Source organism: Neolewinella persica DSM 23188 (assembly GCF_000373105.1).
GTDB classification, from domain to species: domain Bacteria; phylum Bacteroidota; class Bacteroidia; order Chitinophagales; family Saprospiraceae; genus Neolewinella; species Neolewinella persica.
On the sequence record NZ_KB890431.1, the window covers coordinates 57,672 to 111,943 of the forward strand.

42 protein-coding genes (1 of these 42 only partly in view) are annotated in these 54,272 nt (G+C 52.2%); 27 read left to right on the plus strand and 15 right to left on the minus strand.

The window, feature by feature from the left end; translation table 11 throughout:
- The 3 genes from B036_RS0112745 to B036_RS0112760 form a co-directional block, all read right to left on the minus strand.
- Nucleotides 1-2,577, minus strand: the 5' portion of a protein-coding gene (locus B036_RS0112745; RefSeq protein WP_044102627.1) for a S41 family peptidase. Its footprint begins 681 nt before the window's first position; 2,577 of the gene's 3,258 nt are visible here — the first part of the coding sequence; its start codon is at nucleotides 2,575-2,577; its stop codon lies off the left edge, out of view.
- 368 nt (nucleotides 2,578-2,945) lie between these two features.
- Nucleotides 2,946-4,934, minus strand: a complete 1,989-nt coding sequence (locus B036_RS0112755) for a glycosyl hydrolase family 28-related protein (RefSeq protein WP_020569110.1) — start codon at nucleotides 4,932-4,934, stop codon at nucleotides 2,946-2,948.
- 134 nt (nucleotides 4,935-5,068) lie between these two features.
- Nucleotides 5,069-5,329, minus strand: coding sequence for a GlsB/YeaQ/YmgE family stress response membrane protein (locus B036_RS0112760; protein ID WP_020569111.1), 261 nt, complete (start codon nucleotides 5,327-5,329; stop codon nucleotides 5,069-5,071).
- Between the two features lie 139 nt (nucleotides 5,330-5,468).
- On the opposite strand from B036_RS0112760, the gene B036_RS0112765 reads away from it, so the two are divergent.
- Together B036_RS0112765 and mltG are read left to right on the plus strand one after the other, a co-directional pair.
- Nucleotides 5,469-6,356: a dienelactone hydrolase family protein gene (locus B036_RS0112765; protein WP_026231941.1), complete on the plus strand. Its 888-nt coding sequence runs from the start codon at nucleotides 5,469-5,471 to the stop codon at nucleotides 6,354-6,356.
- Between the two features lie 85 nt (nucleotides 6,357-6,441).
- On the plus strand, nucleotides 6,442-7,485 hold the full coding sequence (mltG, locus tag B036_RS0112770; RefSeq protein WP_020569113.1) for an endolytic transglycosylase MltG: 1,044 nt from the start codon (nucleotides 6,442-6,444) through the stop codon (nucleotides 7,483-7,485).
- A 207-nt stretch (nucleotides 7,486-7,692) separates the two neighbouring features.
- Here mltG and B036_RS0112775 read toward each other — a convergent pair whose 3' ends face one another.
- A complete protein-coding gene (locus B036_RS0112775; RefSeq protein WP_020569114.1) occupies nucleotides 7,693-9,756 on the minus strand; it encodes a M48 family metallopeptidase in 2,064 nt (687 codons plus the stop codon).
- A 256-nt stretch (nucleotides 9,757-10,012) separates the two neighbouring features.
- Here B036_RS0112775 and B036_RS0112780 point away from each other — a divergent pair, with 256 nt between their 5' ends.
- A complete protein-coding gene (locus B036_RS0112780) occupies nucleotides 10,013-11,707 on the plus strand; it encodes a DUF885 domain-containing protein (protein ID WP_026231942.1) in 1,695 nt (564 codons plus the stop codon).
- 17 nt (nucleotides 11,708-11,724) lie between these two features.
- On the opposite strand, the gene B036_RS0112785 is transcribed toward B036_RS0112780, so the two are convergent.
- The 3 genes from B036_RS0112785 to B036_RS0112795 all read right to left on the minus strand — a co-directional run bounded on the left by B036_RS0112785 (nucleotide 11,725) and on the right by B036_RS0112795 (nucleotide 14,842).
- Complete coding sequence (locus B036_RS0112785; protein ID WP_020569116.1) at nucleotides 11,725-13,110, minus strand: Gfo/Idh/MocA family oxidoreductase; 1,386 nt, start codon at nucleotides 13,108-13,110, stop codon at nucleotides 11,725-11,727.
- A 259-nt stretch (nucleotides 13,111-13,369) separates the two neighbouring features.
- Complete coding sequence (locus B036_RS0112790) at nucleotides 13,370-14,479, minus strand: TRAP transporter substrate-binding protein (protein ID WP_020569117.1); 1,110 nt, start codon at nucleotides 14,477-14,479, stop codon at nucleotides 13,370-13,372.
- A gap of 60 nt (nucleotides 14,480-14,539) precedes the next feature.
- On the minus strand, nucleotides 14,540-14,842 hold the full coding sequence (locus B036_RS0112795; protein ID WP_020569118.1) for a hypothetical protein: 303 nt from the start codon (nucleotides 14,840-14,842) through the stop codon (nucleotides 14,540-14,542).
- A gap of 499 nt (nucleotides 14,843-15,341) precedes the next feature.
- Between B036_RS0112795 and B036_RS0112800 the strand changes: the two genes are divergently transcribed.
- The 3 genes from B036_RS0112800 (at nucleotide 15,342) to B036_RS0112810 (ending at nucleotide 17,487) form a co-directional block, all read left to right on the plus strand.
- Nucleotides 15,342-15,797, plus strand: coding sequence for a ferritin-like domain-containing protein (locus B036_RS0112800; RefSeq protein ID WP_020569119.1), 456 nt, complete (start codon nucleotides 15,342-15,344; stop codon nucleotides 15,795-15,797).
- Nucleotides 15,798-15,917: 120 nt separating this feature from the next.
- A complete protein-coding gene (purU, locus tag B036_RS0112805; protein WP_026231943.1) occupies nucleotides 15,918-16,775 on the plus strand; it encodes a formyltetrahydrofolate deformylase in 858 nt (285 codons plus the stop codon).
- 64 nt (nucleotides 16,776-16,839) lie between these two features.
- Complete coding sequence (locus B036_RS0112810; RefSeq protein ID WP_020569121.1) at nucleotides 16,840-17,487, plus strand: ABC transporter ATP-binding protein; 648 nt, start codon at nucleotides 16,840-16,842, stop codon at nucleotides 17,485-17,487.
- A 25-nt stretch (nucleotides 17,488-17,512) separates the two neighbouring features.
- Here the strand turns inward: B036_RS0112810 and B036_RS32075 are convergent, their stop codons facing one another.
- From B036_RS32075 to B036_RS0112825, 3 genes are all read right to left on the minus strand, one after another.
- Entirely contained in the window at nucleotides 17,513-18,739 is a 1,227-nt protein-coding gene (locus B036_RS32075; protein WP_052333956.1) for a matrixin family metalloprotease, read from the minus strand.
- A 780-nt stretch (nucleotides 18,740-19,519) separates the two neighbouring features.
- Complete coding sequence (locus B036_RS0112820; RefSeq protein ID WP_020569123.1) at nucleotides 19,520-21,187, minus strand: hypothetical protein; 1,668 nt, start codon at nucleotides 21,185-21,187, stop codon at nucleotides 19,520-19,522.
- Nucleotides 21,188-21,272: 85 nt separating this feature from the next.
- Nucleotides 21,273-22,385: an alkane 1-monooxygenase gene (locus B036_RS0112825; RefSeq protein WP_211217396.1), complete on the minus strand. Its 1,113-nt coding sequence runs from the start codon at nucleotides 22,383-22,385 to the stop codon at nucleotides 21,273-21,275.
- A gap of 220 nt (nucleotides 22,386-22,605) precedes the next feature.
- Between B036_RS0112825 and B036_RS0112830 the strand changes: the two genes are divergently transcribed.
- On the plus strand, nucleotides 22,606-23,754 hold the full coding sequence (locus tag B036_RS0112830; RefSeq protein WP_020569125.1) for a class I SAM-dependent methyltransferase: 1,149 nt from the start codon (nucleotides 22,606-22,608) through the stop codon (nucleotides 23,752-23,754).
- 99 nt (nucleotides 23,755-23,853) lie between these two features.
- On the opposite strand, the gene B036_RS0112835 is transcribed toward B036_RS0112830, so the two are convergent.
- On the minus strand, nucleotides 23,854-24,789 hold the full coding sequence (locus B036_RS0112835; RefSeq protein ID WP_020569126.1) for an alpha/beta fold hydrolase: 936 nt from the start codon (nucleotides 24,787-24,789) through the stop codon (nucleotides 23,854-23,856).
- Nucleotides 24,790-25,086: 297 nt separating this feature from the next.
- On the opposite strand from B036_RS0112835, the gene B036_RS0112840 reads away from it, so the two are divergent.
- Together B036_RS0112840 and B036_RS0112845 are read left to right on the plus strand one after the other, a co-directional pair.
- Nucleotides 25,087-26,286, plus strand: coding sequence for a hypothetical protein (locus tag B036_RS0112840; protein ID WP_020569127.1), 1,200 nt, complete (start codon nucleotides 25,087-25,089; stop codon nucleotides 26,284-26,286).
- Between the two features lie 277 nt (nucleotides 26,287-26,563).
- The gene (locus B036_RS0112845; protein ID WP_020569128.1) at nucleotides 26,564-27,655 is read left to right on the plus strand and encodes an endonuclease/exonuclease/phosphatase family protein; all 1,092 of its coding nucleotides are present in this window, start codon (nucleotides 26,564-26,566) and stop codon (nucleotides 27,653-27,655) included.
- A gap of 72 nt (nucleotides 27,656-27,727) precedes the next feature.
- Here the strand turns inward: B036_RS0112845 and B036_RS0112850 are convergent, their stop codons facing one another.
- Nucleotides 27,728-29,143, minus strand: a complete 1,416-nt coding sequence (locus B036_RS0112850) for a Gfo/Idh/MocA family protein (RefSeq protein ID WP_020569129.1) — start codon at nucleotides 29,141-29,143, stop codon at nucleotides 27,728-27,730.
- 163 nt (nucleotides 29,144-29,306) lie between these two features.
- Here B036_RS0112850 and B036_RS29210 point away from each other — a divergent pair, with 163 nt between their 5' ends.
- From B036_RS29210 to B036_RS0112885, 7 genes are all read left to right on the plus strand, one after another.
- The gene (locus tag B036_RS29210; protein WP_020569130.1) at nucleotides 29,307-29,675 is read left to right on the plus strand and encodes an ArsR/SmtB family transcription factor; all 369 of its coding nucleotides are present in this window, start codon (nucleotides 29,307-29,309) and stop codon (nucleotides 29,673-29,675) included.
- Between the two features lie 420 nt (nucleotides 29,676-30,095).
- Nucleotides 30,096-30,650 carry an RNA polymerase sigma factor gene (locus tag B036_RS0112860; protein ID WP_044102630.1) on the plus strand — a complete coding sequence of 185 codons (555 nt, stop codon included), beginning with the start codon at nucleotides 30,096-30,098 and terminating at the stop codon, nucleotides 30,648-30,650.
- Nucleotides 30,651-30,820: 170 nt separating this feature from the next.
- Complete coding sequence (locus B036_RS0112865) at nucleotides 30,821-31,489, plus strand: ClpP family protease (RefSeq protein WP_020569132.1); 669 nt, start codon at nucleotides 30,821-30,823, stop codon at nucleotides 31,487-31,489.
- Between the two features lie 290 nt (nucleotides 31,490-31,779).
- Nucleotides 31,780-32,109: a YciI family protein gene (locus B036_RS29215; RefSeq protein ID WP_020569133.1), complete on the plus strand. Its 330-nt coding sequence runs from the start codon at nucleotides 31,780-31,782 to the stop codon at nucleotides 32,107-32,109.
- Nucleotides 32,110-32,171: 62 nt separating this feature from the next.
- Complete coding sequence (locus B036_RS0112875; protein ID WP_020569134.1) at nucleotides 32,172-32,519, plus strand: YciI family protein; 348 nt, start codon at nucleotides 32,172-32,174, stop codon at nucleotides 32,517-32,519.
- 128 nt (nucleotides 32,520-32,647) lie between these two features.
- Nucleotides 32,648-33,892, plus strand: coding sequence for an RNA polymerase sigma factor (locus B036_RS0112880; RefSeq protein WP_020569135.1), 1,245 nt, complete (start codon nucleotides 32,648-32,650; stop codon nucleotides 33,890-33,892).
- 241 nt (nucleotides 33,893-34,133) lie between these two features.
- Complete coding sequence (locus B036_RS0112885) at nucleotides 34,134-35,438, plus strand: NAD(P)/FAD-dependent oxidoreductase (RefSeq protein WP_020569136.1); 1,305 nt, start codon at nucleotides 34,134-34,136, stop codon at nucleotides 35,436-35,438.
- Between the two features lie 267 nt (nucleotides 35,439-35,705).
- Here B036_RS0112885 and B036_RS0112890 read toward each other — a convergent pair whose 3' ends face one another.
- Entirely contained in the window at nucleotides 35,706-36,446 is a 741-nt protein-coding gene (locus B036_RS0112890; protein WP_020569137.1) for a SpoIIAA family protein, read from the minus strand.
- A 275-nt stretch (nucleotides 36,447-36,721) separates the two neighbouring features.
- On the opposite strand from B036_RS0112890, the gene B036_RS29220 reads away from it, so the two are divergent.
- Both B036_RS29220 and B036_RS0112900 read left to right on the plus strand, forming a co-directional pair.
- Nucleotides 36,722-37,525 (plus strand): 3'-5' exonuclease, encoded by an 804-nt coding sequence (locus tag B036_RS29220; protein WP_020569138.1) that lies wholly within the window; start codon nucleotides 36,722-36,724, stop codon nucleotides 37,523-37,525.
- Between the two features lie 31 nt (nucleotides 37,526-37,556).
- Nucleotides 37,557-38,372 (plus strand): site-2 protease family protein, encoded by an 816-nt coding sequence (locus B036_RS0112900; protein WP_026231944.1) that lies wholly within the window; start codon nucleotides 37,557-37,559, stop codon nucleotides 38,370-38,372.
- 255 nt (nucleotides 38,373-38,627) lie between these two features.
- Here the strand turns inward: B036_RS0112900 and B036_RS0112905 are convergent, their stop codons facing one another.
- Nucleotides 38,628-41,198: a transglycosylase domain-containing protein gene (locus B036_RS0112905; RefSeq protein ID WP_020569140.1), complete on the minus strand. Its 2,571-nt coding sequence runs from the start codon at nucleotides 41,196-41,198 to the stop codon at nucleotides 38,628-38,630.
- Nucleotides 41,199-41,770: 572 nt separating this feature from the next.
- Here B036_RS0112905 and B036_RS0112910 point away from each other — a divergent pair.
- Both B036_RS0112910 and B036_RS0112915 read left to right on the plus strand, forming a co-directional pair.
- Nucleotides 41,771-42,721 (plus strand): NYN domain-containing protein, encoded by a 951-nt coding sequence (locus B036_RS0112910; protein ID WP_020569141.1) that lies wholly within the window; start codon nucleotides 41,771-41,773, stop codon nucleotides 42,719-42,721.
- A gap of 217 nt (nucleotides 42,722-42,938) precedes the next feature.
- On the plus strand, nucleotides 42,939-43,613 hold the full coding sequence (locus tag B036_RS0112915) for a uroporphyrinogen-III synthase (protein ID WP_020569142.1): 675 nt from the start codon (nucleotides 42,939-42,941) through the stop codon (nucleotides 43,611-43,613).
- Nucleotides 43,614-43,849: 236 nt separating this feature from the next.
- Here B036_RS0112915 and B036_RS0112920 read toward each other — a convergent pair whose 3' ends face one another.
- Nucleotides 43,850-45,928, minus strand: coding sequence for a T9SS type A sorting domain-containing protein (locus B036_RS0112920; protein ID WP_020569143.1), 2,079 nt, complete (start codon nucleotides 45,926-45,928; stop codon nucleotides 43,850-43,852).
- A 400-nt stretch (nucleotides 45,929-46,328) separates the two neighbouring features.
- Between B036_RS0112920 and B036_RS0112925 the strand changes: the two genes are divergently transcribed.
- The 7 genes from B036_RS0112925 to B036_RS29235 all read left to right on the plus strand — a co-directional run bounded on the left by B036_RS0112925 (nucleotide 46,329) and on the right by B036_RS29235 (nucleotide 53,972).
- Nucleotides 46,329-47,426 (plus strand): vWA domain-containing protein, encoded by a 1,098-nt coding sequence (locus B036_RS0112925; protein WP_020569144.1) that lies wholly within the window; start codon nucleotides 46,329-46,331, stop codon nucleotides 47,424-47,426.
- Nucleotides 47,423-48,070 carry a hypothetical protein gene (locus tag B036_RS29225; RefSeq protein WP_026231946.1) on the plus strand — a complete coding sequence of 216 codons (648 nt, stop codon included), beginning with the start codon at nucleotides 47,423-47,425 and terminating at the stop codon, nucleotides 48,068-48,070. Before B036_RS0112925 ends, B036_RS29225 begins: the two co-directional genes overlap by 4 nt.
- A 143-nt stretch (nucleotides 48,071-48,213) precedes the next feature.
- Nucleotides 48,214-48,768, plus strand: a complete 555-nt coding sequence (locus tag B036_RS0112935; RefSeq protein WP_044102634.1) for a GNAT family N-acetyltransferase — start codon at nucleotides 48,214-48,216, stop codon at nucleotides 48,766-48,768.
- Nucleotides 48,769-48,785: 17 nt separating this feature from the next.
- A complete protein-coding gene (locus tag B036_RS32080) occupies nucleotides 48,786-49,295 on the plus strand; it encodes a GNAT family N-acetyltransferase (protein WP_020569147.1) in 510 nt (169 codons plus the stop codon).
- A 151-nt stretch (nucleotides 49,296-49,446) separates the two neighbouring features.
- Nucleotides 49,447-51,852 carry an ATP-binding protein gene (locus B036_RS0112945; RefSeq protein ID WP_020569148.1) on the plus strand — a complete coding sequence of 802 codons (2,406 nt, stop codon included), beginning with the start codon at nucleotides 49,447-49,449 and terminating at the stop codon, nucleotides 51,850-51,852.
- The gene (locus B036_RS0112950; protein ID WP_020569149.1) at nucleotides 51,852-52,580 is read left to right on the plus strand and encodes a hypothetical protein; all 729 of its coding nucleotides are present in this window, start codon (nucleotides 51,852-51,854) and stop codon (nucleotides 52,578-52,580) included. Before B036_RS0112945 ends, B036_RS0112950 begins: the two co-directional genes overlap by 1 nt.
- 66 nt (nucleotides 52,581-52,646) lie before the next feature.
- Complete coding sequence (locus B036_RS29235; RefSeq protein ID WP_020569150.1) at nucleotides 52,647-53,972, plus strand: cation:proton antiporter domain-containing protein; 1,326 nt, start codon at nucleotides 52,647-52,649, stop codon at nucleotides 53,970-53,972.
- Nucleotides 53,973-54,272: the final 300 nt, after the last annotated feature.

Here is a 54,272-nt window from a genome sequence, read left to right on the forward strand (position 1 = left end):
GCTGACCGGGGTCACCGTGACCATCCGGGCGTCGCTACCGTCCGCATTGGGGCCAACTTTCAGCTCCACCAGCCGGTCCGCTTTTTCTTCGAAGAAACGGTAGAGGTTATCTGAACCTGTGACGTTTTCGCCGTCGACCTCCAGCAGGTATTCTCCCTCTTTTACGTTGACACCGGGCTCGGTGAGGGGGGAGCGCAGGTCCCCGTTCCAGTTCAGTCCGCCGTAGATCTTCTCGAAGCGGTACCGGCCGTTGGCTACTGCGTAATCAGCGCCCAGCAGTCCACCACCCACACGGTCGGGATTGTTGAGCTGGGTGCCCCGGCTACCAAAGCGGTGGTGGCCAACGCCGAGCTCAGAGCCCATCCATTCCATGACGCGGTAGAGGTCCGGCCGGGTTTTAACCTGAGGCAGGAACACCTCGTATTTTTTCTTCATGGCCGCCCAGTCTACACCGTGCATACCCGGATCGTAGAAGTAGTCCCGGTTAACGCGCCACATTTCGTTGAAGATGTTCCGGAATTCGACGAGGGGTTCAATCCTGACCTTCATGCCGTAGCTGTCGGCAGATTTCAGGTCCTTAGCGGTAGGGTTGTTGATGTCGGTAACGGCCCACTGACCACGGCTGCCGACAAAGAGGTGCTTACCATCTCCCGTGACCTCAAACCAGGAAGCCGGCATGAATTCCTTGTCTTCCCGGTCCTCCAGGGAGTAACGGTGGAGGGTCGAACCTTCATCATTGCTGGAGATGTAAAGCAGTTCTCCGTCCTTGGCAGATTCCAGGTTGGAATAATTACCGTTGCCGATCGGCAGGTGGACAATCCGGGTTTCCAGGCCGTCGAAATCGATGCGGAGGGTTTCTTCTTCGTCCTCTTCTTTGCTATCGTCAGTTTCTTTTTCTGCACCTGCGTCCTCGCCCTTATCCTCCTCGTCCTCTTCGGAAATTTCTTCGAGGTCATTGCGGCGGATGAGCGGAGAAACCTCGTCGTTCTGCAAGGTCAGCAGGTATATGTCGTTCGTGATCCGCATGTCGTTGCTCGACTGCTGGAACCAGTTGATGACCGGCCCCGCATCGGTAGAAGCAGAGAGGTAAAGGTATTTCCCGGAAGCGTCAAAAGTGGGGTCGGTAACGTTGGCCAGGGGGTCTGAAACGGCTTTGTTCTCTCCCGTAGACAGGTTGTGAATGTAGGCACGTTCGAAGTTCGTATTCGTAATTTTAGCGTACGCCAGCCATTTGCTATCCTTCGACCAAGAGCCGAATAAGTCGCGGTAATCTCCCGGAAAATAGATATCGTCGGTATCGACTTTGCTCACCTTTCCAGAGGCTACGTCGAGCACGTAAAGGGACCGTCCGTTGTCGACAAAGGCAATCTTCTTGCTGTCAGGAGACCAGTGAGGGAAGCCATAGAAACCCGAGCCATTGAGGGCGATCGGACGTGCCTTTTTAGTTTTATTGTCGTAAAGGTGGAGGGCGTATTCGCCTGATGCATCGGAGAAAAAGGCGATGGTTTTACCGTCGGGACTCCAGCGTGGGTGCGTTTCGTGGACGCCGGGCGTGTTACTCACGTTGAACACATCACCGTTTTCAACGGGTGCGGTGAGCACTTCGCCACGGAAGTCGGCTACGATACGCTTACCGGAAGGAGAGGCGCCTGCGTTTCGGACGTTCCTGCCGCCGGAAACCCAGTAGGGGCGGACGTCGAGAATATCAGCTTTAACGTCGATGTTCAACTGCTGGTGCTTGCCGGTGGCGGGGTCAAAAACGTGCAGGTAGCCCGCCTGCTCGAAGATGAGCTTGCCGGCACCGGCCCGGATATTAAGGACCGGAAAATCCTTGAACCTGGTAAGTTGTTTTACGGCCTTGGTGGCGGGGTCGTATTCAAAGAGGTTGAACTCCTTGTTGCGGTCACTCATGAAGTACACTTTTCCTTTGATCCACTGGGGCTGGGTATCGTTGCTGCCGCCTTCGGGTTTAGGAATTTCGACCACCGAATTGTCCGCCAGGTTCATCACCCAGATACGGGCGATGGTGCCGCCACGGTAGTTTTTCCACATCGAGAAGCGGTCGCCTAAAGGGGTGTAAGCCAGGTATTTTCCATCGGCGGAGTAAGTGGCGTGGTTGATGGTCGGAATGTCTAGTGGCGTTGCCACACCCCCGTTCAGGCCAATGGTGAAGGCCTGGTTAAAGCGGTTGGTGAAGGCTTCCCGCCGGGAGGAAAAGAGAATATTTTTACCGTCGGGCGTGAAGTCGCGGACAGCGTCTTGCCCGGGGTGCCAGGTCAGTCTTTTGGGAATGCCGCCGGTGGTGGGGACGGTAAAGACATCTTCATTACCGTCATATTCGGCGGTAAAGGCGATGGTTTTTCCGTCGGGGCTGAACACGGGCGCTTCTTCGACGCCATCGTCGATGGTCAGCCGCCGCGGGTTGCTACCGTCGCTATTGGCCACCCAGAGGTCACCGGCGTAGGTGAACGCAATGTGGTCGGCACTCATGGCGGGGTTGGAAAGGAGTCGCGTTTGGGCACTAAGGGAAAAGACACAGCATAATGCGGTGAATAAGAAGAAAAAGCGAAGTCTCATATGGGTTGTTTTGGTTGGGTATACGGAAGATAGGGTATTGTTACTAAAGACACGAATTGAAGCCTTTCGGATGCTGGCACTCCATCTTTTTAAAAAGTTGGACCAGCCGTCTTCTCTAACCTCTTTTTAAAGACGCACCTGATTTTTTAAGGTTGCTTGAGGAAGACTTATTTGGCGCGGGCGCGGGTGCAGGGGAGGGTAGAAGGCTCGGTGCTACTGGCCGTCGGGCAAATTCTTTTAGCCTGGCGAAGCCGGACAGAAGTTTGTCTGATGGCTGGCAGAAGAATCGCTAATATTCAGTACCTCGGTTTGACGAAAATACATTTCTTCTTGAAATCTTTATCCTTTTATCTACAGGAAATTGTTCTCTAACGAACCAACTTAATCACCTGCCTCCCGGCACGCAATACGTACAAGCCGGGTGGCTGCCGACGAAGATCTACGGAGGCCCCCCGCCCCTTACCGATTAGCCGACCTGCTAAAGAATAAACCGCCCATTCCTGCGCTTCGCTTAGGTTGAAATACCCATCTTGTGAGGGGTTCGGGAAAGCCCGGAGGGTAAAGGACTGCCCGGGGATGTTCGGGGTATTTACCGGGTTCATCCGTCGGTCCAACTGGTCGAGGTAGAGGGATTGTGGTCGTAATAAAGCACCGATACCCTTTCCTTCTACCAGGTCAAAGGGCATCGTTCTTAGCCCACCAAAATCGTATCGGAAGGCCGGGTTGTCGCCGCTGATGTCGAGATTCAGCAGGTTCACCGGGTCAGTAGGTTTGTTATTTACACCGGGAGAGTTACCCTGGGTACCCATCACGTAGCCATCGCGGGTTTGCGATGTCCGGATGCCGTAACCATTTGGCGCATCGTTGGCGGTAAAATTCCAGAAGACACTGTGGGCCGTAACGGCATTATGCCCGGGTTGTGTCGCCGAGGCGGACACACCGCGCCGGTGCACGGCGCTGTAGTAGCTGCGGTCTACCGTCATCTGGTCGATCAGGTTGGAGGGGCTGAACCAAAAGTGGAAATCGCTGCCGCTGGAGCCCGTTTTGAAGGGCGCCTGTTCGTTGGCCGTACAAGTACCGGTGTTGCTATCGGTTACCCGATGAAATACGTTGCCGCTCGACCAGATGCGGGCAAGCACGAAACCATGCCGCATGGCCTCGCTACTACAGTTGATCAGCAAACAGTCATTTGATTCAATTCGGAAGCCGTAGCCATTTCCACCACCACCGCCATACTGGCTGAAACGCATGGATACATTGTCCAGTGTTACGCGGCTGCTCATCTCCAGTTTGATACCGTTGGAGAGAATATGGGTGCCGAATATATTGTCGGGGTGCTGGTAGCTATTTACATCACGTACCCAACTGTTTTGAGCCCGTTCGATTTTGATCGCACTGCCTGCATGGAGGTTATAGGCAGGTTTGCCTACCCTGCTATGACCGCTATTGTCAAGCGTGCCATCGCCCTCATGCCAGTCTGACGGAGCGGCAGCGACTATTTCTTTATTCCCGATCGAAAAACCTTCCAGGCCTACTTCTGAGAGCATGTTCGAACGAGAGGCGTAAACCATGGCACCATCACGCATCATGAAGGCGTAGCGGATGGGCGCATCGACTACGATGGCATCGGGGGTAACTTCGGTGACTACTCGGTAGTTCATGAAGCCGTCGAGCCTGTCCTGGAAGTTAAGCCAATCCGGCGCTTCGTTATGGTCCCGGACCCAGCCATCGGTCATTAGCGAGCGAATCAATACTTCGTCTCCGACCGTAAATAGTTCCGGGTTGCTGACGGGAATATTGGTAGTTGGCCCCGTGAGGTCAGTGGTGATGGAAATCCGGTCGGAGACATCCGGAAGTCGATCCCAGTTCCAGCCGCCGTTATCTTCTTCAATGCGAATGATCTGCTTTTGGCGCATCTCCATGGTGGTGTTGTACAGGAAGGTTTGGTCGGTGCCAGCTCCGCGTAGTACCACGTTGTCGGCAGAGATCCACAGCGCTTCGCTCCGATCTTCCGTTACCGAAAGCAGGTAGGTGCCGGCGGGTAGGAATATGACCCCGCCGCCGTCGGTCTGTACTTGATCAATAGCTGCCTGGATGGCGGCGGTCGCGTCTTCCGTACCGGTAGGGTCGGCATTGTACGGAGACATAGTTACGTCCACTATGTTTTCAGTAATGTCCGGGATGGGAATCTCACCCCGGTGGTAGCCAGCGTAGGAGAAATCCTGAATAAAGGAATTGGTGTAGAAGGAGTCGGTGACTGTCGGTGCCGTCCAGGCTTCGGAGTAGAGGCTGCTGCGCCACTCCTGGGCAGAGAGGGAGGCGGTGAATAGAAAGAATAGAAATAGGACTGGCTTCATGACACAGATGTTGAAGGAATTGATTACTGTGTCAAATGTACATGGAAAAAAATTACCTGACGAAGCATTAGCCTAATAAGGGCGCGGCCGCAGGTGCAAATAAAGGCAGAAAAGCAGGGAAGGGGCTTCCGGGATCAGGCCCGCTTCCGGCCCTTAAACCGATAGTAAATGAACAAGCAGAGAACTGCTCCGCCGGTAGCGATAAGGATGGACCAAAGATCGAGCCCCGTAGCATCTCCGAGTCCCAATAAGGTACTTATCACGCCACCAACCCCGGCTCCGACAATACCCAGTACCATGGTCATGAACCAACCGCCGCCTTCTTCACCCGGGTGAAGCAATTTAGCGAGATAGCCTGCAATCAGGCCAAGAATGATCCAGGAAAGAATACCCATCGGTGCTTATTTTATCGTGAAAAGTGATCGCCAAAGGTAAGGAACTCCTTCAAGGTTTGGTAAGTAACTTCCGAACGGCTTATCTTATGCCTTAGTTGATCACTTCGTTCAGAAGGTGATCGTTTTACCAAATATGGATATGCCAAAAATTGATAAATCTACTATTCATCAGGATGTTTTCGACCTGTACGACAAATACGCCCACAACCAGTTGGATCGCCGGGAATTCGTGGGCAAACTATCTGCTTATGCGGTAGGTGGCCTTACGGTTACTGGCCTGTTGGATTATTTAATGCCCAAGTACGAAACGAAGGTTCAGGTAACGGCCGATGACCCTCGGCTGGATGCGGATACGATCGAATACACCACCCCGGAGAGCGGGATCACGATGCGGGGTCTGCTGACGCGGCCGGTAGGCGCGAAGGAAAAACTGCCCGGCATCATCGTTGTACACGAAAACCGTGGCCTTAATCCACACATCGAAGATGTGGCCCGCCGCGCGGGCACGGCCAACTTCATCGCCCTGGCCCCCGATGCCCTAACCCCACTAGGCGGTTATCCCGGTACCGACGATGAGGGCCGAACCTTACAACGACAGCGGGACGGGGAGGAGATGCTCAATGATTTTGTCGCTGCCTACGAGTTCCTGCGCCACCACCCGGAATGTACGGGTAAGGTCGGCGTGGTCGGCTTCTGCTTCGGTGGCTCCATCTCTAATAAAATGGCGGTACGATTGCCCGACTTAGGCGCAGCCGTACCCTTCTACGGCGGGCAACCGGAAACTGCAGATGTCCCGAAGATTCACGCACCGCTCTTACTTCAATACGCGGAGCTGGATGAACGGGTAAATAAAGGGTGGCCCGAGTACGAAGCTGCGCTGAAAGCCAACGGAAAGAAGTATACGGCTCACATGTACCCCGGGGTAAACCACGGTTTTCACAACGATACCACCCCCCGGTATGACGAAGCAGCTGCCAAGCTAGCCTGGGAAAGGACAATCGCGTTTTTTAACGAGCATTTACGGTAAAGAGCGTGGCATTTTAATCCGTCATTTTTATCGCCAGGTTGAACTGCTGACTTCTAAATTCGTTTTTTGCTAAAACGTTTAGTCTATGAAGTTCCCCCGCCGGTTATTGGCACTGTTGTTATTTGTTGCCTTGATACCTGGAGGCTTTGCTTTTTGGATGTACAACGCGTTGCATAGTCCCGTTGGCCACAGTAACGCTTCAGATTACATTACGATTGAGCAGGGCGTAGGGTCCAACCGTATTCTGCAAATACTGGAGCAGAACAAGGTGATTCAGGCACCATTGGCCACCAAGTTGTACCTGCGGTTTTTTGATCAGGGAACCAAGCTCCAGGCTGGGGATTATTTGTTTCCTTCGCCCATAAGCCCATTGGAGGTCCTTAGTAAACTAAAGGACGGGAAGAAGCGTACGAAGACACTGACCATTCCCGAAGGCTGGACCCGCTTCGAGATCGCTAAACGCCTGGTGGCGCAGTTTCCCGTAGAACCACCAGTAACGGAGAAAGAGGTACTGGCCATGATGGACGACGTTAGTCTTATCAAAGACATAGCACCGAAGGCGAAAAACCTTGAAGGTTACCTCTATCCTACAACTTATGAGGTTGAGCTGGGGGCGCATCCTAAGTCGGTCATCGTTAAGATGGTCAATCAGTTCAAGGCCGTCTGGGATCCTGCCTGGGATGAGCAGGCACGGAAAATCGGTAAAAGCAAGCACGAAATAGTCACGATCGCCAGTCTCATCGAAAACGAATCTAAGGTAGATGTCGAAAGGGCTTTAGTGGCTTCAGTAATAAATAACCGACTCGAAAAAGGTATTAAGCTGGGGATCGACGCAACGAACGTTTACATCGCAAAACTCCTCAACCGCTGGGACGGCATCATCCATAAAAGTGACGTTGAGGTAGACCATCCTTACAATACCAGGAAAATCTATGGCTTGCCTCCAGGGCCCATCAGTTCGGCCAGTAAGTCTGCCTTTGAAGCTGCGCTGAAACCTGCGAAAACGGACTTCGTCTACTACGTGCTCAACGTTGAAAAGGGAGACGGCTCTCATCATTTTTACGCTACCGCGGAGGGATTCGAAATAGGAAAAGCAGCCTACCAGCGTTGGTTGGCTAAGCAGCGGTAGGTAGTGGTTTAGGACTTGAGAGACGACAGCTTACTGATCGAGTGATGTTAGCGGGTGTCGTGTAGCGACTACCCATGAGTTGCCTGGGACCAGGAGGAACAACGCAGTCCCTAGCGCTTCGAGTCGTGTAAAGTAAATTGTATATCCGTTACCCCAGGCTTCGGCCAGAGCAACCAATGCATATCCGCTACGTGAAATCAGGCCAGGTTAGGCTGGCCCCTCAGCTCCGCCTTCAAACAAGCCAGCCAGCAAGTCCATCAGCCTCCGTTTGGCCCGCCAATAGCCTGAGTTCAGCAGGAATTCAAGGTGTTCAACGTTAGCGAAAAGCAGCCCAATTGCTACGTCGTCATATCTGTCGTAACGAAAGTAGTTCCATTCTTTACGCATGAATTTCTCCGTGTCGGCCAGTAATAAAGGATTGGCGGCGGCGGAGAAGTCAGGGTGTTTGAGCGCTAGTTCCAGGGCTTCCCGGAAATCAGATTCACAAGACTTAAAAAGGATCATCCGATGCTTAATGGCATCAACCTGCAAGGTTTCCTGCATGAACATGGACGCATTCCGCATGGACTGTGCCGCCTCATTAAATTTATCAAATAACTCATCACAACTGCGAAAACGGTCAAGCTCTTGCTGAAGGCCGGTTTCCGATCCAAGCTGTCGGGCTTTGGCGAATGCCCGGGCAATTACCTCCCGGTCGTGGCTTTCTACCTGCTCCCGCAACTCAATGAGGCTTGCGTTAAGCGAAACAGCCAATTTTCGGGCCTCGCGTCGCTTGTACTTTTTACCGTCGTAATCGAAAGTTTTCAGATCGATCTGCTTGTCCTTGATCGCATCAAGGAGTTGGAGGTCATGCTGTAGTACGGTAAGGGAATTGATGACCTCTACGGCGTCGTCAGAAAAAAGATTGTCAGAAGTAAGGGGAACGTCCGGCCCTTGGTCCGTCAACAGGTTATGGTTATCGTAATAGCCGTTAAACACGTTTGGTAAGAGATTGTCTTCTTCCTTGCTCAGGAGGAGTTCGCGTGAAATGTCCTCTTCCTGATTCGTACAGTTTGCGATGTCGTGGAAAACCGCCGTCATCTGGTGAGAAAACTGTTGCTGACGGGCAACCCGGTCGCTCAGGAGTTCATTGGCAACAATGCTGGATGGTATGACAGGGTCATCGGATAGCAGTCCCAGTTGGGTGATCCTGTCCTCGATTTCCGGATGCGATGCCCATTGCCTGCCCGCTTCAATTTTGGATTTGAGGTAGCGCGTGCTGTGCTCGCCGGAAACCTCGGGAAGTCCGTCAATCAGTGTCAGCCCGTCTCGCCGGGCCGTATCTTCCAACAAACAGGTTTGTAAGCTGTAGATATTCCCTACCCGGAACTTCTCGGCCAGCTGAGATGCCGTAAAGCCAACGGCTTTATTATAGCAGGCATCGGCAAGTTCTATGCGACGTAATCCGCTGGCCAGCGCATGGCCACCTCCGAGGGAGGCGGCAACGGCATCGGCGTGGTATTCCATTTCCCGGCTAAGCCCCATATAACTGAGGTTAACCAGGCCGTACATTTTAGCCAGTAGCCAACGGGTAGCCTGTACGGCATAAATAGACACCATGGCAAAGGGGTAAACGTAGATGCTTGAGGTGGCAATGTTGTGCGCGGTAGTGGTGAAATGCTCGTCGTCGTTTACCAGTTGGAAGATGACGTAGTTTACGTTGTAGACATAGCTGCCTACCGCCATTGATCTTTGCGAAAAGTGCCCGAACTCGTGAGCAATTACTGCGCGTAATTCATCCTCGCGCAAACTGTTGATCAGACCCATTCCTATCCGCAGGTTTTTCCGAACCGGAAAGAACATGCTCCAGAAGCTGGAATTATAAGTAACGCTGGCATTTACCTCCGGACCAAGGAAAACTTTACGGGGAGGTTTGACGCCTAATCGACCGACGATCTCATCGATCATGGCAAACAAGTGCGGCTCTTGCTGGCGGGTGATCTCGATGTCACCGGAGTTGTCAGTAACACTCCGGTGAAACATGAATTTCAACATGAAATAGACAAATAAGCCCGCTGCGGCAAGCATTCCCAGGCCGGCAATAATGGTGATTATGTGCGGGAAAACCAGGAAGAGTGCTAATCCTCCTACTCCGGCGAGGTAAACCGAACTAAGCGCTACAGCAAGTAATACCAAGTAGACCAACACAAAGAGTGCAATGGCGAGCACGGACCGGATGGCTTGGTTCCGGAATTGCGGAGAGACGGTTACTAGGGGAGTTTCTGGTGTCATCGGTTAATAGTATTCCTACCCAAATATAGGGTTTTAACCGTCCGGTAAGTTGCACTCACTGCTCTTTTAATCCCGTCTCTGCACCTGCGGCCCCGCCCCTTATTAGTCTGGTAGTCTATTAGTCTGGTAATACTGCCGCACTTGGATGTTCACAACGCTGGGGAGGCAATGCTTCCGGAACCCGACAACCCGACAACCCGACAACTTGACAACCGACAACCCGAGTACCTATCTTTAGGCAGACTAATCCTACCCGATGCGTAAAATCTATCTAATCTGTTGCTGCTCCTTTTTTCTTTTCGCCAGCCTTGTGGCCCAAACGTCATCGACGGACTCCTTGCAGCTCGCCAAAGTGATGGAAGAGTATGGAGCCTGGGATCCGTACCCCCACGGTCAGCCCTGGCGAACCACCAGAGGCCGGTCCATAAAAACGGAGGCGGAAGACCTCCGAAGCCTGCGCGCCCGGGTTCCCGCCTCGGATAGGCTTTCGGGCACCCAACGGATCAATCGTGACCTGCTGCTGCACGTGCTTGACGATAATATATACCAGCGCGAATTCGGTGCGCACCGCTTTCCCCTCGACGCAGAAGGCGGCTTTCTCACGTCCGTTGTGTACCGCATCCTTGGCCAGCGGGTGAACTCTTACGAGAGCTTCACGCACTATCAGGAAATGGTGAAAGGCCTGGGAGATTACTTTGAGGACCAGATAAAGGTGATGCGTGAAGGGCTGAAAGCCGGTAAAACGGATCCCCGGCTGGTGGTGAATAACTGTATTGGCCAGATCGAAAGACAGTTGGCCACTCCGGTTCTGGAGAGCATTTTTTTGCAGCCGGTGCGTGATGATGAGGCGCGGACGCAGGTGCTGAAAAAGGTAGTGGAGCAAGAAACCTATGCCCATTACCGGAACCTTCGGGATTTTCTGAAGAACGAATACTTACCCAAACTTCGGCCCGGCATCGGTATTTCCGAAATCACCGATGGTAAAGCCTACTACCAGCAGCGGATCCGCTACTTTACGACTGATGACGTAAGCCCCGAGGAGGTCTTCGCCACCGGCCAGCGAGAGGTCGCCCGTATCCGCACTGAGATGGAAGCCATCATCGAACGCACCGGCTTCGAAGGTTCCTTTGCTGAATTTCTGACCTTCCTTCGGACCGACGAACAGTTCTACCCCAAAACACCGGAAGAATTGCTCCGCCACGCCGCCTGGATCACCAAACGAATGGAAGGAAAGCTGCCACAGTACTTCAATAAGCTGCCCCGAATGCCGCTGACGGTGGCTCCGGTACCAGACGCTTTGGCGCCCACCTATACCACCGGTCGTTATTCTCCGGGGTCCTACCAGGGGCGGAAGGCCGGAGCCTTTTGGGTTAATACTTATGACCTGCCCAGCCGGCCGCTCTACGTGTTGCCTGCCCTGGCCCTGCACGAGGGGGTACCCGGCCACCATACTCAAATGATGCTGGCCGCCGAAATGGAAGGCCTGCCGGCCTTCCGCAACAACCTTTACCTTTCGGCCTTCGGAGAAGGCTGGGCGCTGTACTGCGAGTACCTCGGCAAAGAGGCTGGCATCTACGAAACGGAGTACGAGGAGTTCGGTGCCCTGGTTTACGAGATGTGGCGCGCCTGCCGCCTGGTAGTTGACCCGGGGATGCACTACTTCGGCTGGAGTCGGGAAAAAGCTGTTGATTTCCTTAGCTCGAACACCGCCCTGTCCCTTCACGAAGTAAACACGGAGATCGACCGCTACATCGGCTGGCCGGGACAGGCCGTGTCCTATAAAATGGGGGAACTGAAAATTCGGGAACTCCGTTTAATGGTCGAAGCTGAATTAGGGGATACTTTTGACCTTCCAGAATTTCACGACTTGGTGCTTGCTAACGGTGCCGTTACGATGCGGGGGTTGGAGGATTTGGTGGAGGAGTGGATTATGGCCAAAATGGAAGACTAAGCTTAAACCTCTGGCACTTAAACTTTAACCAACTCATCCAACCGAACTGCCCGCCCCTCGGCAATACTCTTCCGGGCGGCAATACCGATCAGAATAGATAACGCGCCGTCGCGGGTACCAGCCATGTGGCTGAGCGGATCGGCAGCATCGGGGTTGACGAAAAGGTAATCCAGCATCCGCTTATCTCCGCCGCCGTGGCCGTAGCGGTATTTGGGGACTTTTACGCGCTCGAAGTCAGGGTTGAAATTGTCGTGAACGATGATCTCGTGGAATTCGGTGGGTACCTCCTCCTTACCGAAGCTCATTTCGTTGGCGTGTAATTCTTCCTGTTCGGCGGTGGTATACTTTCCACGCTGGTAGGGGATGTCTTCCCAGGTATCAATCCGTCCTTCATGGCCGTTGAAACCAATGCGGTAACCCTCGTAGGGAGAATAGGTAGTGAGGGAATAGTTGACCAGGACGCCGTTGTCGTAAAGGATCTGGGCACTCATTTTGTCCCAGATGTCGATGTCTTCGCGGAATACGCAGGAGTCCCGGATATAGCCGTCATGTTGCTCATTGTCGACGTAGAGGCGCATTGCTTTTTTGTCTTTGGTAATGTCCCAGTAGTAAGGACACTCTTTCTTGTGCGCGCAGGTCCGGCAGCTGTCTCCACGCATGTTTCCATTTTTGCCGTAATGCTCCAGCGCCCCGTAGGCGGTCACTTGTACGGGCGTAGCGTCGAGCCACCAGTTCAGGAGGTCAAAGTGGTGGGTGGCCTTGTGCACCCAGAGTGATCCACCATTTTCGACGTAGCCGTGCCACCGCCGGAAATAGCTGGCGCCGTGGTAGACGTTGAGGTACCAGTGAAAGTCTACGCTGGTAATTTTACCCACCCGCTGATCATGCAACAGTTGTTTCACAGCCGTATTGTGTGGGCTGTGGCGGTAGTTGAAGGTGACCAGAACTTCTTTGCCCGTGCGCTTTTGGGTATCGAGAATGGCCTGACATTTATCGGCATCCGTAGTCATTGGTTTTTCGGTAATTACGTGGGCACCGGCTTCCATGGCCTTGACGATGAAGATGTCGTGGGTACTGTCCATCGTGGTCACAATCACCCACTCGGGTTTTGTGGTGCGCATCATCTCGTCGAAATCGGCATAAGTGGGACAGTCGGCCGCCATGTAGTCTTTTACGTAGGCCAGGCGTCCGGCGTTCTTGTCGCAAAGGCCAACGAAGTCAACTTCTTCGGCGTAATTGTCCACCAGGTTCTTTCCCCATAAGCTGGAACCCCTGATGCCGGTTCCTACCAGCGCTACCCGTTTGCGTTTGCCGTTTTTCCACCGGGCAAAGGCACTGGCCTGGCCGGAGGCCAGCATGGCGGAAAAAAGGGCGGAGTTTTGGAGGAATTTACGGCGTTGCATGGGCGGGGCTTGTGGAGTACTGGCTTAAGGTACTGCTTTGCTGGATTATTGAGATGGTTGAGCGAGCGCCAGCGTGGATTACAAATTGGATTTAGGGCTTGTTCCCCGGCACTCGTACCGGTCCCATCATATCAACCGGCACAAGTGCCGGGGAACCAAAGCTGCCCACCGTCCCTTCTACCTTGCTCCTTTACTTTGCACCTGCGGCCGCGCCAAAAATGCTAAAAGTCTGCAAACGACAGCCCTTGAACCACAAAAATTAACTCATCATATCCTCATAATAAACTGCCTCCGTAAGCTCCGCCCACGGCCCGGCCTTACGTTGGAATTCTTTGATGGAGGCGTAGACCCTCCCCGCAAACGGATCGGAGGCTGCATATTCAGCAATGACCTCGTCGGAAGCCACGCGGGCTTCTTCGATCAACTCTTTGGGGAAGGGAGCGATGGTTAGTCCGGGGACCTTACGAAGCTTTTCCAGGTATTCCGCGTTTTTAACTTCCAGCTCGGAGATGGTATAGAGGTTAATGTAGTGAGTTGCCATCTCGAAGATGCGCTGCAGGTCCTTTGGGAGTTCCTCGTATTTGTCTTTATTGATGAAGAACTCAAAGGAAGTCCCTGGTTCATGCCACCCCGGATAGTAATAGTATTTTGCGATTTCGTGGAATCCCATGATGTAGTCGTGATAAGGCCCCACCCACTCCGTAGCATCGATGATGCCCCGTTCGAGGCCGGTATACAGCTCTCCTCCGGGGAGCAAGACCGGAGTGCCGCCAAGGCGTTCCAGTACCCGGCCACCGAGGCCGGGCATCCGCATTTTCAGGCCCTTGAAGTCTGCAGCGGAACGAATTTCACGATTGAACCATCCGCCCATCTGAACGCCGGTGTTTCCCCCGGCAAAAGGAACGAGATTGTATTCAGCATACAGTTCCCGCCAAAGTTCTATCCCCCCGCCGCATAGGAGCCAGGCATTCATTTGTTGGGCGTTAAGGCCAAAGGGGAAACCTGCAAAGAACTGTGCTGCGGGGGCCTTGCCAGCCCAATAGTAGGCCGCGCCGCTGCCTACTTCGGCAGCTCCCTGCCGTACGGCGTCGAAGGCCTGCAAGGCAGGGACCAGTTCACCACCGCCGTAAACCGTAATGTTGAGCCGACCGCCAGACATCTCCCGACACAAATCAGCGAGTAGCTGACAGCCCTCTCCCAAGACCGGAAAGCCAGGTGGCCAGGTGGTCACCATTTTCCAATCGAACGTTTCACCGCTGACAGTTGCCTGTGCGGTTTGGGCGTGGCCTTTTCCGCCCGTCAGGCGAAGAAATAAGGGAAGACCAATGGTTCCTGCTGCCAGGGATTTGAAGAAAGTGGAACGGTTCATGGTGGGAAGTTACGTCTTAACCCTAACCTATCTCACCTTTTTCTGAATCCTGATATGGGCTTAAGCGAAGGTGATTTTTAATTCTCCTTTCCATTGAAAGAGGGTAGCCGTTTCGCCACTCTTCACCTTGAAGGTGAGTTTGCCGTCCTTGAACTTAGGCGTGGAGGTTGGTGTGCTGATCAGATCGACCACGGCCCTTTCAGAAGAAGGCAGGGCGGAGCGGTGAGATCTGAAGAAGGTGTCAAAACCTTCCATTAAAGCCTGTTGAGATACTGTATTGAGGGGAGAAGCCATCAAGGAGGAGATACTCGTCAGGCCAGCTGCCAGTACGGGGACTGCAGCAACGAAATTACGTCTGTTCATCAAAATATGTGATTAAGATGTGTGTGGATGTCTGTGGTAATCTAAAGAAAAGTGTTGTAACTAGTAAATCAGGGTTCAATCTAAGGCTATAAGACGACTTTAAAAAGAGGTAACCGATTTTTGTTCTCAACGGGAGGTGCTAAAGGAGGTCTAAATACCTGGATTGGCTGTACTCGCCTTGGGTGCCAGAGGTGAAAATACTTTTTGCCCATCGGGCGACTGCGAGGGTCGCCCCTACTGGCCAGGCTTAGTAAAGGCCGCGCTCACCACGCGAACTAAAAAACACCTCTGGTGACCGAAGCAAATATATCCTGAAATAATTCTTAGCTAAGAGGAAATGGATGCTCTTGACCTGAGGCTTAACTAGTTATGAGGAAAAAAACCGGACTTTCTCCGAACATAGGCCCACCCACTCCCTGTTTTATTATCAAAGGCGGTTACGTTATGACGTTGACGCCATTATTTTTTAACTTGGCATATTGCCGCAATTTATAGATTTATGAATTCCTCAAATAATCAGATTAGTACCCTAAACAACCTTATCACTACCCTTTACGACGGTGAAAACGGCTACAAAGAAGCTGCTGAAGAAGTAGACAGTACCACATTGGCCGCACGATTCCGTCAACTGGCACAACAACGTTATGACTTTGGTCATGAGATTAAGCCGCTCATCAAGCAATTCGGCGGCGAAGTGAACAAAGGCGGTAGTACCGCAGCCAACCTGCACCGGGTTTGGATGGACTTGAAAAGTGCGGTCTCCGGAAACGACGAGGAAGCCATCCTGAACGAATGTATTCGCGGCGAAGAAAGTGCCGTGAAGGCCTATGCCGAAGCCCTGGAGGGTAACACGCTAACGGGCCCAGCCCGAGACGTAGTCTCCCGCCAAATGGACATCATTACCAGTTCCGTTGCCGACCTACGGAAAATGGCCAAGTCCTTTGCTACGGCCTAAACGATCGTAATCCAATTCAATGGCACGGTAACCAGTCCGTGCAAATTCAGCGCCTCCCTCACTTCGGTGGGGGAGGCGCTGTCTTTTTGCCCTATCTTCGCGCACCCAAATTATTTTTCTGTGGCCGATAGCGCAATCCTACTGATACATTGTCCTGACCAACCTGGCCTAGTGGCCCTGGTTACCGAATTTGTCCATAAAAATCGGGGGAATATTCTAAACCTCGATCAACACGTAGACCATCACCTGCAGCATTTCTTTATGCGCGTGGAGTGGGACATGACCGATTTCCTGATTCCGGCGGAGAAGATCAATGAATATTTTTCCACCCTGATCGGCTCGGCATACGATATGAAGTGGACGTTGAAGTTCACCAAACGCAAACCCCGCATGGCCTTGTTTGTGAGTAAGGCCAGCCACTGCCTTTACGACATTCTTCAGCGCTATGGTACCGGAGAGTTCAATTGTGAGATACCGGCCATCGTCAGTAACCACGAACAGCTTAAGTACATCGCCGAAAGGTTTGAGATTCCGTTTTATCACATACCGATCACGAAGGATACCAAATCGGCGCAGGAAGCAAAAACCAAAGAGTTGCTCAATGAGCTTGAAGTGGACTTCATCGTCCTGGCTCGCTATATGCAGATCTTGTCTGATGATTTTTGCAGCAACTTTAACCACCGGGTTATCAATATCCATCATTCGTTCTTGCCGGCATTTAAAGGTGCCCGTCCGTATCATAGCGCCTTCACCCGCGGCGTTAAACTTATTGGTGCGACGAGTCACTACGTAACGGCGGACCTGGACGAAGGACCGATCATTGCTCAGGATGTAGCTCGCGTCAGCCATCGGGATGGTATTGATGACCTTAAAAGGGTTGGCAAAGATGTGGAAAAACGTGTCCTCAGCCGGGCGATCTATCTCCAGCTGCAGCACCGTGTACTGCCCTTCGGGAACCGGACGGTCATCTTCAATTAATCATCTCTTAACCAGCCCCCTTGCAACGAGCAACCTGCTAGCTGTAACCTGTAACTCTTACCAAATGATCAAGGCCTCCAACATTACTAAAAGCTACGGCAATCTTCAGGTTCTACGCGGTGTCGATCTGCACGTTGGTAAGGGTGAAATTGTGAGCATCGTTGGGAAATCAGGTGCTGGCAAGAGCACGTTGTTGCACATCCTTGGTACTTTGGGCCGACCCGATGGAGGCCACCTGACCATTGACGGAAAAGATGTTTTTAGCCTCACGGACCGCCAATTGGCGGCTTTTCGCAACCAACACATTGGCTTCGTATTCCAATTTCACCACCTGTTGCCGGAGTTCACAGCCCTGGAGAACGTTTGTATTCCAGCCTACATCGCCAAGACCGAACCAGAGGTGGCCAAACGCAAGGCCATGGAATTGCTGACTTACCTCGGCCTGGCGGATCGGGCAGAGCATAAGCCCAATCAGATGAGTGGGGGAGAACAGCAGCGCGTTGCCGTCGCGCGTGCCCTGATTAATTCTCCAGCGGTTGTATTTGCCGATGAGCCGACGGGGAACCTCGATTCGGGGAGCTCAGAAGAGCTGCACAAACTGCTCTTTCAATTGCGGGACGACTTCGGGCAGTCCTTCATCATCGTTACGCATAATGAGGAACTGGCCCGCATCAGCGATCGCCGGTTAGAGATGGTGGATGGGGTGTTGTAAGGGAGGGAATACCTGCGTCCGCCCCTTATTTGCTAACGTCCAAATAAACTTTCATGCGCCGGCCTGCCCGATCGTAGCTGCCGTAAAGCGTCAGGTTAGTGTCCTGATCGACCAACAGGTAGCCACTGCCGTTGCCAGGGATTTCACTTTCCACATATTGACGGCGTACAGTACCACGTTGGTCGCGGACGTTACGGTACCCGTAATAAGTAGAAGAAGTAACTACGTGGTAAGGGTACTTGCCACTGGAAAGCTGCAGGTTCAGTTGTTCCCGACTGCGGCCTTCCCGGTCCAAATGGATGGTATAGCGCTTACCGGCGATGTCCAGTCTGACCGTCTCTGCTTTCTGACCCTCGCCCAGTTCATTGCTGATTCGAACGGAATAGCCACGTACGGCGGGCGGTGGAGCGGTGGTAATAACCGGTGATGGGGGAGGGGTAGGTGTACTTTCCGCAACGCTGCGACCGGGGTACATACGGGCGATATACTGTTTGTCTATCGCCGAAAGGTCGTTGTTCATGCCTACGTCGTAAAGGCCATTGGTAAGCCGGGAATCTACCGGATAATGCATGATCGAAGCAGGGTCATGGGCTGAATACTGGGTGGAGTTCCGGTTCGCGGTAGCGATGACATTATGATAAGTTGTATTACGGTCCCAGCCCTGCGTATTCCAGTAGTGCTCGTATACGGCAGCCTCGTCCCACGGAATGCCACCAGCCGGATTTTGGTGTTCGTGCAGCAAGCCCAGCGCATGACCGAACTCGTGTAAAACTGTACGTTTTACTTCGTATTCCGATGTCTGGTCGGTAAGCCAGCCGAAGTTCATGCTCGGACGCTGCTGATCGGCCCTGGCGGAACCATTTCCGACCATCGACCAGGAGGAGCCGTTTTGGATAAACGCGATTCGGATATCTGCCGGGCCGGAGTTAACCACCTGAAACCTGAGGTTGGCGTAGCGGGTCCATTCGCCGGCGTAATTCATTATACGGCTCTGCAAACTGGAGCTCCCCCCCAGAAATTTTACAGTTATGGCACTGCCTTTCGCCCAGAAGTTGCTGTAGGTCTGGCCGGGTTTGTAACTAACTGCTTTCTGAACGACGGCGGGCAGGTTGTCGAATTGCTGTTCCGCTGGCCTTTCGTTAGTAGGTATGACGGTGCAGGTATGAATAGACTGCGCGTCGGAAACGATTGGGCTGAAAATGCAGAGCATCAACAACGTATAAAAACTGATACAGGCAAAGCAAATTTTCATAAATAACGGTTTTCATAAGCGCTGAATCGGGCGGCTGCACTTAATGGTGTGCATACCTATTAAAGGTAAAACTGCTTGCTGTGGTCTGTCCTTTAGATGGTTTTAACCAGGTTTTCCGGATTTTAACCTTCTATTTTAAGGAGAGCAGGAGGCGGGGGGCTATCTGTAACTAACACCGGAATATCCGTGCGGACAACAGGCAATTACTTTGTGCATTGTTTTTTAGCCTATTCCGCTCCTGTATGCGATTCGAAAGCGATTCCCACTTTTTGAATATGGCCGTTATTATTGCTAACGCATCTTTGCTTCGGCTCTTCTTCTGGTGAATAAAGGTGCTGGCCCGAAAGACACTGCTCAGGGCTATGGGGGGGAGAAAGGCGGGCTTTTGCCTGCACCTGCGTTCGCGCCTAAAAAAGTGCTTGGTAGTTCCAGTGGTCTGTCAACATTAAATATTAGGGTAATTTGCGGTGCCTTTCGGCGGCATACTGCGTTGCGAAATCACGCTCGCAGCTACGGCTATGCAAGCAATTTCGCGCCTTGTCTGCCACCAAAATTCACCAACACCTTACCCTGAAATTTACAAACTACTAGTGCATCAGGATCAAAGTTCGGCGCAGTTATAACCTGCCGTATCGGCACTGTACTTCCCAGATAACAACCTCACGTAGCTAAGGCTATGATCGGCTTTCAGCTGGTCGTCCAGCACCGCGCTGCCGGCGTTCTAACTAGCGCCAACTTCAATCTTGACGCACTAGCCTACGCTGGAGGTTTTGTCCTCAACTATTTCGTCATCTTCCTCACGTCAGCATCCACTCCGGTCATTTCCCAGTGGCCCAGCGAAATGGGGATATTACCGATGCTGTTTAATTGGTCGAAGAACTCTTTGAGGGCAAACGGCTTTTCCTGTGCTTCCTGTAGGCGGGCAAAATCGGCCAGCGCATTTTCCACCAGATATTTGCCCGTGATATAACTGGTGCCGTAGCCTGGCTGACGCAGGTAAAGGTGCTGCTCGAACAGCAGCAACTCCTTCTCCGTCTTCATCCAGCCACGTGGGGTGTATTCCGAATGGATACCGCCAGCTTCTTCCATCGTCATTTCATTGGCGTGGGCGTATAAAGAGCCCAGTCCGCGTGCCGCCCGCTGGGCGATCATAATGTATACGATTTCCCGGACCCTCGGATTGTCATCGTATAACCCTGCCTGCATGAAGGTTTCCTCTACAGCGGTGGCCATGCCTTCATTCCGGGAGTCGAAGATGTTATAGAGAAGGGGGCCGCGCCGAATCGGGCTTGCGTGCGGTTCAATGTCCATGCGTGCCAGCTCGAACCAGTGATAGAAATGAGAATACAGCGGACGAGGATCGTTGTGCGCCGTGATCCAAAAAAAGTTCCGGCGGTCAGCGGGGACGAAGGCACCCAGGTGCTCGCGTAAAGCCGGATCAAAATAATCTGCCACCGTAACGATCTCTTCGGCTTCCAGGAAGGTCATTAAACTCTGTGCTGACTGCTCCGCCAGCGCGTCATAGGCTGCTGGTGAATCGGCAGCGATTAGCTGCGGCAAGCCCCGATTACGGTGCTCTTCCAGTTTGAGCGAGGCCCACGCCCGTGCCAACTCCCGCTTCAGGATCATCACTTCATCTTCCCAGGTAAGTGGTACCAAATGGACATTTTGTAGGTACCACGTGTAGTTGTCTTTTCCAATACCGGAAGGACCGGTCTTCTTGCCTCCTTCTGTTTCCAGCCAGGATACAAGCGAATTAGTTGATTGGGTGGCCGCAGTAACTGCGGCTACGATATCCTTGTCTTCACTGGCACCGTCCTGCGTTAATATGGTTTGGAGATTAGCGCTTTGGTCCCGAATATCCCTAATTCCGGCGATCCAGAGGTCCCTGGCATTGCCCGTCAAATTGCGTTTGGCTTGTTCGTTCAGTGGCGGAATAACGCGCAGGTCGGTGAGCAAACGTTCTTTTTCGGAGGCATTCAGTGGGAAGGAATAGGTCCACAGCTCCGTGGTGCCATGATTTGTTGGTCCTTCGTGGGCAGGTACATCACTGCGTGACATCCAGAGCGCTTTGTAGTATGCCGGGTCCCGGACCCAAGGCTGGAGGATCCGGTCGTTAAAGTCGTAGCCGTTCATTTCGGCCCAGACGATGTGCCAGTCTACCTGCTGGGCAACGGCCCAGCCAGTGGTATCCATTGCTAGTAAACGCCTCTGTAGTGTTTCAAAGGCCGGCCGGCGCTGTTTAAATGTTTCGGCGGTATAATCCGGAGCTCCTTCGCGAAGCGGCGGATTTTCAAAGGTCCGCCATTCCTGGAAAAGGGTAGTCAGGTCCTGGTAGTCGCTGGTTGCTACGGCGGCGGGGGTATCTGCTGTCGGTGCTGCTTGTTCGCAGCTGAAAAAGGTGTTGGCAGCGAGGAGCAGGATTAGTGGGTAAAGGAGACGGATCATAAATGGACTTAGAATTGTGGCTGTTCTTTTTGGAAAAGTAACGGAAAGAGCTGATTAAGCAGCTAAGGGATAATTAAGTATTGATTCAAGAAATTCCATAAAATTCAAGCTGCTTATTCATTACCGGGCGGAACAAGAAAGGGAAAAAGGAGAGCATGAGCATCATTGGATAACCATAAGGCAGCATGGGACTCTCTTCTTTTGATTCAAGAATTTGATAAGGTTTGGCTCCCATGTGGTGGTGGTCAGAATGTCGGGTTAATTCGAATAAAAGTACCCTGCCAATTATGTGGTCAGAGTTCCAGGAGTGGCGGGCGTTTACCCTTTCGTATCTGCCGTTTGACTGTTTTTTACGGCGAAGCCCGTAGTGTGCAAAATAGTTTTGTGCTTCCAGAATTGCGATGCCGTAAACGCTGGCAACAAAGTAGCACCCCGTTACGTAGGCACCAAATAAAGAGTAGATAACAGCAAATAGGAATAGCGGTAAAAGAGTGTAGAGGATCATGGGATTGAAAGTGGTATTCCTCCCTTGTGATTTTAGTCTTGCTGTTTCCAGTTTCCATGTTTTGAAATACCCTCCGATTTGAGACTTTATGGCAAAGAGGTAAAAATTGTCTCCTTTCTTTGCGGAGGTAAGGTCTTCAGGTGTTCCGATATCCTTATGGTGTCCGCCATTGTGGTAAGGCACGAAATGGTTCTGCATAGCGGTGGTAAGAAGTACCTGAGCGAAAAATTGCTTCAAGGGATTTCTCGTTTTATGCCCGAGTTCATGCCCAACGTTGATGCCAATTATCCCCAGGACATTGCCCATCATAAATACCCTTGCAATGGTATCGGAGGTAGTTAAAGTAGGATCAGAGATAGAGGCCAGGAAATAATAGATAACGAAAACATGAATTGGGACCATCAAATACAGTACCAGGTCATAGAAGAAATCGTCCTTGGCTAATTCCTTTTCTGTTTCAATGAAATTATAACTGTCGGGAGGGAAAACCTGCTCAATAATGGGCACTAAAACATAAAGGAAAATAATGCCGAAGTAAGCGTAAATCCCTGTGGTGTTGAACGTTATTAATGCCAGCAAAGGGATAATGTATGCCGCGAAATATTTTATTTTTCCCATAGTCTGGAAACGTTTCTGATGCTTGATAGTGTACTTGAACTGTTGATGTAAATATAGTTCTACTTCGTGAGACACTTAACCGAAGTCATTGGCCTGGCTGCTTAGCAACTACTCGGATGGAGACACCCTCAACTGAGGAGCTAAGGGTTAGCATAAGATGGAAGTCTGGAATTTCATTCCAGACTGGTTCACTACCTCCGTTCAGTTGAGGTTCTCCTGTTTATTACCTCTTACTAATGTAGTTTCCAGGTGCCTGAATTGTCTGAATGGTTCCCCCACCACGTACCTTTGTTCCATGCCCAGCCCCTCCTACAAAACCATAACCTACCAAGACCAACGGTTCCAGCTACCCGCCAATGCACTAGGCGGGGAGCGCAATGCCCCCAAACTCAAGCCCGCCGACGAATTGCTGTTGGATTGGGCCTACGAGACCGCAGGAACAACGGAGTTGGAGGACATCGGCATCTATCACGACCGGGCGGGCGTACTTTGCACCTGCGTCCGCGCCCAAAAAAAGCGCTTCGTATCTAACAGCAGCGGTCACTACAGCTCCCTGAAGTCCAGTTACCATAAGAACGGCCTGGGTCCGGTACCTGACCTGGTTAGTCCTTTGGAGGTTATGCCGTCGGGGATCAGGATCAACATCTTGCAGGTCCCCAAGTCCCTGGAACTCTTTGAACTCTACCTCCGCCACCTGGCTGCAAATGCTGGCCCGGAAACACACCTTGCCTGTGTTTTTCAGACTCGGTACTTCACCCCAAAGCTGGTGGAGATTGCCGGGAAATACGCGACGGAAGTAAAGCAGAGCCGGGCTTACAAAAAGGCTCGCTTATTGCTTCTAAGTGATTTTTTACCCGTAGCTGCTACGGCCGTTCCGCTTACTGAAGTGAGCTACGGAGACATTAGTTATCAACAATATCCCGGCGTTTTCTCGGCGAACCATATTGACTACGCCACTCAGTTTATGCTGGACGAATGGGCTACGAACGAACGGCTGACAGAAATCGACGCTCCCCTTGAAATATTGGACGTCGGCTGCGGAAACGGTATTATCGGCGACTACCTGCTGGGCCGGTACCCCAAAGCCCGGCTAACGGCAACGGATATCTCCCAGGTCGCGGTCGCTTCAACCCGGCTGAACCTGGCCAATCACGGTTATCAGGATCGGGCAAAGGTGATGATTGCTGCTTCGATCAGTGAAATCGAACAGCCTAAGCGCTTTGACCTGATTGTTACTAATCCTCCGTTTCACAACGAATACCAAACGGATATCTCTGTGAGTCTCGATTTGTTTCTGCAGGCGAGTGAGCGCCTTTCTGCTTCTGGTTATCTGGTCGTTGTTGCTAACCGGCACCTGAACTACCTCACCCACTTGCGGCGGTATTTCGACGAAGTAATCACGGTGGCGGAGAACGATAAATTCACGGTGTACCGGAGCCGTTAAACTGGAAGGTCGGCGCCTGGTAGCACAAATTTAGGAGGGTCCTAACGAAACAGCGTCGGTCGGATGTAGAAGGTGGCTGAATTTAAATTCCGTTTTCCCTTAACCCTGAGACAGGGCCGGGAGGATCACCGAATCAGTTGCCACCTCTTCCCGCTTAATCAATTTAAGCAAGTACTTCTTCAACAACTTAGGCGCAGACCAAATGAGGTCATGCTCTTTTCCGGGAACCATATGGTGAATAACTTCTTCGGCATTCACCAGCTGGTCGCAGGAGTAGTAGGCATTGGGTGGGTAGATGAGCCAATCATCGGTACCGTGTAAAATAACGGTATTTGCCTTTATGTTGGACCATTCATTTGCCATGTCTTCCAGTTGTTGTTGATGGCTCAGTTTTTCGGTATTAGCGGTTTGCAGGGAGCTGGGAAGGAGCCAGCTTAAGCTCCAATGGCTGGTGGGATGGGTGACCCAATAAGTATATTCTTCGCGAGGTGCCGTGCTGGCGGATTGTAGGAGCAGACCTTTAACCAGGTCCGGGAAATCCATCGCAATGCGGGCGCTTACGGTGCCACCATAACTACTTCCATGAAGGATAATGGGCTGGTCTGCGCTTGCCCGCCGTTCCCGGATGATGGCGGCGACGTTACTGGCTTGCTCTTTTACTGAGATCATGGGAATGCCGAGTCCACTGCCGCCATAACCGGGGCGGTCAACGGCCAGCAGATTCGCAGCGGCCCTCAGGCTACTGTCGCGTAGCATATTGAACCAGAAAGCGCTGCTGGAAGGGGAGCCATGTACGAAGACGAGCATAGGCTTAGAGGGATCTTCGCCAAGTTGGACGTAACGGATTTTGCGGCTGGGACCTTTTAGGTAGCCGAAAGTAGCGTCACCGAATTGCCCACTTGCGATGGCTGCAGTCAGTTTAGCATCATTCCACTGGTTACTAACGAATGGCTCAAAGCGATAGAAGGCATACACCAGAAAAAGGAAGACTGGCGTTAGCAGCAAAAGAGCGATCAAGTATTTTTTGCGAAGCATACCTTAATAACGGAAGATTGACCCTTTGCGTTTGGCCTGATGATGTTTTTTGGCCTTAAATCTGCATTGCTTCTTTCTCGTCATTGCTGCTAACAAATCCGTTTAAACTGATAACACCCATCAAAAGCTAAAGAACACGTATTTTTAAATATCCAAATGTTTATACCGTTCACACCATTAACCCTACACCGCTACATAAATGAGGATGCTCGTCGGCTGAGGCGGACGCGCAGCGGCCTGACTCGCCCGCCGAGAGGAGGCATTTGTGTGGCGGTGTGCCAATAACCCTAACGCCTTATGCGCATCACCCTCCTTTGTTTTTTCGTCTTCTTTTCCATTTTGGGTTGCAGCGATTCCACAGCACCTGACTTGCTAGTCCCCGCTGACCATGAATGGACTTTAGACCTGAATACCCGAGTGGATACGACCAAGTATATTGAAACGTTTAACCTCGGTGACCGACTGTCGATTGTGGAAGACACCCTGATGATAACTAATGATTTTGGAGGATGGCTTAGGAAAATACGCTTGTTTGAGCGTGCCGCTATCCCCGATACAACCTTTGGCTTTGTCTTGGAGCCGCAGCCAGACAGTACACTGACAATAAGCCATTATTACCGCGACTCTTTAAAGAAAAAATGGCACTTCTTGCTGGCAAAGGAGTCGCTCACGGAAATCCCTGAAGGCGGGCTTAGCGGGAAGACATTTCGATTCAAATTTCCTGATTCGGACAGCCTCCGGGTGTATATCGGTTATGATGAAAATATGGCTTTTGGCCGGGGAGTAAAGGAATACTTTGTATCGGGTCGCGAGCACACTTTTATTCCGAAGACAAAGGTCAGCGGTGGAGGGATTCACCTGTGGTACAATTCTAGTTTCAGCCCTTCCCCTTTGCGTGGTGGGCAGTTCTACTTTCCTATGGGGCAGCGGATTACCGGGTTCAATCGGTTCCGTTATAGGTTCAAGCAGGAGCTTGGCGGGCAGGTGGTCGTGTCTTATCTTAGGCGGGTTAAAGACCGGCATGTTTTGACCGATATGCCCCTGGACCCGGTGCGCTCTGTTATTCCACCAAAGGTTACTATCGACGAATTTGCGGAGCGGATCAGTACTGGTAAGGTGGTGGTAGATCAGTCTTACCCAAGGGTTGATTCTGCTGATGTAAAGTACAGCTATACGGAGGATTATTATTCAAAGGATGGTCTTGATCCAATAGATTTAAATTACCTGGAATTCAGCTTTAGCCCGGGAGGTGAGTACTTTGTCATCGCCCGTGACCGGGTGATTATGAACGGTAATTGGGAGCTATCTCCGGACCGTAACTATATCATTACCCTGAATAAGGATGGGGCAAAATTTCTCCACTTCCCAATCCTTGCCTATACCGATGCGTTCATTGATCTGCGGCTGCCGCTCAAGGTGAAAACCAGGGAGCCACGGGGCGTAAAGCTGGAATCTTACTGCATTTTGGATGCTTTTGTACGGGTGGAAAGGGAGTGATCAAGATTCAGTATTTAGAGTCCAGGTATCAGAACTCAGTGGTCAGTACTCGGGGATCAGGTTTCAGGTTTTAGTATTTGGGGACCAGGAGTCAGTTTTTAGGACTTAAGAATCAGCGCTCCGATGTGGCGTTTATGTGCCTATTGCTCCTTCGGTATGGCCTTTATATTGGCAGCTGAATACTAAACCTTGTCCATTGAGTCCTGACCTTGCCCCTGAAACCTGAATACTAAGTACTAAATCCTGATCCCTGAATCCTGATTACTACCTTCGCCCTATGCGCAAAATATTCAAATTCACAGGTTGGCTGGTTGCCATATTCCTACTCTATATTGCCAGTTTTCTGCTATTCGGAACCTTTACGGACTGGCAGCCAGAGGGTACGACTTTGCTTTCTCCAAGTGCAGGCCAGGTAGCGCCGGAGCCCGTAATCCAGGATTCCATCATTAGCCTGTTGAGTTGGAATGTTGGTTACGGAGGTATTGGGGATAAGGATTTTTTCTTCTACAACCAATCGGCAGGCTTTTGGTGGACGAAGCCTGGAACGGTGCGTATGTCAGAAGAACGTGTCAACTCAAACGTTATCGGGCAGGAGATCACCCTGAAAGCTAACCCGGCGGACTTATACCTGTTGCAAGAGGTTGATACGGCTGCGCAGCGTAGTCATTACACCAACCAACTGGCAACGGCCCGCTCCGCCCGGCCCGACCACGCGGCGTACTTTGCGGCAAATTTCAAAAGTAAGCGGGTACCGCTGCCCATTCTCCAACCCTGGGATCATTATGGTTACGTTGTTGGCGGTCTGGTTAACCTTTCACGTCATCAGCCCATCGCTGCTGAGCGCATCCAATTACCGGGAGAATATGCCTGGCCAACTAAGCTTTTCCAATTGGACCGGTGCGCACTTCGGCAAGCCTTCTCGGTCGAAGGCGGTAAGGAGCTGGTGGTGTACAATATTCACCTGTCTGCCTACGATAAGAAAGGTGATATCCGTCGGCAGCAAATGGAGAAATTGCGAGAAATGGTTCTGGCAGACTACGAAGCCGGTAATTATGCCATCGTTGGTGGTGACTGGAACCAAATGCCTCCCGGCTTTAATTGGTTTAGTATGAACCCAACGGTTAAAGCCGTGCAACTTCCGCTCGCCATCGATCACGACTTCATGCCTCCGGGGTGGAAATATGCCTATGATCCCGGTACGCCAACTGTGCGTGACAGTGCTTACCCCTACGAGAATAAAACCCAGGTAAAAGTCATCGACTTTTACCTGCTCAGCCCTAACCTCCGCATTAAAAATGTAAAGGGCCTGGGTCAATCGTTTCGGTACAGTGACCACCAGCCAGTTTATGTGGAGGTGGAGTTGTTGTAGTCGGTTAGTTCATAGTTCAATAGCAGGCTACTTGCCTGACACTAATGAACTATAGAACTACCGACTACTAAACTAAAATTTCCGCTTCTTCTGGTTCTTGACAAAGTAGTTCATCTCCGGTACGTTGGTTACTTCCATTTTCGCGCCGTCCCATTCCAGCTTCGTCCGGCCGGGTACGATGTAAGCGTCCTTGTCTTTTCCATTGGCATCGGGGAACCGGTAAGTGTAACCGCGCACTGCGAGGTTACCCATCAGCACAGTTTCGGTCAAGGGGCCGGCCTTGCCGAAGTGGCTGCTGGGCTGGTAATTTTCCTTGATACCGTTGATCCAATCCATGCCGTGGCTGGTAGTTACCCGAGCCAGGGTTTCCGGCACATTGATATTGTCCATCAGTTTTGAGGGGATGATGCGTGGGTTGGCTCCGTAAACGTCGGCGACCAAAGTACCCCGTGTTCCTTCCATGATGAAACCGTTACCGCTGCCGTCGCCGAGTTTATCGTCGTCGTTCATGCCGTCGGGGCGACTGGGGAGGATGCCACCATCAGTCCAAATGAGTTCCACTGGAGGCTTATTTCCCCGGGCAGGGAACTGGATGTGGATTTTGCTGGAGGGCGGGCAGCTCTCCGGGTTGTAGTCGGGGCTCCAGTTGCGACTGAAAACCTGGCCGACGCTTGCCTCTGCCGAGGTAGGGTAGCCTAGCTCAAGGATGTAGAAGGGAGTGTCCATGATGTGGCAGCCCATATCGCCAAGGGCGCCGGTGCCGAAATCCCAGTAGCCTCGCCAGGCGAAGGGGTGGTAGGCCTCGTGGTGGTCGCGCATGCTGGCACCGCCGAGCCATAGGTTCCAGTCAAAATAATCGGGGATTGGCGTACTGCCTTTGGGCGCTCCACCGCCCTGCGGCCAAACCGGGCGGTTGGTGAATGCCCGGACGGTATGGACGTCGCCAAGGAGACCAGCTTCGTAGATCTCCTGAGTTTTGCGGATGCCCTCGCCGCTGGCACCCTGGTTACCCATTTGGGTGATGAGCTTCGGATTAGCTTTTGCCGCTTCACTAAGTAGGCGAACTTCCTCAATGCTGTGTGCCAGTGGTTTTTCGATGTACACGTGCTTGCCCAGGGCCATGCAGGCCAGGCCAGTGATGGCGTGGGTGTGGTCCGGGGTGGAGATGACGACCGCGTCGATGTCGCCAGATATTTCGTCGAGCATCTTCCGGTAATCACGGTAGTATTTTGCTTTTGGGTAGGACTTGCGGGCGTCCTCGGCCATTTTGTCGTCGACGTCACAAAGACCGACAATGTTCTGGCTGTCTACTGCCCGAATACCACCTCGGCCCTTGCCTCCTGCACCGATAGCGGCAATGTTGACAATGTCGCTGGGGGCTGTGTATCCCTTACCGCCAAGGACGTGGCGGGGCACAATCATGAAGCCGGCAGCGGCAGTGGAGGCGGTTTTGAGGAATTTCCGTCTGGTGGGGTGAAGTTTTGGCATGAATCTGTTTTTAAGTTAGGGTTAAGGTAAATAAGATTTTACTTGTTTGGGCGGGGACGCGGGTGCAGAGGCAAATTAAGGAGCAGGGAATGGAAGCTGTACGCTTAATTAAAAAACAAATTGTTATATTTTAATCGTATGTTTATCGGATAGATAACAAAAAATGGCACGAAGTAAATCTTTATTGTTTGGTTTTGAGGAGCAACTTATTGCGAACTTTTCTCATGCGCTTAGCCATCCGGCCAGGGTGGTCATTCTCAGGAAATTAATTAGTAGGAAGGTATGTTCCTATCTTGAACTTATCGCTGAAGTCCCCCTTGCAGAAAGTACCATCGAACAACATTTTCGATTATTGGAACGGACTGGATTGATGGTGAAGGCCATGAATGGGAAAGAAACTGGTTATAGCTTGGACCGGGAAGTATACCTTTTGAGCCTTGCGGCAATGCGGGAGCAGTTTAGGACGGATCGGGTTAAACATCGGCGGGTGTTGATTATTGAGGATGAGGTTGGACCACTAGTACTTCCGTAGAAGTACGGGTGGAGCGTTGCCCGCACCTCCAGCCTGCTAAAAAGTACTTCCGTAGAAGTACGGGTTGAGTATTGCCCGCACCTCCAGCCTGCTAAAAAGTACTTCCGTAGAAGTACGGGTTGAGCGTTGCCCGCACTTCCAGTCTGCTAAAATGTACTTCCGTAGAAGTACGGGTGGAGCGTTGCCCGCACCTCCAGCCTGCTAAAATGTACTTCCGTAGAAGTACGGGTTGAGTATTGCCCGCACCTCCAGCCTGCTAAAATGTACTTCCGTAGAAGTACGGGTTGAGCGTTGCCCGCACCTCCAGCCTGCTAAAATGTACTTCCGTAGAAGTACGGGTTAGATGTTTATCCCCGAAATTCACCCCTCCCCCGTAACCTTTCCCCCACAACCGTTACTCTATAGCAGAAACCTCCACAAATGCCCTCCCAACCCCAACAAAACGCCTTCCTAAAATGGTACGCCCCCATTCACGATAGCTTCATCCGCTATTGTGACGCTCGTTGTATGGGGATCGACGATCCGGAGGATATGGTCCAGGAGGCCATTCTGTCCACCTTGGAACAATGGGACGCACTGTCGGAGAAAGACAGGTTACTCGCCTACATGATTGGCATTGTCAATAACCGACTCCGTAACCGACTCCGCTCCAAAGCGGTGCATCGGCGATTCGTCGAGGCACGTAAGCGAACCCTCGACCAACGATTACCCGCCCGCCCGGAGGCCGCCTTAGACCTCCACTTCCTCCTTCGGGCAATGGACGAGCTGCCGCCAACGCAGCGCGAAGCGCTGCTCCTCCAGGCTGTAAGCGGCTTCAGTATTCAGGAGATCGCCAAAGTGCAACAAATAACCCCGGGAGCGGTGAAAACCCGGATCAGCCGTGCCCGCAAGCAATTGAAAGAATTACTGGCCGAAGATGGAAATCCGCTCAGCTTACGACAACGCCTCCACATCTACACCTCCATCCTGCTATGAACGAACAGTAACCGGATAAAAAACTGGCCTTACTGTCATCGCTTCCCCCAACGATATCGCTCGATACCGTTGCTGGATGGGTACGCACCGGAAGGCCGAAACCACGTTTTTACCCTTTAGTATGGCTAACCCAAGTTGGTTGGCGAGTACCTAACTAACTTCAATGTTTTATGGACGATTTTCTTCGCTACGCCCAGCTTGACCACGGCGTAACCCCCACCGCTATGCATACTACCCTGGGAAGTTTACGATCCAGTATTTCTCCTACGGTGATCGAGGAGCGACAACTCAACGTAGCACAACTTGACGTTTTCAGCCGATTGATGATGGACCGGATCATTTACCTCGGTGTAGCCATCAACGACCACGTCGCCAACGTCATCCAGGCCCAGTTGCTTTACCTGAACAGCGTGGACCCCAAGCGGGACATCACCCTTTTTATCAACTCCCCCGGAGGTTCCGTCACCGCCGGCCTGGGCATCTACGATACGATGCAGCACATCTCGCCCCGAGTGATTACCACCTGTACCAGCATGGCCGCGAGTATGTCGGCGGTCCTCCTTTGTGCCGGCGCTCCGAAGACCCGCAGCATCCTTCCGCATGGCAGGGTCATGATCCACCAGCCAAGTGGGGGTATGCAGGGGCAATTCTCGGACATGCAGATCACTTACGACCTGTTTCGCGAATTGAAAACCGACCTCTACACCATCATGAGCAAGCACAGCGGAAACCCCATGGAAGACATTGAGCGTGACGCAGATCGGGACAACTGGATGCGGGCGGAAGAGGCACTTGCTTATGGCTTTGTCGATGAAATATTACGGAGCGAAAAAGTGTAGAGTTTGAGGTTGAAAACAATATTTGCGCAGAAGGCGGTAGCCGTCACGAGCGCAGCGAGATCCAAGTGTACGGCAGAACTACCAGACCATCTACTACTGAACTACAAGACTATTTAGGGCGCGGCCGCAGGTGCATTGAACGGTTTAAGGAACAGGGGAGGAGAAATAATCTTTTTCTTTCACCTTGTCCCCTTCCTTAAGTTTAGCTCCGTCATGATAGTGAAACCACCATTCTTCACTAGAGCTTGCGGGCAAAAAATACATTCTTGCAAGCCTGTCAACCGATTACAATGAAAAAATTCATCGCCCTTTATTACAACAGTGGAGGCCAGCAGGCGGCACCACCTACCATGACCGAAGCCGAGCAAGCAGCCATGCTAGCACCTTGGAAAGTGTGGAACGCGAAATATGGCGACCAGATCGTCGACCTTGGAGCACCACTTACACCTGCCTCCGCCAGCCACGATGGGGATTCCTGGAGCGGCTCCGCAAATACGGTAAGTGGCTTCTCCATCGTCCGTGCCGATAGCCTGGAGGCTGCCCGGGAAATGTTTGTCGGTCACCCCATCTACAACTATCCAGGCCAGTCCATCGAAATTAGCGAGTTCGGCCCCATGTAAACCCGATATTAGCAGAGCAATAGTCCTGCTGCCGCTGTTTAACAAAACCACAATTATCTGATATGAAAAAGTTTATGCTCGTATTCCTCGGAGCTGATTACGCCACTATGGGGCTATCCCCCGACGAAATGCAACAACGGATGGGCAAATGGTTTGCCTGGAACCAGAAAATGCAAGATGCAGGCCAGGTGGAAACCGGCCATGCCCTGGATTCTACCAAAGTACGCCAGGTCTCCGGCCCGGCCAGAACGGTCACCGATCGTGCCGGATCAGAAGTTAAAGAGTTGATTGGCGGCTACTACGTTGTCAAAGCTGCCGATTTCGATGCCGCCGAAGTTATTGCCGCCGACTTCCCCGATTACGATCTCGGCGGAACGGTAGAAATCCGCGAAGTCATGGTATTCAATTAATACTTGAATAACCACCCTACATCCGATGCCTCTTTTCAAACGAGCGCAAGCCCAGTTCAAGAAGGGCATCGGATGTTTAAACAACAAACTATCTTTACGGGTAAACCACACCGACCCCACTCCAGTCCATGGCAGAGGAAAACCCAATGATCGACTACCTCTTTCGGCACCAACACGGCAGGATGGTAGCCATCCTTTGCCGAATTTTCGGACTGGAACACCTGGAAACAATTGAAGACGCCGTTCAGGATACTTTCATCAAGGCAATAGGAGCATGGCGGAACGAATTACCCGACAACCCTGAAGCCTGGCTCACCACAGCCGCCAAGAATCGGCTTATCGACCTTTTTAGGTCGATAAAGTCAGCGCGGGAACGCCACGAAAATCTGACTGTCACGGCAGCGATCGCGGTCGATCAACTTTTCCTCGACGACGAGATAGCCGACAGCCAACTACGCATGATTTTTACCGCTTGTCACCCCGCGCTGGATCCACGTGACCAGATCGCTTTTGCCCTTAAGGCAATTGGTGGCTTTTCCCGTAAAGAGATCGCGGCAGCCCTGTTGCTAAAAGAGGAAACCATCAAAAAGCGGATAACCCGTGCGCGAAAGGCCGTGGCCGATAAAATTATACGTTTCGAAATACCGCAAGGTGAGCAACTCCGGATTCGGACGATCCGGGTGCTTGAAGTGATCTACCTGCTGTTCAACGAAGGATTTCATTCTGCACAGAAGGACCTTGCCGTAAGGAAAGAACTTTGCGGGGAGGCCCTACGACTTAGTAAAATGCTCATCGATAATCCGCTGACTTGCAATGCGGACGTCCAGGCACTATTCGCCCTGATGTGTTTTCATTCGGCCCGATTAGACAGCAAGATCAACGAATCCAATGAAATTCTGGACCTTCGGACGCAGGACCGAAGTAAGTGGTATTTCCCCCTGGTGGTGGCCGGTAACGATATGATGAACCTTGCCACGGCTAGCGGGGAATACTCCGTTTACCATTATGAGGCAGCAATCGCTTGTGAGCATCTTCGCGCCCAAACTTTTGAAGAAACCAACTGGAAGGACATCCTTAAGTGGTACCAGAAGCTGGAGGCGCTTAACCCTTCTCCGTTTAACTTGCTCAATATGGCAGTGGTAAACCTGCAGCAAGCAGATTTTTCAGCCGCCCAGGATGTCTTACAGCAACTCGAGGAAGATCAACTGGGACAGCGGAAATACCTCTACCACGGCTGCTGGGCAGAATATTACAAGAGAACAGGAGATGCTGCGCAGGCCATCCACCAGTACGACGTAGCTATAAGTATGGTACCTAACGATCTGGAGAAAGAATACCTGCTGAAAAAGCGGGAACGGGTGAAGGCCGACTGATTTATAACGGATATTTGTCCATTATTCGAAGCCCTTGAGGGACCACGAGGTCACACATTGTTCCTCCAACTTCCCTTGCACCTGCGACCGCGCCTAAAAAGCGAGAAAAAGGAGAACTTTACTCCAGCTAAAACCTTAACAATAGACGAGGTTTTGATGCCCCTCACTTTCTTTAGTGTAGAACTTATTGCCCTCAGTGCCTTAGTGGTTATTTATCCTTTTCTCCCTTTCCCCTTTATTTATGGATCCAACTACAAAAATAAACATCCCCGAATCCACCAGAGAACGTATCGTAATCATTGGTGGCGGATTTGGCGGGTTGCAGCTGGCCCGCAAACTGACCCGAAAGGATCTGTACCAGGTAGTGTTGATCGATAAGAACAATTACCACCAATTCCAGCCGCTGTTTTACCAGGTGGCGATGGCTGGTTTGGAGCCAAGTAGCATCGTCTTTCCTTTCCGTAAGCTGTTTCAGGGCAAGAAGAATATTTTTATCAGGGTAACGGAGGTCACCAGTATTGACCCGATTAAAAAGACACTGCAAACGCCCCTGGGTTTCTGTAATTACGACCACGTAATCATCGCTACAGGCGCTGATACCAATTTTTTCGGAAACGAGAACATCGCTAAGTATGCCCTACCGATGAAGTCCGTTTCGGAGGCACTTTATCTGCGGAATAACATCCTTGATGATTACGAAGATGCCCTCACTACACCAGATTATGACCCCCGTCAGGAACTTGTCGATATCGTTATTGTCGGCGGTGGTCCCACGGGAGTAGAGCTGGCCGGCTCCCTGGCTGAAATGAAAAAACACATCCTGCCCAAGGATTATCCGGAACTGAACATCGAGGAGGAAGTTGATATTTACCTCGTGCAATCCGGCGGAGAATTGCTTAAAGGCTTTAGCGCCGAAAGCAGCGAGAAAGCACTGAAGTATCTTGAAGACATGGGTGTTAAAGTGCTCCTGAACAGCCGGGTCACAGACTTTGATGGGAACCTCGTCCACTTCAATGATGGGCGTTCCATTCCAACCCAAAAGGTTATCTGGGCAGCCGGTATTAAAGGAATGCCGGTCGATGGATTACCCGAAACCTCGGTCACTTACGGTAATCGCCTGGCTGTAGATCGATTCGGCAGGGTAAAGGACACGGAAAATATCTACGCGGTAGGCGACGTCGCCTATATGGAGGAACCTAATTGGCCCAAAGGCCATCCGCAAGTCGCGCAGGTAGCAATGCAGATGGGCAGTAACCTGGCCAGGAATTTTACCAACCGCATCAAGGGAAAAGAGGAAGTGCTTTTTACTTACAATGACAAGGGAAGCATGGCCACCGTTGGTCGGGCCCGCGCCGTGGTTGATGTGCCCAAACCCAAATTTCAGTTTGGTGGCTTTTTTGCCTGGCTGCTATGGCTGCTTGTCCACCTGTTTGCCATTCTCGGGACCCGAAACAAGGTGTTTGTTTTCATCAATTGGGTGGTAAACTACATCAATTATAACCAGAGCCTGAGACTGATCATCAAACCTAAAATTAAGGAATTGTAGCACTTTACTTTAGATATGGTGATTAGTCGCACAGACAGCCTATTGGCTTTGATAGCTTACTTGATTTATAACGCTCCCGCAGCGCCCTGTTCACTTCGTTCGTATCGCCTGCGAGCGTAGCGAGCGCTCCCTTACGGTAGCCCAATCGCATATCAAATATTACCATCAAATATCGCATATTCTACAAGAGAAGCGAGCTGAAATAGGCGGCAGGCTGCCTTCTACCCTCTACCAAGCGCTGTACTTCGTGCTCGGAATTACTCATGTTTAGCCGAGCCAAGAAATCGCCCGCTTCCGCTCAGAAGTCCCAAAAGCAGACAGCTCCAGCCCGGGTGTCAACAGATCACTGAGGCGAACGGTAGTCTTTAACCAGCTTTGATCACCGATGATGGCCATCCGTTCCACATTTTTATACTGTTTTACCGAGGTTTTAAGGTCTTCCATCAGGGCCTGGCCGGAGAAGCCGGGGGAGGTGATGATTTCCAACATGATTCGCGCTTTTCCGTATTTATCGGCCTGTTCCTCGATCAGGGTATTGATCCGGTCGTAGTCAGCGGTATTCATTTTGCCAACGATGGCGAGGCCGAGCAGGCGGGTGTCGCCCAGGTCTATTTCTTTTAACGACTCTGCTACTTCCGGTGCGGGATCGAGTTTAAGCCAGGCGTGCGCCAACTCGCCTTCGCTAAGAGCGAATGTCTTAATCTCCATTCGGGGAGTGAGCCAATCCACACTACCCGTAAGGGAGGCCAGCCAGCCGTGATCGGTCAGGATGGCATACTTCTCTATCTTATCCCACAACTCTTTCTTCGTTTTTAGGGTCTTCCAAAAGGTCTGGAAACTCTGGAAACCGCCAATATTTTTAATGTTGCCGAGCAGGCGAAGTCTACCGTGTGTGATCACTTTAGCTTCTACAGCGATGAGCAGTTTGCGGATACCTTCGTCATCTACCTCACCGTCGAGGGTGAAACCGAGAAGATTAGGCTGGGAGAGCGGGAAAACGGAGATCATAACTTTGTTGGTCTGTAGTAATAAGAAATGGTCGAATGAATGACCAGTATTATAACAACACAACGTAAAATTAAAGGTCGGGGTTGGCGCTCGTTAATCGACCAATCAACTATTTCTTTGGACGGATAATTGAATAAGAGAAGGGTAGATGGAAGAAATGGCTGCCGCAGTTGCTATTCCTGGCGCTGCGCTTGTTCGCCTTTGAAAAACGTACCTTACGGCCCAACATACCAATAGTCTGATCGTCAATAGACCAATAGACCAAAACACTACACATGCTACCCCTAACTAACGACATCGTATTCTTTGACCTCGAAGCTACCGGACTCAACATCGTTCAGGATCGCATCGTCCAGGTAGGCTTTGTTAAGCTATTTGCTGACGGTCGACCCGCCGAAGAACTGGAGATGAAAATCAATCCAACCGTACCGGTTAGTGCGGAGGCTGCCGCCATCCATGGCATGACCAACGAAGACCTGAAGGATGAACCCGTCTTCGCCGAGGTTGCGCAGCAACTCTACGATTTTATTGGAGACGCCGACCTGGGGGGCTACAATTCTAATCGCTACGATGTGCCGCTGCTGCAGGAGGAATTCTACCGCGCCGGCATCTACCTCGATACGGCAAATCGTCGATTGATCGACGCCCAGCAGATCTTCTACCGCATGGAGCCCCGTACCCTTAGCGCAGCCCTGAAGTTCTACGCCGGTAAAACAATGGAAAATGCCCACGATGCGCTTGCTGACGTCCGCGCTACCGTCGATATCTTCCAGGGCCAATTGGATAAATACAAAGACGCTGAGTACACCGACGACGATGGCAACACTTCAACACCATTCTCCAACATGGACACGGTTGCCGCCTTCTGTCAGGATGATCGCTTCCTTGATGCCACCCGCCGCCTGAAAAAAGCCCCCGACGGCACCCCGCAGTTCAACTTCGGGAAGTACTCCGGCCAGGCGGTTGCCGACGTTTTCGCCAAAGACCCCAGCTACCTTAAGTGGATACTTTCCAAGGACTTCAGCACGGAGGTTAAGGCCTTGGTTAAGGCCATTGATGATCAGCGGAGGAGAGGCTAGGAGCTAGAAAATCATACAAAATCCTACTAAAGTGCTCACTCTATTCTATTGGCTGATCGTCCTGAATGCCCTCCACATTTCCGTTATCTACGCTGTTGCGCGCATGCTGAAATTAAGGGTCGATAAGGTCCAACTCGGCTATGCGCCCGGCTTTTACTTATTTCGCAGCCACATAGGTCAGACCGAAGTGTTGATCGGTTGGCTACCATTGCACGGTAGTGTTGGCATTGCTGGCTTATTGGAGGAAGAAGAGCACCAGGCGCTCCCTGAAGAATTGTCCAGCAGACCACTGCCGCAACGGTTCCTCATCAGCTTTGCGGGCCCGCTCAGCTTAACGGTAGTCGGATTACTTTGTTGGGCCTTTGTTGAACCGTTTAATCCCGGACCTTTAGTTGTTTTTACTGGCCTTGTACTGACAGTCCTGGCGAGTACCTTCCTATTGGAGCGAATGTCCAGCCGTGCTGCCAGACTGGGCGCGTTACTCTACTGGCTGGTATTACTGGTCTATGCTGCAGTATTCTATTGTTCAGCCATGGTAGTGAACAGTATGTTCCCTCTCTTCCCTGTCGTGAACGAACTCTTCCTTGGCGACTTGCTCGCTTATTCCTTTCCTGGAGAACGCAGCATTCGGGATTCCTGGGTGATGGGAGGAATATTGAGTATGATGCTAAGCGCTTTGGCGCTCCTACCATTCGGGGGAGCGAATGGACAATACATAGTGGGGGCAGTTTACCGGACACTTGCCGGGCGGCTACTTCCGAATCGACTAGCAGATAGGATTGCGTTATGGGGCTTTTTCGCAATTTTGGCTTCCCTCGGCATCATCATCTTTCGGCTGCTGTTTTAAGATTAGAAGTTCAATATTTACTTTAATCTGCAGAACGTACAGGCCCGTCCCGTCCTGCTCCCTTGCTAAAAAAACACTAATGCTTGGGTCTCCCTTCTCCACCGGAGAGGGGCCGGGGGTGAGTTTACGAGCGTAGGGAGCATTCCTGTGCGGCAGCCAATCAAGAATCGAGAATCACCCATCGAGAATTCTACGAGCGCAGCGAGCACCCCACTGCGGCAGCCAAATCGCTTATCCCTTATCAACTGCCTAGCCCTAAAAATCCGGATCATTATTAATCTTCCCACCCCCAAACGGATCATTCGGTAAGAGGAGAGAGTCCCGTGCTTCCAGCACGTCGTCATTGTCTCCGCTGGAGTAGGCTTCGCAGTCGAGCTCGATGCCAAGGTCGCCCCGCGGGCGATAAAAGGCGCGCTCGGTATTCCAGGCGATCTTCTCGTCTTTTTGTGCCGCAATGGTGAATTGGCGGAAGAAAGGCTTGGCCATGTGCGAGCCACTGCCGAGGCCTAAATTGCGAAAACGCTGCCAGCGATCATCGCCGCCTACCCAGGTGCCGACCACGAGTTCTGGCGTCAGACCCATGTACCAGCCGTCGGTTTGGTCGTTGGTCGTACCGGTTTTACCGCCGATGGGCCCTTTGACACCACCAAGGGCACCAACCGAAGCTTGTTGCAGCATCCGGACCATAACGAAGTTAGCAGCTGGGCTGATCGCCCGGCGTTCCTCCGGAACGTACTCATAGATAATCCGCCCGGTACGGTCCGCTATCTTGGTCAGGAAAACCGGCCGGTTGAAGATGCCGTTGTTGCCAAAGGTCGTGTAAGCGCCCGTCATTTGTCGTACCGTCAGGTCAACGGAGCCAAGAGCAATGGACGGAGCATCCGGCACCTCATCCTTTGGAATACCCATATTGGCTGCCAGCGTGCGGACGGGCTCGGTAGAGCCCAGTTCCTGCATCAGGTAAGCGGATACGGTGTTGACGGAGTTCTTCAGGCCGTGGTAGAGGTTCATGAAGTTACCACTATAGTTATCGTTAGCATTTCTTGGCGTCCAGGGTTCCTGAAGGTAGAAACTGCCATCTCCCGGAGAAATGGTGACGGGAGCGTCCAGCACTTCAAAACATGGACTAATGCCCCGAAGATCAACGGAAGTAGCGTACACCAAAGGCTTGAAGGTCGAGCCTACCTGGCGCTTGGTCGTCACGTGGTCAAACTGGAACCATTTGAAGGCAGCGCCTCCAATCCAGGTACGAACGTAGCCCGTCGTCGGTTCTACGGACATGCTGCCGATCTGAAGGATCATCTTATGGTACCGAACTGAATCGAGCGGCGTCATGGTCGTATCCGTTTCCAGTTTAGCCCGGTCGTAGGTAAATACGCGCATTTTTACCGGCTTGCTGAAGTCTTCTTTGACCCTTGCCTGAAGCTTTTCCCACGCAGTACGTAACTGGCCGAAGGAGGCCAGTTTCATGACTTTACGGTGTTCGCTGGCCAGGGCGTTGCTGACCAGCTTTCGGCGCTGGAGGTCCAGGAAAACGCCACCGTCTTTTTCCTCCCGTATCATCCGATCAATTTCCCTGTCGTCGGTGTGGAAGGTAAGGTCACTCTTTTCGTTCACCTTCTCAATGGCCGGAACGAGCAGCGCCGAGCGCAGCTTCTGGTACCGGTCTGAACGACGAATATCCCGCTGCAGGCTTTCTTCCCGGTACTCTAAACTGGTCTCCGTCTTGCTGACGGGGCTGGTGTAGGTCCAGGGATCTTCGTTGCGCCAGTGGCGGAAGTATTCTTTCTGGAGATCCCGCATATGAATGATTGCCTGTTCCTCGGCGTGTCGCTGCATGTGCGGGTTGATGGTCGTGTAAAAGGTAAGGCCGTCCCGGTCAATATTGTATCGTTCTCCGTTGGTTTTCAGGTAGCGGTCCTGACTAAGGATTTTCTTGGCTTCTTCCTTCAGTACCATCCTAAAGTAAGGGGCCGGGCCGTCGTCATGTTTCTGGACACTGAAGTTAATACCCAGCGGCATCTCCTTTAAACGATTATATTCTGCTTCGGAAATTTTGCCGTAGCGCTTCATTTGAAATAGTACCACATTGCGTCGGTTTTTGACACCCTCCGGGTTCCGTAGCGGGTTATACAACGAACTGTTTTTGAGCATCCCTACCAACATGGCGGCTTCCTGCACTTCAAGTTCGGCAGGCTGCTTACCGTTAAAATAGTTTTCGCTGGCGGCCCGGATCCCCTGCGCACCATTGATAAAGTCATACCGGTTGAGGTACATCGCAATAATCTCTTGTTTAGTGTACTTGCGTTCTAATTGTACGGCGATAATCCACTCCTGAAGTTTCTGAAAAAGACGCTTAACAATATTTTTACTGCCTTCTCCTCCTTCCGTAAACAAGAGCTTCGCCAATTGCTGGGTAATCGTGGAGGCACCGCCACGCGACTTCTGCCCCATGATGCCAGTTTTGATAACGGCTGCTGCAAGCCCCCGGTAATCAATTCCGCTGTGCTCGTAGTAGCGAATATCTTCAGTGGAAACCAGGGCAGGTTCAATGTGTGGCCCCAGGTCCTTAAAGTCGATCATCACCCGGTTCTCCAGGTAGTAGCGACCTAGGACGGATCCGTCGGAAGCAAGGATGCGACTGGCTTCGTTGTTCCTGGGGTTCTCCAGCTCGACGACCGATGGCAGGTCCGTAAAGCTGAGCCCGATGAAGAACAGGATAAACAGGATGGGGGACAGGAAGACCAGCCGCCACAACCATACAATGGTTTTACGGTGACCTTCATTATTGATATCTCCCAGAAAAAACGCTTTGATCCTAGACATGAACGTAAGGTTATTACTTTAAGCTATGCTTCATTGGGTCATCGACCCGTTGGCTAACGAAGCAGGTGCTAAGGTCGGTATAAATTGGGGATTGGTGGAGAATGAATGAGTAAGTGCGCCGATTTTTGCGGTATTTGTAGGCAAATTGAAGATATACGTGGATGCAGACCCGGTGGGTCGTCCTGCTTAGCGAGGGGTCAGCGCCGATCCGTAGGGTCAAGCGCAGCCCCTCGTTTTCGTTGGCGTTAGGCATTCAGCGGCGCGGTCGCAGGTGCAAGGAGATGTACAAAAGAGCAAACAAACGCGACCACGTGCAAAATCGCTGCGCTCCCTTGCCCGATTCGGACCAGAAGGTCCTCGTCCCCGGAACCCGGGCATGAATGGTGCTAGCTTTGCTCCTTTATCCCATTTCCTTGCACCTGCGGCCGCGCCTTAATAGTCTGGTAGTTCAGTAGTCGGGTAGTCTAGTAGTAGACCATAAACTACTAGACTACTGAACTACCAGACTATATACTACCTTTGCCCCCGATTCCACATAGGGTCAATATTTATAATACGAATAGCCATATAATATGAGTAATCGCCTGACCAAAATCGGCGTCTTTTACGACGGTAATTATTTTCTCCACGTTTCCAACTATTACAACTACGACCATCCACGCCGAGCCCGCCTGAGCATCGCTGGCCTCCACCGCTTCATCGAAGCGCGTATGGGACAAGACGAAGGGCGGCCCGGAATGGCCAAAATCGTGGACAGCCACTACTTCCGCGGCCGGCTGAATGCGACAGAAGCGCAGCAACGCGGATCGGTACTCTACTATGATCGGGTCTTTGACGACATCCTGATGAGCAGCGGCGTAACCACCCACTACAGCCCCCTGCGCAGTGGTTCCAACGGTCGGAGAGGAGAAAAGGGCATCGATGTCTGGTTTGCCCTCGAAGCCTATGAATCAGCCATGCTCCGCAAGCTGGACGTAGTGGTGCTGATCGCCTCCGATGGTGACTACGTACCCCTGGCGCGCAAGCTTCACTCCCTCGGTACCAAAGTAGTGGTGCTGGCCTGGGATTTTGAATTTACGACCGACAACGGTTCGCAAATGATCACCCGAACCAGCCAGGACCTGCTCGAAGAAGCCAGCCATCCCATCATGATGAACCGCATCATCGATGAACCCCGGACCGCCGGAGAAAAAGCACTGGTCGACGACCTGTTTGTGATGGGAAGCTCCGATAAGAAAACATTGGAGAAAAAGGCCGCCGCAAAGCAAGCTAAAGCGAAGGTGGAACTGGAAGCACCGACCGAAGGAGAAGTTGGAGACCGTATGGAAAGTGAGGTCTTCAGCCTGAAAAACGGCTACGGCTTCATCAAGTATCCGCCCAATAACCTCTTCTTTCATCATACAACGGTGGAAAACGTCGACTTTGCTGAGTTGTACGTCGATGACCACGTAGCCTTCACCCTGACGCATAATGATCGGGGGCAGCTAGTTGCGGTGGACGTTAAGCTGCTAGAAGAAGAGTAGACGAGAAGTTGCAAAGATCGCTCGTCGGCCGAGAGGCGACGTAGGAGCTGGCTCGTCCGCCGAGAGATCGGCCCGTAACTTTCTCTCGTCCGACGAGTCAGTTCGTTCCTCCCGCCTCGGCGGACGAGCGAAGGCTACGCTCTTGGACCTTGCGATTGTCCTTTGGAGATAGGCGAGAAGTCGCTTTTTTGATGGTTTTGTATAATACCTTCGTGCAGTGCGAACAATCTTTATATCACGTAACCTCAACAAGGAGAGCCCGCTGAGGAAGTGGGCTGAAGCATCCGGGTGGAGGGTGGTTGGCCGTTCGCTGATCAGCTTTGCACCGCTGGACTTTTCGCCGCCCGGCCCGGAGGAAACGGACTGGTGGTTCTTTTATAGTCCGCGAGCAGTCGAATTTTCTGCGGATCACCTGGTAAGCAAACCGAAGCAGCAAAGTAAAAGCGTAAAACTGGGAGTACTCGGGGCGGGGACCGCCCGGGCATTGCGCGGGTATTCCGGACAATTTGAACCTGATTTTGTTGGGGAGGGGAGCCCTGCGGAAGTTGCAGTTGCTTTCGGCAAAATTGCTGCCGGGCAGCGGGTGTTCTTTCCCCGTGCCCGACAGTCGCGTTTATCAGTGCAGTCCATGCTTCAAGACGTTATTACGGTACAAGAAGCCATTTGTTATGACAACGTAGCGGTGCCCGCGGAAGAACCAATTGCTGCCGATGTCTATGTTTTCACCAGCCCGCTCAACGTAGCTGCTTATCTGGATCACCAGAAACTGAAGGCCGGCGCCCGTATCATTGCCATTGGGCCCAGTACGGGGGAAGCATTAGCAGAATACGGCGTGAAATATGAAATGACCGAACAGCCAGGGGAAGCATGGGTGGTGGCGATGTTGTTGTAACCGCTGAAGACTGAACCAAATGATTTTTCGCGCGGAGTTTAGGAGGAAAGGAGAAAGAAGGAGAAGAGGAAGTGCTAAATAATTTACAAAACATCACGGTAGCTGATGAAGCCAGGAGGGCCTTCATAATTGTTAACTACACGCTTAATATTATCCTTCTTTCTCCTTTTCTTCGCGCGAGAATACGGCCAAGCGTGCTTGTCCATACTCCTCTCCACGCGCGAATGTCCCAGGAACTACCGAACTACCACCCGCCCGGTATGCATCACCTGCCCATCCGTCATCCGAACCAGGTAAATGCCAGCAGGAACAGCCGATAGATCGAGGTTCATACGCTCCGAAGCGACCATTACTGATTGACCAACGATCTGCTGGCCCGTAGCCGAGTATACTTCTACCAGCGCTTCGCCACGCAGCGAAGCTGGAAGCGCTACACTAGCAAGGCCCGTCGTTGGATTCGGGAAAATCTTTAGCGGCTTCGCCGCTAAAACCACCTTTTCTACACCTACTGGCGTGGCTTCAAGGTCGATCAGGGCAATACCCGAGGTCTCCATCGCGAACAATTCGCTGGTGCCCGGGCGGCGCATCAGCTTCAGTGCTCTGCCGCACCCGAGACTGGTCACCAGCTCCCATTCGGTAGCCATAGCGTTGGTGGACTGGTAAATGCTGCCGCGTTCATGAACGTAGATCGTGTCGCCGGTGATGCTGGTGGTCATCGCATCGCCTCGTTTCCAGAAGTCCGGCGCTTCGTTCCAGGTAGCACCACCGTCGGTGGTCGCAAAGCTGGGGAAACTGAGCAGGAAACCATGTTGGTCGTCGGTGAACACCATATCGCTGGGACTGCTCTCCAGGTCGCCATTGACCGTAGGCGCATTCCAGGTAACGCCACCGTCCAGGGTGACCATTAGGGTCTTGCGGCCGTACCCAAACCCTTTTAGCTCGTTAAGAAAGTAAACGTCGTGGATGGCAGAACGGTCAATGTCGTTAACGTAAAGTACCGTGCCGTCTGCCGTCACCCGCCCGAAAGAATTTTGGTCCAGGAGGAAAAAGTCGTCGCCAATAGGCTTAAGGATACCACCGTTAAAAGTTCTTAGCTCATTCCCGGTAGGAAGTTCGGTGAAGGTGACCCCGCCGTCGTTACTCACCGTCAGGCCGGAATACTGTGTGAGGAGAAATATTTGTTCTGCACTCCGGACGACCAGCTGTTCGGGGTCGCCCTGGAGGTCCGGCGTGCTGACGTATGCCCAGTTGCGCCCACCGTCGTCGGAGCGATAAACAAGGTTATCGCGGGTGACGATGAAGCCCGTCTTCCCGTCCGGAGAGAAGTCCAGTGCCTGAAAGTCGGGGTGCACTTCTCCCAGCAGGTAATCGTAAACGCCCGTTGCGTAATCAAATTTGTGCAAGCTGTTGTCGTCACCTAAGGCCAATACGCTGTTCGGAATAAGCTTGTAGTGGTTGGCGGACCATAATCGTGGCGAGGTAGAGATACGCTCCCAGGTAAGCCCGCCATCAGCAGATGTTACGTGGATCCCTAAAAAGGTGATGTAGTGGAGCACATCGTCAGCATCTTGCCACAGGGCATTGTGGACGGTGTATTGAAAAATCCGCTCGTTGTGTATTGTCCAGGTGACGCCCTTGTCCGTACTACGCCACAGTTTGGTGTATCGGTCTACGGCCAGCAGGTTACCGTCGTTCGTGACGGTAATCAGGCTGGCACTTTGATCCAGGCTATCGCCTTGTACAAAGGTTTGCCCGCCGTCGGTCGTGAGATAATAATATTTGTCGGTAAAGTAACCGTATTCGTTTTCGGACAATACCGCCAGGCCGCTTTCGAGGTCAGTTCCCGAAGCCGCGTAAGACCAGGTACGGCCGCCATCGGTAGACTTTCCGATTTTATCGAGCCTGGTGGAATAAGCCAAAATGAGGCCAGGGAACGGGTGGTCTACCCTCGTGAACCGAGAGGTGCCAGTAATCATCTCCCAGTTATTTCCCCCGTCAAAACTGGCCATGATTTCAGGGAAGTTGCCGCTCATGAAGACGGTTTCACAATTGGTGCCGGGCAGACAACTGACATACCTTACGCTACTGATGTCAAAGTCTTCGGAGACGTCGGTCCAGGTTTCTCCCCCGTCGCTGGTTTTGAGAAATATGTTGCAGACGCCAACCGCCCAGCCGTTGCCACCCGCAGCAATGTCGGCGTCATCAATATTGGTGTAAAAATCAGGGCCAAAGGTCTGTGTAACTCTTTGGGCGCTGGCGCAGGTGCAAAGTAAGAGGACAAAGGAGCAGAGAAGGAGGAGAAAGCGTTGGTTCATTTGGAGTGAATTAAGGTTTAGGAGCAAGGGAGCGTTTTAGTTGTTTATGGGACAAATTTCCGCCAACAACTCTTGCCAGTCACTACCCGATCGGGTAGTACTGGGTAGGTTCCCGTTTAATCGCTTTGTTAAGTAGGTTATGGTCGCCACAAAAAGTAACTGAAGACCTACTCTAAGACAAATGGACTATTGCTTCGGAATTTTAGTCAATTTTGCTTGCCTCCTTACTCCGCGCGAGAACCTTGTCGTGTATCACCTAGTGGACTGTTGTTGTAATCTTTCCTCCGTGCTTCTCCTCCTTACTCCGCGCGAGAAATTTGTCGTGCAGGCTCTACAATCAACAAACACCAAAACTGAATCCCCCCTCCAGCCGTTACTCTACCACAAGACCCAATAACCTATGATCGGCTGGCGATTCAAAAATTACTTACCCGGGGAAGGCGACGAAACCGACTTCGAAAAACTCCTGAAACTCTTCCAGGAACTGCTCACCCATACCTCCGGGAACGTGGGCGAAGCCCTCAGTTGGCTCACTGAGCTCGATCGGCAGTACGAGCTGACGAACGACGACTACTCCATGGCCGATTTCATCCAGGAGCTGATCGACAAGAACTTCATCAAACCCGGCGATGGGCCCGGCAACCCGCCGTACATCCCAACCGCCAAGATGGAAGGTGAACTGCGGCAGAAAGCCCTGAAGGACATCTTCGGCGACATCAAGAAAACCAAACGAGGCAACCATTCCACCCGCTACTCCGGCCGGGGAGACGAACGGACCAGCGAACGCCGGCCCTTCGAATTCGGCGACGCGCTGGACAAACTGGCCGTCTCCGAATCCCTGCGCAACGCGCAGATTAATCACGGCATTGGTGAATTCAAATTGACCCACGACGATCTGGAGGTATTCGAAACCCATTACCAGGCGCAGATGTCGACCGTGCTGATGATTGACATCAGCCACTCGATGATCCTCTACGGCGAAGACCGGATCACCCCGGCCAAGAAAGTAGCCATGGCCCTGAGTGAATACATCACCACCCGGTTCCCGAAGGATACGCTGGACATCATCGTATTCGGCAACGATGCCTGGGAAGTGCAGATCAAGGACTTGCCTTACCTGCAGGTCGGTCCCTACCACACCAATACGGTGGCGGGTCTGGAATTGGCGATGGATATCCTGCGCCGCAGGCGCAACCCCAACAAGCAGATCTTCATGATCACCGACGGCAAGCCAACCTGCATCAAACGGGGTAACCGGTACATCAAGAACAGCGCCGGATTAGACCGAACCATCGTGAACCGAACCCTCAACCTGGCCGCCCGGTTGCGCAAACTGGCCATCCCCGTCACTACCTTTATGATCGCCCGCGATCCGTGGCTGGTGCAGTTCGTCCAGACATTTACCGAGACCAATGGCGGTAAAGCCTACTACAGCGGTTTGCAGGGCCTCGGCGATTTCGTCTTCCGGGATTATAAAAACAATAAAAAGAAACGATGAACTACGATAGAGGAGTTGTACAATTGCAAGAACACTCGTCGGCCGAGACGCGACGTAGGAGCTGGCTCGTCCGCCGAGTGTCCGGCCTGCAAAGCCTCCACTCGGCCGACGAGTCAGGTCGTTCCTCCCGCCTCAGCGGACGAGCGAAGGCCTTGCTTACGATTTTTGCAATGATCTTGTGCCTCGCCTCACTTTCCGCCCAGCCCAAGCAAAAAGTCCCCCCGTTTCTGCAAAATCAACCCGCTCCTCAGGTCGTAGAGCTAGAGGGGAAAACCTTCCTGGTGCCAGATTTTTCCATCGCTCCGGCCCTCGCCGGCACCGGAGGCGCAGAATTCATCACTAATACCCCGTTGGGCTTCCTCGCCACCCGGCGGACGAAAACAGGCCTACAGATTGACCTGCGCCGGTTCCGCGACGTTTTCCGTATCGATGAGTTTTACCGCTCCACGCCTAACCCCTTAGCGGTGACTGAAGGCCTGGGACGGACGCCAAATGGTCCGGTCTTCGACTTCACGAAATCAGCGCCCCATCTTGCTTTCTTTTGCCGGCTGGAAATCAATGAGGATAAGGGTTTCATCATCCCGGCCAAATTTCGATTGGGTGGGCATACCTACTGGCAGGATAATTTAAGCCGCAGGGATTAATCGGATTGGGTGGGACGACGGTATCGCGAATCAGATCAAGTGATCGCAACACCTTAGCGAAACCCAGGAAATGACATTTAGCACTTTGTTGCACCGTTTTTACGAGCTCATATTGTTGGTTGGCTAACCAAGTCGAGCCGCTGATGAAATCACTACCCGAATTAATTACTGAACGCCTCCGTTTATCTGCCCTGACGGTGACGGATATTCCGCTCATTGTTCGTTATGCTGATAACAATAAGGTTGCCAGGTATACGGCCAATATTCCCCATCCCTATACGGAAAAAGACGCTGTCTTTTGGCTCAACCTGGCTAACGAAGGACTGAAAAGAAACAACCATTTCATCTTCGCTCTGCGGGATAAAGAAACCAATGCGTTTATGGGCGGGATTGGGCTTCGGCAACATCAACAATTCAAACGGGCAGAGCTGGGCTACTGGCTCGGGGAACCGTTTTGGGGGAAGGGGCTGACTACCGAAGCAGCGGGAGCGGTAATCGATTTTGGCTTTGGCAAACTGGGGTTGCGAAAAATCACCGCAAGGCATATTGTGGTTAATGGCGCTTCAGGTAAGGTGTTGTTGAAGAACGGTATGCAGCAAGAAGGGCTACTCCGGCGGGAGATAACCCGGGACGGGCAGGAGCGTGATGTGGCGGTTTATGGTTTATTGGTGGAGGATGTTGAAACTTTTCCCCGCTAAGGAGCTTTTCCACGGGTATGATTCGCCCCCTCACCCCCGACGATACCGAGGCCTTCATCGCCCTGCGCTACGAGGCTTTCACTACCGATCCACTTTCGTGGGACCACGAACCCGGAACACCGATTGATCCCGAGGTTTGGCGGCCAAGAATTGCGGAAGTTCCAGGCCTGAAGTTTGTCCTGGGCTACTTCCTTACCGAAGACCGGGAAACGCCGGAACTGGCCGGGATCCTTGGCTTCACCCGCTACGAAAAGCCGAAACGCCGGCACCGTGCCATGTTGTGGGGCGTGTACGTTAGTCCGGCGGCACGCGGCCGAAACGCAGGCGGGCAATTGCTGGAGGAAACCCTGCGACGGGCCCGCCAATTGGAAGGTTTGGAGCGGGTTACGCTGACGGTTTCTCACCTGGCACCGGCAGCTTTACACTTATACCGAAAGGCCGGCTTCGTCGAGTACGGGCGGGAGCCGGGCGCAGCCCGGACGGGAAAAGTGAGAATGGATGAAATTTATATGTTATTGGAATTATGATCCTTGCACCTGCGGCCCCGCCCACACTTCCTGTGACCAAATCCGAAATTAGCGTCTTTAAGGTCGACGATTCCACACCCCGATACCCTGATAACCAGACAACCCGATAACCTGACACCCCGATCCCCCGCAAAGCCGTACATTGTTCCCTATGCCGACCACCGAACTCTCCATTACCGATCCGGATCAGACCGTAAGCAGCGCGCTTGATAAAGCCATTGCTCAGGTCGTTACCCCCGATGCATCGTTCAGCGCTGACATCAACCATCTGGCCGCCCGAACCCGTGAACTGGCCGACGCCCTGGTGGCTCGGGGCGACGCCTGCCTCCTGGGTGTAGACGAAGATACCAATGACCTGGATTGCCGCTTGACACACTTCGTGTGGGCCGACCGGGCCAAGCATTTTCTCGTACTGTATCGTAACGTGCAGCTGCAATTGCAGACCGCTGCGTTGATGGTGGCCGACGGTCAGTGCCCTCCGAAACTGGTCACTGACTTGCACGCGCGTTCTTCCGAAACCCTGCAGGCAGCGGAAGGGGAGTGGGAGGAAGAGATGGCTAATTGGCGGAAACGCCTGGAAGGAAACCCCAAAAAACGCCAGGAGGCCCTGGATCGCTGGCAACAACAACACAACCCCTGGCCAGAATACCGCCAGCAGTTGTTGCAGGTCGGGCAGCAAGGAGAAAGCCTCGCTGTGGAGCATACTGTACTGCACCAACAAGTCGGTATCCTTAGCGAGATTCGGGAAATTCTGAAAGCATGTGCCACGGAGGCCCAAACTGCTCTTTCTGCCGCCATGTACCGCGCCGATGAGATCACGGCCTTCGTCACAGAGAGTGCCTCTGACGAGGCGGATCATCGCCCGGGCAAAATTGCCACCAGGCTGGATGAGTACCTCAACGATGCCATTCCAGGTCGTCTCATTCATGAATTTACCAATGAATTGACAGAAAAAATTGGAGAGCTGGCCGAGCGGGTACGTGTGACGGTTGGGGCTGATCACGGCATGCTTCAATTCAAGGACGTGAACTTCCGCCGGGCTACGGATCAATGGATCTCCGCCGAGATCTTGCCGCAACTCTATGAATTGTGGGAACTTAGCGACCAGACCAAGAGTGATCTTGGGGTAGCGATCGCTAATGTGCGGAACCGAACGCTGTTGTTGTCCAATGAGCTTAAAGCTGGTCGGCCGGCAGCATACGATGCAGATCAACTGAGCCAGCCGTTTTATAATTTCCTTGCCCGGACAAAAAATACCAAAGCGAACTTTTCTGCCATCAGCAACGGTGCCCTCCTACTGATCGATAAGGACTTGCGGCTGACGTCCGTCTACCGGCCAGAGCCGGGTTTTCTACCACTCCCGCTTCAGTCAGGTATCAATGAGTTCACCCGCCGGCAGGGGCAATTCTTTGTCGGTGTGAAAGATTGGTTCGGTGCAACATTTGCTGGCATCGAACGCTGGCGCGCCAACAATGACCGGGAGGAGAAGATGAGTATGTCGGAGAAGATCGTTCGTGTCATCAGCCAACGTAAGCCTTCTCCCGGAAACGCTGCTTACACGAATATTTTGATGACGAAAGGCTATATCGGAGAGTCTTTTTTAGTGGGAAGAGAAGCCGAAAAAGCACACCTGACCAAACTGATCGAAAACTGGCAGCTTGGCTTTCGGGGAGCCGTTATGCTGACGGGCCGCCGGCTGTCGGGTAAAACCTTGTTTGGGGAACTCGTGGCCAATCGCCTTTTTTCCGGGACGGTCATCCGCCTTCAGCCCAATGCCATCATAAACATCGGGGGGCGTCGAATGACTACGACGGGTAACCTGAGTGAAGCCCTCGACTTCATCGAGAAGTATACCTTACAGCTAAAACCAATGGTCTGGATCGATGATCTGGAAACCTGGTGGGATAAGTCGACCTCGTTGGCGGAAAATGTCCGGGAGTTGGCTGATCACATCGATGACTACTCCGGCCGGATCTTTTATCTTGTTGCAACGACGAATGCAGTTTACCACCACCTCGATCGCTTCATGGACATGGAAAGGTTCTTTCAGGCGGAGGTGAATCTGGATGATTTTCCGATCGAAGATATGCAACGCGCCATCCGAATCCGACATGGTGCCACCCATAAAGCATTGGTGAATGCTGATGGGGATCCCTTTAGTGAAACGGCCTTCAGCCGGCGGGTCAGTAACCTGCACCGCGCTGCTGGCGGTAACGTTGGAGATACCCTGAATTACTGGGCCTGGCTGACGGAGTATTGTGACGAAAACCGGGTAACCCCCAGTGGGCAACGGCGCTATAAAATGCCTGTTTTCGTATCGGCGGATACCGGGATTCTATTGACAACAATTTTCCTGGAACGACGAACGAATGAGTACCACCTGCGCAAGCTATTAGGGCCCGCGTTCGAACTGCGCTACCGCAGTATCCTGCGTCGTCTGCTGCGTGTAGGCCTGCTAACCCGGCATAACGACGGCTGGTTGGAGATTTGCGAAAGCGTCGTCAATGACGTTGGCAGTGCGCTGGAAAATAATGGCTACCTAAATATACAAGACTGATGGAAGCACTCATGCAACCTTACTTCAACTGGACCAACCTGATCCTGGTAGCCTTGCTGCTTTGGGGGGTGTACCTGTTGCTGAGCTACCTCAAGCGCAGCATGCAGGGCAGTGCCTTGCTGGGGCGACACCAGCGGCGGGCCATGGAAATTCTGTCCGGTTTTCTTCTGCTCTATGAACCGCTTACGGTACTTACCCTGACGATGATCTTCCTGTTCATTAATCCCTTTACGCATGGCATTATGCTGATGGTGATTATCCTGGCGGCTTTCACGCGTATCCGGGACTATGTGAGTGGCCGTATTATCCAGACTTCCTCACTTCTGGTGGAAGGCAAGCGGATGAAGACGGCGAAATCAACGGGTGTTATTTCCCGTATCGGCCGTATGGGCCTGTATCTGCAAACCGGGGAAGGTCTTCACTTCGTCAACTACAGCAAATTACTGACCGAAGGCTACTCGCTAGCTACGGGTAAGGAAGTCGGGGGATACTACCAGCTACATATCCTCCCAAAGGAAATGGAGGAGGAAGAATCCATCCGGTTCCTTGAGAACAAATTTGTCAGTACTCCTTATCTGGATCGCAGCTTCAGGCCGGAACTGACGATAAACGAAAAGAACGACCGGGAAATCATGGCCCGGATCGCCGTACGGGAAGACCAACACCTGCGCGAACTTTTGCAACTGATGGAAGAGTGGGGCTACCCGGCCAGGATCGCCAGGAAATAAACTGTTTCCTACTCCTTTTATCTCCATTATCCTTATTCTTGTTTTCCCCTTTTATCTACTTGTATTATGGAAAATATCGATGCGTATACGCTCATCATTGAAGCTTCACTGATTATTATTCTCTCTTTTATTTTTGGAGAAGTGGCTAAGCGTACAAATATTCCTTCGGTACTGATGCTCATCGTATTGGGCATCTGTCTGAAGTTTGGCCTGGACTACTTTGGCATGGACGATCTGAATTTTCTGCCAGTACTCGAGATTCTGGGCATTGTCGGGCTGATCATGATTGTATTGGAAGCGGCACTGGAGCTTAAACTGGAGCGGGATAAATTCCTCGCTATAGGAAAGGCCTTGCTTATTGCGCTTGTCGGCCTGGTTGCCTCGGCCTGGGCAGCGGCCGAGATTTTGGAATACTTTGTCCCGGGCATGGATACCACAACCGCCTGGCTCTACGCCACGCCGCTGTCAATCCTTTCCAGTGCAATCATTATCCCGAGTGTGGCCGGGCTCAAGGCTGAAAAGAAAGAGTTTCACGTCTACGAAAGTACGTTCTCCGATATCCTGGGTATCATGCTGTTCTACTTTCTGACCAGCCAGCTGCACGGGGAAGCCAGCGGGCCTCACGGAGAAGTGGCTGAGGCGGCAGAGTACTCTAACGGCGCGCTTGCCTACGGAGGGAAAATTCTGCTAACGATTGTCGTTTCATTGATCGCCAGCTACGGAATCGTCCTGATCTTCCAGCGCATCAAAAGTCACGTAAAGCTCTTCTTATTGATCGCCGTCTTATTACTACTGTACGGTATCGGTAAAAAATTCCACCTCTCCTCGTTGATCATCGTCCTCATCTTTGGCCTATTGATTGCTAATATGCGCTTGTTCTTCCGCGGCCCATTAAAGAAATTCCTGGACTACAAAAAGGCATTACACATCTACGAAGGGCTACACGTGGTGACAATGGAAACTGCCTTCGTTGTCCGGACGTTCTTCTTCGTTATTTTCGGGGTAACCATCTCATTGGCCTCTCTCGTCAGTATTGATGTGGCGATCGTCAGCTTGCTTATCATTATAAGTATATACCTGATTCGGTACGTAATTCTTCGGATTTTTATCGGGAAGGATATCTTCCCCCAGCTATTTGTGGCACCCCGGGGGTTGATCACCATCCTGCTCTTCTACGCCATTCCGGTTGAAGTAATTGTGCCTGGGTTTGAGCCGGGTATCTTGCTTTTCATCATTATCGGCACCAGCCTGATTATGACTTTCGCCATGATCGTGGATAAGAAACGGACGTCGGCCGCCCTGAGGAAAGTGGGAGATTCTCCCGTTGGCTACGAGCGGTGGCGGGCACCGACGTTGGCGGAGGCGGTGATAGAGGAAGATCCGGAGGGGTAGTCATTTTGGGCGCGGCCGCAGGTGCATGGGAAGTTAAACATGAGTCATCCCGAATTTTGAGCCCACATTAAAGTGAGGCAAATCGAGATGGCCATTCTAAGTCTGTAGAGCGGTATCGAGACATCTCGGTACCGCTTTCCAGTTCTATGACAGTAATTTCTTAAAAAAAGAGGAACCCAGCCTTTCCAGTTGCGCAATATCTGGAGCATGAAGTCATAGACCAAGGTGACGATACTCATCAGCTTCATGCGGTTGTCCCAAAACCATAGCCTTGGCGATTCCAAACCCAGCTCTGACTTG

Excerpts from the sequence above, each read along its gene's own strand:
- B036_RS0112800 (WP_020569119.1), top strand. The coding sequence starts at position 15,342 with ATGAATTCCTCAAATAATCAGATTAGTACCCTAAACAACCTTATCACT.
- B036_RS0112765 (WP_026231941.1), top strand. The coding sequence starts at position 5,469 with ATGCCAAAAATTGATAAATCTACTATTCATCAGGATGTTTTCGACCTG.
- B036_RS0112760 (WP_020569111.1), bottom strand. The coding sequence starts at position 5,329 with ATGGGTATTCTTTCCTGGATCATTCTTGGCCTGATTGCAGGCTATCTC.
- B036_RS29235 (WP_020569150.1), top strand. The coding sequence starts at position 52,647 with ATGGAAAATATCGATGCGTATACGCTCATCATTGAAGCTTCACTGATT.
- B036_RS0112840 (WP_020569127.1), top strand. The coding sequence starts at position 25,087 with ATGCGCATCACCCTCCTTTGTTTTTTCGTCTTCTTTTCCATTTTGGGT.
- B036_RS0112945 (WP_020569148.1), top strand. The coding sequence starts at position 49,447 with ATGCCGACCACCGAACTCTCCATTACCGATCCGGATCAGACCGTAAGC.
- B036_RS0112795 (WP_020569118.1), bottom strand. The coding sequence starts at position 14,842 with ATGAACAGACGTAATTTCGTTGCTGCAGTCCCCGTACTGGCAGCTGGC.
- B036_RS0112755 (WP_020569110.1), bottom strand. The coding sequence starts at position 4,934 with ATGAAGCCAGTCCTATTTCTATTCTTTCTATTCACCGCCTCCCTCTCT.
- B036_RS0112920 (WP_020569143.1), bottom strand. The coding sequence starts at position 45,928 with ATGAACCAACGCTTTCTCCTCCTTCTCTGCTCCTTTGTCCTCTTACTT.
- B036_RS0112905 (WP_020569140.1), bottom strand. The coding sequence starts at position 41,198 with ATGTCTAGGATCAAAGCGTTTTTTCTGGGAGATATCAATAATGAAGGT.
- B036_RS0112830 (WP_020569125.1), top strand. The coding sequence starts at position 22,606 with ATGCCCAGCCCCTCCTACAAAACCATAACCTACCAAGACCAACGGTTC.
- mltG (WP_020569113.1), top strand. The coding sequence starts at position 6,442 with ATGAAGTTCCCCCGCCGGTTATTGGCACTGTTGTTATTTGTTGCCTTG.
- B036_RS0112845 (WP_020569128.1), top strand. The coding sequence starts at position 26,564 with ATGCGCAAAATATTCAAATTCACAGGTTGGCTGGTTGCCATATTCCTA.
- B036_RS29225 (WP_026231946.1), top strand. The coding sequence starts at position 47,423 with ATGAACTACGATAGAGGAGTTGTACAATTGCAAGAACACTCGTCGGCC.
- B036_RS0112810 (WP_020569121.1), top strand. The coding sequence starts at position 16,840 with ATGATCAAGGCCTCCAACATTACTAAAAGCTACGGCAATCTTCAGGTT.
- B036_RS0112860 (WP_044102630.1), top strand. The coding sequence starts at position 30,096 with ATGCCCTCCCAACCCCAACAAAACGCCTTCCTAAAATGGTACGCCCCC.
- B036_RS0112875 (WP_020569134.1), top strand. The coding sequence starts at position 32,172 with ATGAAAAAGTTTATGCTCGTATTCCTCGGAGCTGATTACGCCACTATG.
- B036_RS0112865 (WP_020569132.1), top strand. The coding sequence starts at position 30,821 with ATGGACGATTTTCTTCGCTACGCCCAGCTTGACCACGGCGTAACCCCC.
- B036_RS29220 (WP_020569138.1), top strand. The coding sequence starts at position 36,722 with ATGCTACCCCTAACTAACGACATCGTATTCTTTGACCTCGAAGCTACC.
- B036_RS0112780 (WP_026231942.1), top strand. The coding sequence starts at position 10,013 with ATGCGTAAAATCTATCTAATCTGTTGCTGCTCCTTTTTTCTTTTCGCC.
- B036_RS0112950 (WP_020569149.1), top strand. The coding sequence starts at position 51,852 with ATGGAAGCACTCATGCAACCTTACTTCAACTGGACCAACCTGATCCTG.
- B036_RS0112935 (WP_044102634.1), top strand. The coding sequence starts at position 48,214 with ATGAAATCACTACCCGAATTAATTACTGAACGCCTCCGTTTATCTGCC.
- B036_RS0112850 (WP_020569129.1), bottom strand. The coding sequence starts at position 29,143 with ATGCCAAAACTTCACCCCACCAGACGGAAATTCCTCAAAACCGCCTCC.
- B036_RS0112790 (WP_020569117.1), bottom strand. The coding sequence starts at position 14,479 with ATGAACCGTTCCACTTTCTTCAAATCCCTGGCAGCAGGAACCATTGGT.
- B036_RS0112820 (WP_020569123.1), bottom strand. The coding sequence starts at position 21,187 with ATGATCCGTCTCCTTTACCCACTAATCCTGCTCCTCGCTGCCAACACC.
- B036_RS32075 (WP_052333956.1), bottom strand. The coding sequence starts at position 18,739 with ATGAAAATTTGCTTTGCCTGTATCAGTTTTTATACGTTGTTGATGCTC.
- B036_RS32080 (WP_020569147.1), top strand. The coding sequence starts at position 48,786 with ATGATTCGCCCCCTCACCCCCGACGATACCGAGGCCTTCATCGCCCTG.
- B036_RS0112885 (WP_020569136.1), top strand. The coding sequence starts at position 34,134 with ATGGATCCAACTACAAAAATAAACATCCCCGAATCCACCAGAGAACGT.
- B036_RS0112925 (WP_020569144.1), top strand. The coding sequence starts at position 46,329 with ATGATCGGCTGGCGATTCAAAAATTACTTACCCGGGGAAGGCGACGAA.
- B036_RS0112775 (WP_020569114.1), bottom strand. The coding sequence starts at position 9,756 with ATGACACCAGAAACTCCCCTAGTAACCGTCTCTCCGCAATTCCGGAAC.
- B036_RS0112835 (WP_020569126.1), bottom strand. The coding sequence starts at position 24,789 with ATGCTTCGCAAAAAATACTTGATCGCTCTTTTGCTGCTAACGCCAGTC.
- B036_RS0112910 (WP_020569141.1), top strand. The coding sequence starts at position 41,771 with ATGAGTAATCGCCTGACCAAAATCGGCGTCTTTTACGACGGTAATTAT.
- B036_RS0112890 (WP_020569137.1), bottom strand. The coding sequence starts at position 36,446 with ATGATCTCCGTTTTCCCGCTCTCCCAGCCTAATCTTCTCGGTTTCACC.
- B036_RS0112785 (WP_020569116.1), bottom strand. The coding sequence starts at position 13,110 with ATGCAACGCCGTAAATTCCTCCAAAACTCCGCCCTTTTTTCCGCCATG.
- B036_RS0112880 (WP_020569135.1), top strand. The coding sequence starts at position 32,648 with ATGGCAGAGGAAAACCCAATGATCGACTACCTCTTTCGGCACCAACAC.
- B036_RS29215 (WP_020569133.1), top strand. The coding sequence starts at position 31,780 with ATGAAAAAATTCATCGCCCTTTATTACAACAGTGGAGGCCAGCAGGCG.
- B036_RS29210 (WP_020569130.1), top strand. The coding sequence starts at position 29,307 with ATGGCACGAAGTAAATCTTTATTGTTTGGTTTTGAGGAGCAACTTATT.